Genomic DNA, 42,447 nt, shown 5'->3' with positions numbered 1-42,447 from the left:
GGTTCGAGGCCCCATCGGGGCCGGGGGTGCGCCTGGACGCCGGGGTGGAATCGGGCAGTGTGATCGGTCCGGCGTGGGACTCGCTGCTGGCCAAGCTGATCGTGACCGGTGCGACCCGACAGCAGGCGTTGCAGCGTGCCGCCCGGGCGCTGGGCGAGTTCACGGTGGAGGGGATGGCGACCGCGATCCCCTTCCACCGGGCGGTCGTGGTCGACCCGGCGTTCGCCACCGACGACGGCACCCCGTTCACGGTCCACACCCGGTGGATCGAGACGGAGTTCACCAACACCATCCCCCCCTTCACCGGCGGCGCGGTCTCCGATGATGAGGAGGCGGCCGGGCGGGAGACAGTGGTCGTCGAGGTCGGCGGCAAGCGCCTTGAGGTGTCGCTGCCGGCGTCGCTGGGCATGACGCTGGCCCGTACCGCCGCAGCCGGCGGTGCCAAGCCCAAGCGGCGTACCGCGGTCAAGGCGGGTGCGGCGGTGTCGGGGGACGCGTTGCCCTCGCCGATGCAGGGCACCATCGTGAAGGTCGCCGTCGAGGAGGGCCAGCAGGTCACCGCGGGAGACCTGATCGTGGTCCTGGAAGCGATGAAGATGGAACAACCGCTGAACGCCCACCGCTCCGGCACCGTCATCGGCCTGAAAGCCGAAGTCGGCACCTCCGTCTCCTCCGGCGCCGTCATCTGCGAGATCAAGGACTGACGACACGTTCGGGTGAAACGAACGCCGGTGGGGCTGGTCCTGACGACCAGCCCCACCGGCGTTTGTCCGTACGACCGCATGAGCCGTACGTACGGTCGTACGTCCGCGGCGTCGATACGGTCAGCGGCGCAGGACCGGGGCCTTCGGGGAGCGCAGGGCCAGGACGAGGGCGACGGACAGGCCGGTGAAGACGGCGGCGGCGGTGAAGGCCGCGGTGGCGCCGTCGATGAACGGCTCCTTGTGCGAGTGCCGGGACACCGTGCCGAAGACCGTGACCAGGATGGACAGGCCGAGGCTGCCGCCGACCTGCTGCATCGTCTGGAGCAGCCCGGACGCGGAACCCGCCTCCTTCGGCTCGACGCCGGACAGGATGAAGGTGTTGAGCGGCATCATCGTGAAGCCGACGCCGACACCGATCAGGATCAGCGGGCCGAGGATGCCGCCCGCGTAGCCGTCGGACGCCGTGAGCGTGGCCAGCCAGACCGTACCGCCGACGTTGAGCAGCCCGCCGGTCGCGGCGACGCGCTTGGCGCCGTAACGGGCCAGCGCCCGCGGGGCGATGCGGGCGGCGGCGAACAGCGGCCCGGCCAGCGGCAGGAAGGCGAAGCCGGTACGCAGCGGGCTGTAGTGCAGATACGTCTGGAGGTACTGGGTGGAGAAGTAGAACACCCCGAACATCCCGGCGGGGACCAGCAGCATGATCCCGTACGCCAGCGCGCGGTTGCGGTTGAGGAAGAGCCGCAGCACAACCAGCGGGCGCTCCACGCGCGTCTCGTTGATCAGGAACGAGACCAGCAGCGCGGCGGCGACGGCGAAGGTGGTGAGGGCGCGCGGGTCGGTCCAGTGGCTCTCGCCGACCCGGATGAACGCGTAGACCAGCGAGGCCATGCCGAGGGTGCCGGTGAGCGCGCCCGCGATGTCGAACCGGCCGCCGGGGTGCCGTTCGGTCTCCTTGATGTAGCGCGGGGCGAGCAGCACGATGGCGATGCCCACGGGGACGTTGACGAAGAAGACCCAGCGCCAGGAGCCCCAGTCGGTGAGCATGCCGCCGACGGTCAGGCCGATCGCCGAGCCGGCGCCGGAAATCGCGGAGAAGACGCTCAGCGCGCGGTTGCGCTCCGTGCCCTCGGAGAAGGAGGTCGCGATCAGCGCCAGCGTGCTCGGCGCGGCCAGTGCCGCGGCGGCGCCCTGGAGGCCGCGGGCGATCAGCAGGGTCGTGGAGTCATTGGCGACGCCACCGGCGACCGAGGCCACGGTGAAGGCGCCGACGCCCCAGACGAGCGCTCTGCGGCGGCCGATCAGGTCGCCGATCCGGCTGCCGAGCAGCAGCAGGCCGCCGAAGGCCAGCGTGTAGACGTTGAGCACCCAGGACATGCCGGTCGGCGAGAAACCGAGATGGGTGCCGATACCCGGCAGGGCGACGTTCACCACGGTGGCGTCGAGCAGCAGCATCAACTGCGTGCCGACGATGGCCACGAGGGCGATGAACGGACGCCCGCGGGAGGGGGACGGAGTGCGGGTGGTGGTGGAAAAATCGCGTACAGCGGGTGTGGACATGCTGAGTGAGCCTCCTGCGGAGAGCAAAAAACGGAGGTTGCCTCCGAAAACTATACGGAGACACCCTCCGGTTCTACAATCGCTTTCGGGGATCGCTCGGAGACGGCCCGGGAACGACCCGGAGTTCGGCACGTCAGGAGGCACGACGACATGCGGGCAGACGCGCAGCGGAACTACGACCGCTTGCTGGAGGAGGCCACGCAGGCGTTCATGGTGCACGGCACCGAGGTGGCACTGGAGGACATCGCGCGGCACGCGGGCGTCGGCATCGGCACGCTCTACCGGCACTTCCCCGACCGCTACACCCTGATGAACGCGGTCTTCGAGCAGGAGGTCGTGAAGATCAACGACCGGGCGCGCGAACTGCTGGACGCACCGGACCCGGTGGAGGCGCTCACCGACTGGCTGCGCACGGTGGGCGTGCACTCCACCGCCTACCGCGGCCTGGCGCACGCCATCATGTCGGCGCCGGACGCGAAGATGCCCGCGTGCAAGACGCTGCTGCGCTCGGCCGGCGACACACTGCTCCAGCGCGCGAAGGACGCGGGCGCGGTCCGTACCGACACCACCATCGGCGACCTGCTGAAGCTGACCAACGCGATCGTGCTGACCGCCGAGAACAACCGTGACGACAAGGGGCTGTTCGGCCGCCTGATGACGCTGGCCGTGGACGGCCTGCGCACCCGCGAGACCGCACCGGCAACGGCCGGGTGAGCCACCGGCGCATCACGGCCGGGTGAGACCCCGGCCCGGCACGGCCGCCGGACCGGCCCGCACCCGCACGACGCGCCGGGTGAAAAATCGTATCTCCGCCAGAAGAGGACGGGACGGGAGCCTAGCGGCGGCGGACGTCCGCGAGGCGTGGGGTCGGGTCGCCGGCGCCGCCCGTCAGGGGCTGGGCGCTGCGCAGGGGCTGCGGCCGCCGGGGTCCCGGCAGGGGCTGGTCGTGGCGCGGACGTCCGGCGGCGATGGCGTCCGCGCCGGTCAGCGGCGCCACGGTGATCTGCACACCGCGGTCGGCGAGTGCCTGGAGTTCGGTACCGGCGCGTTCGTCACCGCCGGGCGGCTCGTCGGTCACCAGATGCGTGATCAGGTCGGTGGGCACGGTCTGGAACATCGTGTCGGTGCCGAGCTTGGTGTGGTCGGCGAGGACCACCACCTCGGCGGCCGACTGCACCAGCGCCCGGTCGACGCTCGCGGAGAGCATGTTGGACGTGGACAGGCCGCGCTCGGCGGTCAGGCCAGCGCCGGACAGGAAGGCGCGCGAGACCCGCAGCCCTTGCAGGGACTGCTCGGCACCGCTGCCCACCAGGCCGTAGTTCGACCCGCGCAGCGTGCCGCCGGTCATCACCACCTCGACCCGGTTGGCGTGCGCCAACGCCTGGGCGACGAGCAGGGAGTTGGTGACCACGGTCAGCCCCGGCACCCGCGCGAGCCGCCGGGCCAGCTCCTGCGTGGTGGTTCCCGCGCCGACGACGATGGCCTCGCCCTCGTCCACGAGATCGGCCGCGAGTTCGGCGATGGCCGATTTCTCCGCGGTCGCCAGATGGGATTTCTGCGGGAAGCCGGACTCTCTGGTGAAGCCTCCGGGCAGCACCGCACCGCCGTGCCGGCGGTCCAGCAGTCCTTCGGCCTCCAGCGCGCGCACGTCCCGGCGTACGGTCACTTCTGAGGTCTGGACGACGCGGGCGAGTTCACGGAGCGAGACCGCTCCGTTGGCCCGCACCATTTCGAGGATCAATTGGCGACGTTCTGCAGCGAACACGAAACCGACAGTAACGCCAACGTCCGTCTTGTTTCAGCACTTTGCACCGGATGACGGAAGTCGTGCACAAAAGAGACCGCCAAGTGCTATAGGCCGACCGTGCGTTCGTCACCCCATTACTGAGGGCCGGTCAGCCCCGGCACCGACGGGAGGTCAGCCCTGGTCGGCCTCGGCGGTCTTGCGGGTGTGCAGCTGGCGCGCCACCTCGGCGACCGACCCGGACAGCGACGGGTAGACGGTGAAGGCGTTGGCGATCTGCTCGACCGTCAGATTGTTGTCGACGGCGATCGAGATCGGGTGGATCAGCTCGCTGGCCTTGGGCGCGACCACCACTCCCCCGACCACGATGCCGGTGCCGGGACGGCAGAACAGCTTCACGAAACCGTCCCTGATGCCCTGCATCTTGGCCCGCGGATTGCGCAGCAGCGGCAGCTTCACCACATTCGCCACGATCCGCTTGTTGTCCACGTCGGCCTGCGTGTAGCCGACGGTCGCGATCTCGGGGTCGGTGAAGACGTTGGAGGAGACCGTCTTGAGATTGAGCGGGGCCACCGCGTCGCCGAGGAAGTGGTACATCGCGATCCGGCCCTGCATGGCGGCGACCGACGCGAGCGCGAAGATCCCCGTCACGTCGCCGGCCGCGTACACGCCGGGCGCGCTCGTCCGGGACACCTTGTCGGTCCAGATGTGCCCGGAGCCGGTCAGCTTCACGCCCGACTCCTCCAGACCCATGCCGGAGGTGTTCGGGATCGCGCCGACCGCCATCAGGCAGTGCGTGCCGGTGATCACCCGGCCGTCGGCGAGGGCGACCTCGACGCGGTCGCCGATCCGCTTGACGGACTGGGCGCGGGAGCGGGCCATGACGTTCATGCCGCGGCGGCGGAAGACGTCCTCCAGAACGGCGGCGGCGTCCGGGTCCTCACCGGGCAGCACGCGGTCGCGGGAGGAGACCAGGGTGACAGTGGAGCCGAGCGCCTGGTAGGCGCCCGCGAACTCGGCGCCGGTCACACCCGAGCCGACCACGATCAGCTCTTCCGGCAGCTCGTCCAGGTCGTAGACCTGCGTCCAGTTCAGGATGCGCTCGCCGTCGGGCAGCGCGTCCTCCAGTTCGCGCGGGCGCGCGCCGGTCGCGACCAGGACGGCGTCGGCGGTCAGCCGCTCGGTCGTGCCGTCGGCGGCCTCGACCACCACGCAGCGGCTGCCGTCGGCCGCGGTCTGGCAGCCGTCGAGCCGGCCGCGCCCGCGCATCACCCGGGCGCCGGCCCGGGTCACGGCGGCGGTGATGTCGTGCGACTGGGCCAGCGCGAGGCGCTTGACGCGGCGGTTGACCTTGCCGAGGTCCACGCCGACGACGCGGGCGGAGCGCTCCAGCGGCGGGGTGTCGTCGGCAACGATGATGCCCAGCTCCTCGTACGAGGAGTCGAACGTCGTCATCACCTCGGCGGTCGCGATGAGGGTCTTGGAGGGGACGCAGTCGGTGAGCACCGACGCCCCGCCCAGGCCGTCGCAGTCCACGACGGTCACCTCCGCGCCGAGCTGCGCTGCCACCAGCGCAGCCTCGTAGCCGCCGGGTCCGCCACCGATGATCACGATCCTTGTCACGTACCCCATTGTCCCGCACGCGCCAAGTGTTCTCCGCCACGGGGCACCGTTGACCGGTCACAGCGTCGTCACGGTACGGCCACCGCGCTCCCGTACCCTCGTGCTCATGTCGCTCTACGCCGCCTACGCAAGCAACCTCGACGCGCGGCTGATGACGCGCCGCGCCCCGCACTCCCCGCAGCGCGGCACCGGCTGGCTGGACGGCTGGCGGCTCACCTTCGGCGGCGAGCAGATGGGGTGGGAGGGGGCGCTCGCCACTCTCGTGGAGGACCCGGACAGCCAGGTCTTCGTCGGGCTCTACGATCTCGCGCCGGTCGACGAGGAGTCGCTCGACCGCTGGGAGGGCGTTCCACTGGGGATGTACCGGCGCACCACCGTGCGGGTGCACACGCTCGACGGGGACGCTGCCGCGTGGGCGTACGTCCTGAACGACTACGAGGGCGGGCTGCCCTCGGCGCGCTATCTGGGTGAGCTCGCGGACGCCGCGGAGTCGGCGGGGGCGCCGCACGACTATGTGATGGAGCTTCGGAAGCGGCCCTGCTGACGGCTACGCGCCGTGGGCTTCCCCCGCCGTCGCCGGCCTCGCGCCCGGTGGGGGCTTGTCGCGCAGTTCCCCGCGCCCCTGAAAAACGCGTGCCCTTCTTCCGGGGAGAAGCCGAGCCCCGAAGGGGCGCGGGGAACTGCGCGCTCGGGCGGCGCGGGCTCGCGGGCGGGTACGGCGCAGAGGGGGAACGGCGGGTGGCCGGGCGCCGCCGGGCCGCGGGCGGGGTCGTGGGGACGTACCGCGGAGGGAAACCGCACCGTACAAGCTCAGGGCAGCGTCTACGCGCGTAGGCCCGGACAGGTTACGCTCATGCGCGTGAACGATTTCGTGAACCCCGATCCTTATGCCGCGGCGGACGCCGCCGCTGTCCGGCTGCGCGAGCTGACCGGCGCCGACGCGCACGACGTCGCGCTGGTCATGGGCTCGGGCTGGGTGCCCGCCGCCGACGAGCTGGGCGCGGCGGAGTGCGAGCTGCCGGTGACCGATCTGCCCGGATTCCCGGAGCCCGCGGTGGCGGGCCACTCCGGAAAGGTCCGCTCGGTACGCATCGGCGGGACCCGCGCCCTGATCTTCCTGGGCCGCACCCACCTGTACGAGGGCCGGGGCGTCGCGAGCGTCGTGCACGGTGTGCGGACCGCGGTCGCGGCCGGCTGCAAGACGGTGGTGCTCACCAACGGCTGCGGCGGCCTGCGCCCCGGCTTCCGCCCCGGCCAGCCGGTGCTGATCAGCGACCACATCAACATGACGGCCACCTCCCCGATCGTCGGCGCGAACTTCGTCGACCTCACCGACCTCTACTCGCCGCGGCTGCGCGCCCTGTGCCGCGAGGTGGACCCGTCGTTGGAGGAGGGCGTGTACGTGCAGCTGCCCGGGCCGCACTACGAGACCCCGGCGGAGATCGGGATGGTGCGGGCGATCGGCGGCGACCTCGTCGGCATGTCGACCGGCCTTGAGGCGATCGCGGCCCGCGAGGCGGGCGCCGAGGTGCTGGGCATTTCGCTGGTCACCAATCTGGCGGCCGGCATGACGGGCGAGCCCCTCAACCACGAGGAGGTCCTGGAGGCGGGCCGCGAGTCCGCCACCCGGATGGGTTCGCTGCTCGGCCGGGTACTCGGCAGGCTGTGAAGAGCGCGCACCCGGGTACGTACGGAGGGGGCGCGACCGAGATGGATCCCGACGCGGAACGGAGAGCGGCGATGGCGGGCGGTACGGACGACGGCCGTGGGCTGATCGAGCGGGCCCGCGCGTGGCTCGCGGAGGACCCGGACCCGCGCACGCGGGCCGAGCTGACCGCGGTGCTGGACGCGGCGGACACCGGCGACGCGGCCGCGCTCGCCGACCTGGCGGACCGATTCGCCGGCACCCTGCAGTTCGGCACCGCGGGGCTGCGCGGCGAGCTGGGCGCCGGGCCGATGCGGATGAACCGCGTCGTGGTGATCAGGGCCGCGGCCGGCCTGGCCGCGTATCTGCGCGAGAAGGGCGCGGAAGGACCGGTCGTGGTCGGCTACGACGCCCGGCACAATTCGTACGACTTCGCGCGCGACACCGTGGCCGTGATGACCGGCGCCGGGCTGTCCGCGGCGCTGCTGCCGTCCCCGCTGCCGACGCCCGTCCTGGCCTTCGCCATACGGCACTTGGGCGCCTCGGCCGGTGTGATGGTGACCGCGAGCCACAATCCGCCGCAGGACAACGGCTACAAGGTCTATCTGGGCGACGGTTCGCAGATCGTGCCGCCCGCCGACGCGGAGATCGCCGCGCACATCGCGGCGGTCGGCCCGCTCGCGGACGTGCCGCTGGCGACCAGCGGCTGGCGGATGCTCGGCCCCGAGGTGACCGAGGCGTATCTGGACCGGGCCGCGGGTGTGGTCGCGCCGGGCGGCGCGCGGGACGTGTCCGTGGTCTACACGCCGATGCACGGGGTCGGGCTGCGCACCGCGATGGCGGCCTTCGCGCGGGCCGGTTTCCCCGCGCCGACGCCGGTCGCCGAACAGGCCGAGCCGGACCCGGACTTCCCGACCGTGGCCTTCCCCAACCCGGAGGAGCCGGGCGCGATGGACCTGGCGTTCAAGTGCGCCCAGTCCGTCGGCCCCGACGTCGTGATCGCCAACGACCCGGACGCCGACCGCTGCGCCGTCGCCGTACCCGACCGGGACGCCCCGGCGGGCTGGCGGATGCTGCGCGGCGACGAACTGGGCGCGCTGCTCGCCGTCCACCTGGTGCGTACGGGCGGGGCGGTGGCCGGGCGCGACACCTTCGCGGCGAGCATCGTCTCCTCCTCGCTGCTGTCGAAGATCGCGGCGCGCGCGGGCCTGGCGTACCGCGACACGCTGACCGGCTTCAAGTGGATCGCCCGCGTCGAGGGCCTGCGCTACGGGTACGAGGAGGCGCTCGGCTACTGCGTCGACCCGGCCGGTGTGCGGGACAAGGACGGCATGACGGCGGCGCTGCTGGTCGCGGAGCTGGCCGCGACGCTGAAGCGGGACTCGCGCACCCTGTCCGACCTGCTGGACGACATCGCGCTCGACCACGGTCTGCACGCCACCGACCAGCTCTCGGCGCGGGTCGCGGACCTGTCGCTGATCGCGGACGCGATGGCGCGGCTGCGCGAGCGGCCCCCGGCCGCGCTCGCCGGGCTCGCGGTCGCCTCGGCGGAGGACCTCGCCGAGGGCAGCGCCGATCTGCCGCCGACGGACGGGCTGCGCTACCGCCTGGCGGGCGCCGGGGCCGTGGAGTCGGCGCGGGTGATCGTCCGGCCGAGCGGCACCGAGCCGAAGCTGAAGTGCTACCTGGAGGTCGTGGTGCCGGTCGCTTCCGCGGCGGGGCTGGGCGCGGCCCGGCGCACCGCCGACGAGGTGCTGGCGGCACTGAAGACGGACTTCGCGGCGGCGGCCGGCATCTGACGGGACGTCAATACGTGGGCGCCGTGCGCCGGTTCGGAGTGCCGGGCGCCGGTTCGGTCGCGGGCCGGCGGGCGGCCGGTATCTGACGACGGGCCGTGGCGCCCCGGGTCGCGTCGGCGTCCTGACGCCGGCGCGTGCGCGCCCGCGTCCCGGCGGTGACGCGCACGCGTTCTTGTCAGGTACGTACCAATCCCCTACCGTCGACGATGGGAGCGCGACCATCGTCGACCCGCCAGCGACCCGCCAACGGCCGTCCGAGCAACGGAGGTTCCGATGACGTCCTCAATCCTGCGACCGGCGCGCCTGGTCGGCGTCGCGCTCGCGGCCCTGCTGTCCCTGCTGGTCCTCCCGGCGCCCGCCCACGCCGGCACCTGGGGAGCGCCGCAGACCGTCAACTCCTGGAACGTGATCAACGGCCGGTGGACCGCCAACAACGAACTGGAGACGTACACGCCCAGTTGCGTCTGGTACGACGGCGGCACCTTGATGATCAAGACCTACCGGGCGGCCGACGGCACGTACTACTCGGGCCGCGTGGAGTCCAAGGCCCTCTACGGCTACGGCACTTACCGCTTCACCGCGAACATGCCCAACGGCCGGGGGCTGCTGCCCGCGGTGTGGGCGGCCTATCTCCAGCCGTGGCTGCCCGAGATGGACGCGGCGGAGATCGTCGGCTCCGACCCGGGCAATGTGCACCAGACCTTCCACGACACCAGCAACGCGCAGACGCAGTGGACGAAGTACAACGCGGCGGGCTGGACCAACACCTTCCACACCTACTCGTTCAGCTGGTGGCCCGACCACATCGACTTCGCGGTGGACGAGGTCTACCAGGGCACCAAGTGGTACACCACGGCACCCGGCGTGGGCATGCACTTCATCGTCAACACCGCGGTCGGCGGCGACTGGCCGGGCAACCCGGACTCCTCGACCTGGGCCACGGCGGACGGCGCGCGCTATCTGAAGGTCTCCGCGATCACGTACACGCCGTATTACCCGTAAGACGCGTTCCGGGGTTCACGGGTCCCGCGCCCCGGTGGGAGGGCGCGGGGCTCAGCCGCCTGAGAGGACGCGGGGCTCAGCCGCCGACGGCCAGCAGCACGACCAGGACGACCAGGCCGGCCACGGCCGGGGCGATCACCTCGTACGCCCAGCGGATCGTCGTCCCCTGCCGGCCGCCCTCGCCGTCGGCCGCACCGACGCCACCGGCGTCACCGTCGCCGCCGTGCCGTTCGCGCAGCTCGCGCAGGTCCTCGATGGCCTGGTCGGACGTCGAGCGGATGGTGCCGTCGCCGGACAGCGACGGGGTCGGGCGGCGGCGGACCGGCATCCCGAACGGGTCGTCGCCCGCGGCCTTGGCCCGGGCGTCCTGGCGGGCGGCGCGCTTGCGGGCGCGCAGGGACACCGGGATGGCCCACAGCTGGTACTTCTTGTCGCCGGAGAACAGCTCGTTGGAGAAGGAGGCCCGCAGCGAGTCGACCGCGGACCACGGCAGCGTGATCGTCCGGAAGGGGTTGCGGATCCTGATCCGCTCCTCGCCCGCGTAGACCGCGGGCCGCAGGGTGAAGGCGACGATCAGCGGGACCACGAGCAGCAGCGTGGCCAGCGCGAGCCACGGGGCGTGGCCGGAGCCGTTGACCACGGCGTCGCCGCCCAGCCAGCCCGCGAGCACCAGCAGCAGCACGCCTCCGCAGACTCCGGCCGTCGAGCGGTAGACGCGGTCGGCGTACTGCGGGCGGGCGGGTTCCGCGGTGGCCCGGGCGGGCGGTCGGTCGTTGGAGCTCGTCATAAGGCCCGATTGTGCCTGACGCCCGTCCCGGGCTCGGCCACGACCCGATTGCGGTCGCGCATCGGTCCCGGCGGTCGCGTTTCCGGGGCGGGGCGGTCGCGTACCGGGGCCGATGGTCGCGTACCGGGGGTGGCGGGTCGCTACGCGCGTAGATATGCTGATGTGGTGACCATGTCTTCGCCCCTGCCCTCGTCGGCCCCACCGTCGTCGCCCCCGGCCTCGTCCTCGGCCTCGTCCCCGTCCGTGCCGTCGCCCGTACCCGCCTACGCGCCCGACGCCGCGGGCCGGCTGGCGGCGCTGTCGGACGTGACCGCCTCCGACAGGGCGCTCCGCCGCTTCCTGCACGGACTGCCCGGCGTGGACGCGGTCGGCCTCGAAGCCCGGGCCGCCGGCCTCGGCACCCGTTCGATCAAGACGACGGCGAAGGCGTACGCCATCGACCTCGCGATCTCGATGATCGACCTGACCACGCTCGAGGGCGCGGACACCCCGGGCAAGGTCCGGGCGCTGTGCGCCAAGGGCATCCAGCCGGATCCGACGGACCGTACGACGCCCAAGGTCGCGGCGATCTGCGTCTACCCGGACATGGTCGCCACCGCCAAGGAGGCGCTCGGCGACTCCGGCATCCACGTCGCGTCGGTGGCCACCGCCTTCCCCGCGGGCCGCACCGCACTGCCGGTCAAGCTCGCCGACACCGCGGACGCGGTCGCGGCCGGCGCCGACGAGATCGACATGGTGATCGACCGCGGCGCCTTCCTGTCCGGCCGCTACCTGGAGGTCTTCGAGGAGATCCGGGCGGTCAAGCAGGCGTGCGTGCGGGCCGACAAGAGCGTCGCCCACCTGAAGGTGATCTTCGAGAACGGCGAGCTGGCGACGTACGACAACATCCGCCGCTGCTCCTGGCTGGCGATGCTCGCGGGCGCGGACTTCATCAAGACCTCGACCGGCAAGGTCGCGGTCAACGCGACCCCGCCGAACACGCTGCTGATGCTGGAGGCGGTACGCGACTTCCGCGCGACGGTCGGCGTGCAGGTCGGGGTGAAGCCGGCCGGCGGCATCCGGACGTCGAAGGACGCGATCAAGTACCTGGTGATGGTCAACGAGACGCTCGGCGACGACTGGCTGTCCCCCGACTGGTTCCGCTTCGGCGCCTCCAGCCTGCTCAACGACTTGCTGATGCAGCGTCAGAAGCTCAGCACCGGCCGGTACTCCGGTCCCGATTACGTGACGGTGGACTGATCATGGCTTTCGAGTACGCCCCCGCGCCGGAATCGCGTTCCGTCGTGGACCTCGCCCCCTCCTACGGGCTGTTCATCGACGGCGAGTTCACCGACGCCGCCGACGGCACCGTCTTCAAGTCCGTGTCGCCGTCCACCGAGGAGGTCCTCGCCGAGGTGGCGCGGGCCGGTGAGGCCGATGTCGACCGCGCGGTGAAGGCCGCACGCAAGGCGTTCACGTCGTGGTCCGCGCTGCCCGGCGCCGAGCGCGGCAAGTACCTCTTCCGGATCGCCCGGATCGTCCAGGAGCGCTCGCGCGAGCTGGCCGTGCTGGAGTCGCTGGACAACGGCAAGCCGATCCGCGAGACCCGTGACGTGGATCTGCCGCTGGTCGCCGCGCACTTCTTCTACTACGCGGGCTGGGCCGACAAGCTCTCCTACGCAGGCTACGGTCCTGACCCGAAGCCGCTGGGCGTGGCCGGCCAGGTCATCCCGTGGAACTTCCCGCTGCTGATGCTCGCCTGGAAGATCGCCCCGGCGCTGGCCGCGGGCAACACCGTGGTGCTCAAGCCCGCCGAGACGACCCCGCTGTCGGCGCTGTTCTTCGCCGACGTGTGCCGCCAGGCGGGACTGCCCCGCGGTGTCGTCAACATCCTTCCCGGGTACGGCGACGCGGGCGCGGCCCTGGTCGCGCACGAGGGCGTGGACAAGGTCGCCTTCACCGGTTCGACGGAGGTCGGCAAGGCCATCGCCCGTACGGTCGCGGGCACGGACAAGAAGGTCACGCTCGAACTGGGCGGCAAGGCGGCGAACATCGTCTTCGACGACGCCCCGATCGACCAGGCCGTCGAGGGCATCGTCAACGGCATCTTCTTCAACCAGGGCCATGTCTGCTGCGCGGGCTCCCGGCTGCTGGTGCAGGAGTCGGTGCAGGACGAGGTGCTGGACGCGCTCAAGCGGCGGATGGCGACGCTGCGGGTCGGCGACCCGCTGGACAAGAACACCGACATCGGCGCGATCAACTCGCCCGAGCAGCTGGCCCGGATCACCGCGCTGGCCGAGGCGGGCGAGGCGGAGGGGGCGCAGCGCTGGGCCCCGGCCTGCGAACTCCCCTCCGCCGGCTACTGGTTCGCGCCGACGCTCTTCACCGGCGTCACCCAGGCGCACCGGATCGCGCGCGAGGAGATCTTCGGTCCCGTGCTGTCGGTGCTGACCTTCCGCACCCCGGCGGAGGCCGTCGAGAAGGCCAACAACACGCCGTACGGCCTGTCGGCCGGCATCTGGACGGAGAAGGGTTCGCGCATCCTGTCGATGGCGAACAAGCTCAAGGCCGGTGTGGTGTGGGCCAATACGTTCAACAAGTTCGATCCGACCTCGCCGTTCGGCGGCTACAAGGAGTCCGGCTACGGCCGGGAGGGCGGCCGGCACGGCCTGGAGGGTTATCTCGATGTCTGAGCAGAGTCGACTGTCGGTGTTCAAGACCTACAAGCTGTACGTCGGGGGTAAATTCCCCCGCTCCGAGAGCGGCCGGGTGTACGAGGTGACGGACTCCAAGGGCGGTTCGTGGCTGGCCAACGCGCCGCAGGCGAGCCGCAAGGACGCGCGGGACGCGGTGGTCGCGGCCCGCAAGGCGTTCGGCGGCTGGTCGGGCGCGACGGCGTACAACCGCGGCCAGGTGCTGTACCGCGTCGCGGAGATGCTGGAGGGGCGGCGCGAGCAGTTCGTCCGCGAGGTCGCGGAGGCGGAGGGCCTGTCCAAGAGCAAGGCGGGCGCCGCCGTGGACGCGGCGGTCGACCGCTGGGTCTGGTACGCGGGCTGGACCGACAAGATCGCCCAGGTGGTAGGGGGCGCCAACCCGGTGGCCGGTCCTTACTTCAACCTCTCCACCCCCGAACCGACCGGCGTGGTCGCCGTCCTGGCCCCGCAGGACTCCTCCCTGCTCGGCCTCGTCTCGGTCCTCGCCCCGGTGATCGCCACCGGCAGCACCGCGGTGGTCGTCGCCTCCGAGGCCGCCCCGCTCCCCGCTCTCTCTTTCGGCGAGGTCCTGGCCACCTCCGACGTCCCCGGCGGCGTCGTCAACATCCTCTCCGGCCGCACCGCGGAACTCGCCACCCCCCTCGCCTCCCACCAGGACGTCAACGCCCTCGACCTCACCGGCGCTTCCGTCGATCTCGCCCGCACCCTGGAAGAAGCCGCCGCCGACAACCTGAAGCGCGTCCGCCGCCCCGCCCCCGAAGACTGGTCCACCGACCCGGGCACGTCCCGCCTCACGGCGTGGCTGGAGACAAAAACGGTCTGGCACCCGATCGGGGTGTGACGACGACGCCCCTGGCCCCGGCGCGGAGGCCGGGACCAGGGGCGGGCGTGGTGCGATCAGTGGTCGTTGAGGTAGGAGTGCTCGGTCTCCCACCCGTTGGCCGGACCCAGCCAGATGTCGACGTAGATCTCCTTGCCCTCCGGGAGGTCATGGGAGCCCCCCTGGGAGGCGCTGCCCACGACACAGGTTCCGTACCCGTCCGAGGCGATCAGCTCGTAGCCGTCGGTGTTGTAGACGCTGACCCGGGGCGCGTACCCGTCGGCCGCCGTGTCGCACAGTTCGACGACGTCGCCGTGCTCCTGGATGTACACCGTGCCGCCGTGGGCGGAGTCCGAGGTGGTCCAGGTGTGATCCCACGAGCCGCCCGACGGGGGCGAGGGGGCGGCCGACGCGGGCATCGCGGTGGCGACCACCGCACCCACGGCCAACGCCGCGGCGGCGGCCAGGACTTTGATCTTGTCACGCATCATGTGTCCCCCTCCTGCTCGCTCGGGCCCTCCGACGAGCCGCCAAGAGTGTAACGCCCGTGCCTGTACGGGCCGTTGGTACTCCGCCCCCGCTTCGTCCCCGCACCTCCGATCCGGCACCCGATCCGGGTGTGACGCCCGTCCTTCAGTCCGTGGCCTTGGGATGGCCGGTTCCCGCGTAGGTGATCCAGGCAGTACGAGTGTCGTCGTCGACGAGATACCAGATACGCCCTCCGGCGGTGACCTCGTACTGCCGGCGTTCCAGTACACGGCCTTTGAAACTGCCGCCGCCGAGCGTGCCCTTGAGCCGGTGCTGGCGTTCGGGCTGATCCGCGGAGCGGGGTGCGGCCCGGATCCGGTCGAAGGCTCTGCGGAGGTTGGCCGCCGCCTGACGGCTCAGATGGTCCCAGCCCTGGGCTGCTTCCGCGGTGGCGAAGCGCAGGTCGTACTCGTCGCCCGCAGGAGGCGGCGCGGCGCGGTCACCGCGTTTGGGGCTCACTCCACCGCACCCGGTACCGGGACCGGTCCGAGATCGGCTTCGGGCTCACGGGTGAGAAGAGCGAACAGCGCCGGATCGGCGTGGATTTCGGCGCTGTGCCGCCACTGCGTGAGCAGAACCGCGATCGGCGCGAGATTGTCCAGGGCCACGGCCCCGCGCGCTGTCGCCACCAGCTCGTCGAGGAACACGTCGCGGTCCTCGGCAGGCAGAAAAGTGACCCACGGGAGTGCCTCGGGCAGCACTTGCCGCAGGACGTCGGCGTTCTCGGTCCGCACCATGCCGGCCAGCAGCCGCGCGGTGAAGTCCACGATGGTGGCGTCCTGCTCCAGCCGCTGGACGCTCATCAGTGCGAGATCCTCCGCGTCCCGCCTGCGCAGCCGCAGCCCTCGCGCGGCGTCCAGTCTTCGCGCGGTCGCCGCCGGGTGGTGGAGGAGCTCGCTGAACGGCACGTCCTCATAGGCCGAAGTCATGACATCCGCACTACCTCGGATGTCGGCTGCCGCGCCCTGGCGATCGAGCCGTTCCAGGGGTCCGCAGGCGTTCGTGCCTCAGCCCGGCAGGATGCCTGTGGCCGGGCCCAGCAGGGGGAGGGTGCCCAAGGAGCCGCCATTCGTCAGGGGGGCGGTGACGGCGGAGGTGGAGACGGGCTGGAAGTCGGCGACCTGGGTGCCGAGGGCGTTGTCGAGGGGGTCGACGCCCGTGTTGGACAGGGGGTCGAGGGTGAGGTCGCGGACCGGGGCGACGCCGGAGCCGAGGGCGCCCGTGACGGACTGGGTGGGGAGGGCCGAGGTGAGGCCCGAGGTGGGGAGGGCGTCGGTGGCGCTCTGCGCGGCCGGGAGGACGTCGGTGCCGTCGGCGGCCGCGGCGGCGCCGGCCGGTACGACGACGGCCGCCGCGGCGGTGAGGGTCAGGGCGAGGGCGGTACGGAGCGAGGGCATCGGTGGTTCCTGTCGACGGAAGTGTTCCTGTCGCAGCGTAACGCAATGACCCCGGACGGTAGTTGTCGCGGCGCGGACCGTACGGTGGGTCGTCCTCGGGCCATGGATGCGGGAGAATGGTTCTCCGTGAGTTCATCCCGTATCCGCGTGATCCTGCTGACCGGGCCCTCCGGCTCCGGCAAGTCGTCGCTGGCCGCCCGCACGGGGCTGCCGGTGCTCCAGCTCGACGACTTCTACAAGGACGGCGACGACCCGACACTGCCGGTGCTGCCCAGCGGCGCGGGCACGGACTGGGACGCCCCGGAGTCGTGGAACGCTGACGCGGCGGTGGCCGCCGTCGTCGCGCTGTGCGCGGAGGGCGCCGCCGACACCCCGGTCTACGACCTGTCCGCCAGCGCGGCCACCGGCCGGACCCGCCTGGACCTCGACGGCGCCCCGCTCTTCCTCGCGGAAGGAATCTTCGCGGCCGAGATCGCCGGCCGCTGCCGGGACCTGGGGCTGCTCGCCGACGCGCTGTGCCTGCGCGGCCGGCCGTCCACGACCGCGCGGCGCCGTTTCGTACGGGACCTGCGCGAGGGGCGGAAGTCGGTGCCGTTCCTGATCCGCAGGGGCTGGAATCTGATGCGGGCCGAGCGCGGCATCGTGGCCCGGCAGACGGCGCTCGGCTGTCACCCGTGCGGGCGTGACGAGGCGCTGGCCCGTATCGCCGCCGTGGCCGTACGACCGGCGACGGCGGCAGCGGACGCGGGGACGCAGCCGCTCGTCCCGGCCGAGGCGTAGGCGGACGTACGACGGGGCCGGACGGCATTCCCCTGGCCGTCCGGCCCCGCTCCCCCGTACCCCCCTCTTTCCCCCCGCTTCCCCCGTCCCCCCTGCTCCCCCGTGTCCCCCCACCGGCCCCCGTCGCCGGCGTATGGAAATCCGTAAGCCCTGGTGACCGACCGCCTCAGGCGACCAGTTCGCCGAAGGCGTCCTCCTCGTCGCGGCCGAAGCTCAGCGCCTCGTCGTCGCGCATCCGGCGCAGCGAGCGCCAGATGCTGCTCTTGACGGTGCCGACGCTGATCCCCAGGATGTCCGCGATCTCCGGGTCGGTGCGGCCCTCGTAGTAGCGGAGCACCAGCATGGTGCGCTGCTGCTCGGGCAGCCGGGCGAGCGCCTGCCACAGCACGGCGCGCAGTTCGGTGCCGCCCATCTCGTCCGTGTCGCCGACCGTCTCCGGCAGCTCCTCGGTCGGGTACTCGCTGAGCTTGCGCCGCCGCCAGGCGCTGATGTGCAGATTGGTCATGGTGCGCCGCAGGTAGCCGCCCACGGCCGCCTTGTCGCTGATCCGGTCCCAGGCGCGGTACGTGGAGAACAGCGCGCTCTGCAGCAGGTCCTCGGCGGCGAAGCGGTCGCCGGTCAGGTGGTACGCGGTCGCGTACAGCGACGCGCGGCGCTCCTGGACGTAGGCGGTGAAGGCGGCCTCGGCGTCGGACTCCGGCGCGGCGGTGCCGTCGAAGGTGCCCGCGGGCCGTACGGCGGTGGCGCCGTCCTCGACCGCGGCCATCAGCGGCGCGCGGTGCCGTACGGCGGCCGACGCCTGGTGGGCCTGGTGGCCCTGGTGCGCGGCAGTGCGTCCGGCGCCGCGTGCGTACCCCCGCCCGCTCGCGGCGCCGGACTTCTCGGTGGTACGTGCGGCGCGGCTCCCGGTGGAGTGCGCCGGGTGCGTGTGCGTCGCATGAACTGCGGTCTCAGTGGTGATGTGCAGTGTGTTCATGTCCCGCCCCCGTCGTTGGAACTGGATGCGTGGTCTTCGGCGTCGCATCCGGTACGGCGTGTCTCTCGTTTCGATGTCCCTCAGACTGCCGGGCCAGTTTCATGGCGCTGTCCGCCGAGTGTCACAGGCCCGTCACAGAGCCTCCGGGTACGGTCGGACGGCCGGTCAGCAGGTCACGAGCAGGTCACGCGGGCAGGGCCATGACACGACGGACGGTCCCCGCACTTCATGCGGACGGGGCGAGTGGGCCACAATGACCCGCGTGCCCTTCCTGTTGCTAATCGAGGATGACGACGCCATCCGTACGGGTCTCGAACTCGGCCTGTCCCGTCAGGGCCACCGTGTGGTGGCCGCGGCGACGGGCGAGGACGGCCTGAGACTGCTCAAGGAGCAGCGTCCCGACCTGATCGTGCTGGACGTGATGCTGCCGGGGATCGACGGCTTCGAGGTGTGCCGGCGGATCCGCCGTACCGACCAGCTCCCGATCATCCTGCTCACCGCGCGCAGCGACGACATCGATGTGGTGGTGGGCCTGGAGTCGGGCGCCGACGACTATGTCATCAAGCCGGTGCAGCCCCGGGTGCTGGACGCCCGGATCCGCGCGGTGCTGCGCCGCGGCGAGCGGGACAGCACCGACTCGGCGGCCTTCGGCTCGATCGTCATCGACCGCAGCGCGATGACGGTGACCAAGGACGGCGAGGACCTCCAGCTCACCCCGACCGAGCTGCGGCTGCTGCTGGAGCTGAGCCGCAGGCCCGGACAGGCCCTGTCCCGGCAGCAGTTGCTCCGCCTGGTGTGGGAGCACGACTACCTCGGTGACTCGCGGCTGGTCGACGCGTGCGTGCAGCGGCTGCGCGCCAAGATCGAGGACGTGCCGTCGTCACCGACCCTGATCCGTACGGTCAGAGGCGTGGGATACCGCCTGGACACGCCCCAGTGACCTCTGCGCACGACGGGTTCGGCGGATCGGGCACGGACGGCGGACGGCGGGACGGCCAACGGCGCGACGGCGGACGGCTCGACGGGGACGGTGACGGTGAACGGCGGGACGGCGAACGGCGGGACGGGGACGGCGGCCGCGAAAGCGGCCGGGACGGCGGGGAGTCGGGCGGCCCGGAGCGCCGCAAGCGCAACTGGTCGCCGGGCATGGTCCGTTGGACGAGTCTGCGGCTGCGCCTGGTCGCGGTCTTCGCCGCCGTCGCCCTGACGGCGGCCGTCTCCGTCTCCGGCATCGCGTACTGGCTCAACCGCGACGCGGTGCTGACCCGCGCGCAGAACAGCGTGCTCAACGACTTCCGGGACTCGCTCCAGCGCAACGCGGCCTCGCTGCCGGTCGGTCCGACCTGCGAGTCGCTGAACACCGCGGCGGCCCGGATAGGCGGCCCCGACACGTACCAGGTGGTGCTGATCGACACGACGCGGGACAACGCGCCGTGCGCGGCGCCCTCCAACCGCGACGTGTTCACGCTCGACAATGTGCCCGAGCAGTTGCAGCGCGCGGTCAACACCGCGGACGGCAAGGACCACAACCGCTACCACCTGCGGTGGATGCGGATCTCGATCCAGAGCCACCCGTATCTGGTGGCGGGCGCGCGGATCAACGGCAACGGGCCCACCGGCTACATGCTCAAGTCGCTGGACGCCGAGCGCAAGGACCTCAACTCCCTCGCCTGGTCGCTGGGCATCGCCACACTGCTCGCGCTGGTCGGCGCGGCGCTGCTGGCACAGGCGGCGGGCTCGACGGTGCTGCGGCCGGTGCGGCGGCTCGGCGAGGCGGCACAGCGGCTCGGCGAAGGCCATCTGGACACCCGGCTCAAGGTCAGCGGCACCGACGAACTCGCCGAGATGTCACGGACGTTCAACAACGCGGCCGAGGCGCTGGAGAGCCGCGTCGAGGAGCTGAGCGCGCGAGAGGCGGCCAGCCGGCGCTTCGTGGCCGACATGTCGCACGAGCTGCGCACCCCGCTGACCGCGATCACCGCGGTCACCGATGTGCTGGAGGACGAGGCGGAGGCGCTCGATCCGATGATCGCCCCCGCGGTACGGCTGGTGGTCAGCGAGACCCGGCGGCTGAACGAACTGGTGGAGACGCTGATGGAGGTCACCCGCTTCGACGCGGGCACCGCGAAGCTGCGGGTCGACGAGGTCGATGTCGCGGACATGGTGATGGCCTGCATGGACGCCAGGGCCTGGGTCGACTCGGTCGAACTGGACGCGCCGCGCGGCCTGTTGGCCACCCTCGACCCGCGCCGGCTGGACGTGATCATGGCGAATCTGATCGGCAACGCGCTCAAGCACGGCGGCTCGCCGGTCCGGGTGCGGCTGCGCAAGGAGCCGGCGGGGACGGGTACGAGTACGGGCTCGGGCTCGGGCGCCAACGGGACCGGGAACGGGACCGGGACCGGGTACGGGAGCGCGGACGGCGACGGAGACGGTGACGTGGTGATCGAGGTGTCCGACCACGGCCCCGGCATCCCCGAGGACGTGCTGCCGCACGTCTTCGACCGCTTCTACAAGGCCGACGCCTCCCGCGCCCGCTCCGAGGGCAGCGGCCTCGGCCTGTCGATCGCGATGGAGAACGCGCACATCCACGGCGGCGACATCACGGCCGCCAACGGCCCGGACGGGGGCGCCGTCTTCACCCTGCGGCTGCCGATCCGGCCGCGCAGCGAGGAGGACGACGACGAGCGCGACGGCCGTACGAACGGCTCCGGCACCTCCGGCGGCTCCGCCGGCTCCGGTACGAACGGTTCCGGCGGTGGCGCGCGATGAGACGTCCGACACATCCGGCGCGCCGCACGCCGTACGCGACGAGCCCGGCACCGTACGCCGCGCGCCCGGTCCCGTACCGGGTGCTGGCCGCCGTGCTGCTCGCCGCGCTGCCGCTGCTGGGCGGCTGCGGCATCCGGACGACCACCGTGCCGGTGGACGCGGGGCCCGCGCCGTCGCGCGTGTCGTGCGCCGTGCCGCCGATCGGCGAGGCGAGCCAGGCCGACGCGGTCGTGCGTCAGGTGTATCTGGTGTGCAGCTCGCAGACCGCGCCGATCAAGCGGAGCGTGGCGTTGCGGCAGGGCAGATTCGACCGGCTCTCGCAGGTCAGGGAGTTGCTGGCGCAGTTGCAGCGCAGCCCGCTGTCGGCCGAGGCGCGTGCCGGTTTCTCCACTGAGGTGCCGGGCAGCCTGGAGATCGCCGGGCCGTACCGCGACGACCCCAAGGAGACGCTGCGGCTGAACCAGGCCGTGGACGAGCTGCCGTCCTTCGCGCTCGCGCAGATCGTCTGCACCCTGGCCGCCGACACCTCCGTCTCCGCCGACGGCACCGTGGTGCTCGCCGGTGACGACCCGGACACCGCACCGCGCCGCTACTCCTGCACCGCGGACCTGCGCAGCCGCGGGGACGCGGCGGACAGCGCGGGAACCGCGGTGGGGTGAAGCCGCGTCCTGTAGGGCGTGCGGCACGAAGGCTCCAGGTTCAAGGTGCGCGCGGCCGGGCTGCTGCTCACCGCCGCGTACCTCGCTTTCGTCGGCTGGATGCTGCTGCGTCCGCACTACGTGACCTGGGTGCCCGCGCCGAATCTGCGGCCCTTCGGGACGATCCGCGACGACCTGGGGATGAGTCCCGGGCAGGCCGCCCGGCGGCTCGGCGAGGGGCTCGGCCTGCTGGCGCCGCTGGGCGTGCTGCTGCCGCTGGCCGGCGGCCGGGTCCGCACCTCGGGCTTCGCGTCCTTCGCCCGTACGGTCTTCGCGGCGCTGATGGTGTCGCTGTTCGTGGAATTCCTGCAGACGATGGTGCCCGGCCAGCTCTTCGACGTGGACGCGCTGCTGCTCAACACCCTCGGCGCGGCGCTGGCGCACCTGCTGGTGGTGCCCGCGGCCCGGCGCGCGCTGCGCCGCCGCGCGGAGGCCCGGGACCCGGCCGCGGCCGGACTGCCGCAGGGCCCCGCGGCCCCGCCGCCCGCCCGCGTCGGCCTCGTCCCGTAGGCCCCCGGACCATACGTCGCGCACGACGCGCCGCGCCCCCACCAGGGTTGTCCCGGCGGGGGCGCGGCGCGTACGTATACGGAAACGCGTACGTATACGGATACGCGTACGGAGACGCGTACGGGTGCGGCAGCGGCTAGTTGCCGGTCAGGCCGCCGACCGGGAGGCCGCCGAGCAGGCCGTTCGCGGGGGTGATCTGGTTGTTGGACGGCAGCAGCGAGGTCGGGTTGCCGGGGAGCGCCGAGCTGCCGTTGGTGACCGCGTGCTGCGCGCCGTTGGCGCTGTCGGCGACACCGGGCACGAGCTTGGTGGCGGCGCCGACCGGCGTGCCGTCGAGCACGGTGGGCGAACCGGCCTGGCCGAGCAGCGAGCCGGCCTGGTCGGTGATGGGCAGCGCAGGGAGCGAGGCGGCGGAGGCGGTGCCGGCCGCGGCGGCGGCGAAAGCGAGGCCGAGCGCGGAGATGGCGAGGGTCTTCTGGGTACGGGTCTGCATGACTTCGGAACGTAGTCAGTCGATGACCGGCCGTGCAAACGGCGTGGCGCGGCCGGGCACCTGCCCGGGGCCGCGCCACCGAGGGTCCCGCTCAGCCCTCCTCGGCCACGGAATCGCTGGCCACAGGCGGTGCGGCGGCCGACTGCCGGAACAGCCACTCGGCCTTCAGCTCGGCGTAACCCGGCTTGATCACTTCATTGATCATGGCCAAGCGTTCATCGAAAGGGATGAACGCTGATTTCATCGCATTGACGGTAAACCACTGCATGTCATCGAGCGTGTAGTCGAACGCCTCGATGAGGTGCTCGAATTCGCGGCTCATGCTGGTGCCCGACATCAGGCGGTTGTCGGTGTTGACCGTCACTCGGAAGTGCAGCCGCCGCAGCAGACCGATCGGGTGCTCGGCGTACGAGCTTGCCGCGCCGGTCTGGAGGTTGGAGGTGGGGCACATCTCCAGCGGCACCCGCTTGTCGCGCACGTACGACGCGAGGCGGCCCAGCTTGACCCCCGCCGCGCCGCCGCGCCCCTCGGCGCTGATGTCGTCGATGATCCGTACGCCGTGGCCGAGCCGGTCGGCGCCGCACCACTGGAGCGCCTGCCAGATGGACGGCAGGCCGAACGCCTCGCCCGCGTGGATGGTGAAGTGGTTGTTCTCGCGCTTGAGGTACTCGAAGGCGTCCAGGTGCCGGGTGGGCGGGTAACCGGCCTCGGCGCCCGCGATGTCGAAGCCGACGACGCCCAGGTCCCGGTAGCGGTTGGCCAGTTCGGCGATCTCCTGGGAGCGGGCGGCGTGCCGCATCGCGGTCAGCAGCGCGCCGACCCGGATCCGGTTGCCGTCCTCGCGCGCCCGGCGCTCGCCCTCGCGGAACCCGTCGTTGACCGCCTCGACCACCTCTTCGAGCGAAAGGCCGCCCTCCAGGTGCTGTTCCGGCGCGTACCGCACCTCGGCGTAGACCACGCCGTCGGCCGCCAGGTCCTCCGCGCACTCCGCGGCGACCCGGAACAGCGCGTCGCGGGTCTGCATCACGGCGCAGGTGTGCGCGAACGTCTCCAGGTAGCGCTCCAGCGAACCGGAGTCGGCGGCCTCGCGGAACCAGGTGCCGAGCTTGTCCGGGTCGGTCTCGGGCAGCGCGTCGTAGCCGGTCGCGCGCGCGATGTCGACGATCGTGCCCGGGCGCAGACCACCGTCGAGGTGGTCGTGGAGCAGCGCCTTGGGGGCGCGGCGGATCTGTTCCGGTGTGGGAGTGCTCGGTTTGGGGCTCTGCATGCTCAAACGATAGTCCCTACGCGCGTAGATATCGCGTCGGGACCAAGAATTTTCCGTCCGTCCATACAGTGCACACCCCTGTGTCTGCCATCGTTGCGCCATGGCTTCCCAAGCATTACCGGCGCGTGGCGCACGACTGGGCCGCCCGGTGGCCACCGGGCGCGTGCCCGGGCCGAGGCAGCGTGATCATGATACCGGCGCCACCGTGCGCGCGGTCGTGCTCGCGCTGCCCGGCGGTGACGCGCTGAGCACCCGGCGCCGCTCCCCGGTCGCCGCCGCCGTCATGTGGCCGCTCGCCCGCCATCTCGTACGGGAGGGCGCCGCCGACGGCGTGGCCGCGCACGTCGTCCACTACCGCTTCCGCGGCTGGAACGGCGGCCACGCCCACCCGGCCGAGGACGCCGAGTGGGCGGTCGGCGAGGCGGTACGGCGGTACGGCGACGTGCCCGTGTGCCTGGTCGGCCTCGACATGGGCGCCCGCGCCGCGCTGCACGCGGCCGGGCACCCGGCCGTCACGTCCGTCGTCGCTCTCGCGCCCTGGCTCCCGCACGGGCCCGAACCCGAGCCGGTCAAGCAGCTCATCGGCCGGCGCGTGCTCTTCGTGCACGGCACCGAGGACGAGGAGACGGCGCCCGAGGTCTCCTACGGGCTCGCCGAGCGGATCAAGAAGGTCAATCGCGAAGTGTGCCGGTTCGAGGTGCACTCCGACGGTCATGGTTTGCACCAGCACCGTGCCGAGGTCTTCGCCCTCACGGCGGATTTCGTTCTCGGCTCGCTCCTCGACCGGCCGCACGCCCGGCCCATCGCCGACGCCCTGGCGGCTCCGCCGCCCCTGGGACTCCGGATGCCTCTAGCCTCCGGCTTCGGCAGGTCACTCCGGCCCTAGCGCCGCCGTACCCGCACCGTGCGGGTGACGGTCCCCTCCTGCGGAGAAGGGTGCCCCATTTGGGGGCGCGGGGACGCGGCGCTGCGCTGGCGGAAGTGGGTGCCCGATAGGGGCGCGGGGACGCACGCGGCGCTTGCGGAAGTGGGTGCCCGATAGGGGCGCGGGGAACTGCGCGCTCAGCCCGCGCCGGGCTTCAGACAAAAAACCGCCCCCAGCGGGGCAGACGCCGTTGTTTTGCGACCACCGGGCCGGTGGGGGCGGGCCGCGCAGTTCCCCGCGCCCCTAAAAGACCTCGCTCGCCGTCAGGCGAGAAGGCACCGCACTCCGCAGGAGACATCACACACCCCCGACAAGGGATCGCGCGCCCTCCCCCGGAGGGGCGCCGCGCTCCGCGGGAGAGGGGTCAGGCGCCCGGGAGGAGGGCGCCCTTGCGGGAGAGGAGGAAGGAGCGGAAGGCGGCGACAGGGGCCGGGGCAGGGGCCCCGTCGAGCCAGGCGAGCCCGATCTCACGGACCGCACGCCGACCTGCAAGGTCCACCTCGACGACGCCGGGACGGGGTACGGCCGGCGGCGGAAGGACGGCGACACCGAGCCCGGCCGCGACAAGCCCCCGCAGGGTCTCGGCCTCCTCGCCCTCGAAGGCGACCCGGGGCGCGAACCCGGCCTCGGCGCACAGAGCGTCGGTGATGCGCCGCAACCCGTACCCCGGCTCCAGCGTGACAAAAGCCTCGCTCGCGGCCTCGGCGAGCCGTACGCGCTTGCGGTCGGCCAGCCGGTGCCCGGCGGGCACCACGAGCCGCAGCCGCTGCTCGTCCAGCTTGCGCACGACGAGCCCGGCCTCGTCCGGCACGGGCGACGTCAGGCACAGGTCCAACTCGCCCAGCCGCAGGCGTTCGAGCATGGCCTCGCCGTACGTCTGCACGAGCTGGAAGCGGACCCGCGGGTGATCCGCGCGGAAGGCGCGCAGCAAGGACGGTACGGTCTCGGGCCCGAGGGTGTGCAGGAAGCCGAAGGCGACCCGGCCGCCGTCGGGGTCGGCGTCCAGGCGGACGGACTCGGCGGAGCGCTCGACCTCGGCGAGGGCGCGTTCGGCGGCGGCGCGGAAGGTGAGCCCGGCGCGGGTCAGCCGGACGGCGCGGCCGTGCCGGGCGAACAGCGCCACCCCGAGATCGGCCTCCAGCCGGGCCAGCGCCCGGCTGAGCGTGGACTGCGGCATGCCCAACTCCTGCGCGGCGCGCGTCACATGCTCGTGCCGCGCGACGGCGGCGAACTGTGCGAGGCGCGGCGCGAGCAGCGCGCCCCAGGTCCCGGGGTCCACCGTCATTTCCGTGTCATCGCTCACCCTCGGACCCGCCTCCACCTGCGCTCATGCGTCACCGCATCAATCATGCACCGTCTGCGCATTGGACGCATGAAGAGTCGCGTCCCTACGGTCGAGTCATGTCATCCGCCGACACCGGGACGGCCGCCGCGACCCGGGCGGACGCCACCGCAGACGACCGGCTCCGCCCCGGCGGCCCCGGCTACCGCCGGGCCAACCTCGCGCTGTTCGCGGCGGGGCTCGCCACCTTCGCCCTGCTCTACTCCACGCAGGCGCTGCTGCCCGCCCTGTCCTCGGGCCTGTCGCTGAGCCCGGCGCAGGCCAGCCTGACCGTGTCCGCGACCACGGCCGCGCTGGCCGTCGCGCTGCTGCCGACCAGCGCGCTCAGCGAGAAGTACGGGCGCACCCCGGTGATGACGGTGTCCGTCGTCAGCGCCTCGCTGCTCGCCCTCGCCGTGCCCTTCGCGCCGAACCTGGCCGTCCTCGTCGTGCTCCGCGCCGTGCAGGGCGTCGCGCTGGCCGGGCTGCCCGCGACGGCGATGGCGTATCTGGCCGAGGAGATCCACCCGTCCGCCGTGCCGTCCGCGATCGGCCTGTACGTGGCGGGCAATTCGATCGGCGGTATGAGTTCGCGGGTCGCGGGCGGGGCGCTGGCCCAGGCGTTCGGCTGGCGCGTGGCGCTGCTGGTCATCGGCCTGTCCGCGCTCGGCTGCGCCGCCGCCTTCCGGCTGCTGGTGCCGCCCGCCCGGCACTTCGCCCCGGGCCCGGTGCACCCGGCCGCCCTGTGGCGCACGGTCACCGGCCATCTGCGCAACCCGCTGCTGCGCGGGCTGTACGCGCTCGGCCTGCTCTTCATGGCCGTGTTCGGCGCCGTCTACACCGTGCTCGGCTACCGGCTCACCGCCGCGCCCTTCGGCCTCTCCCAGACCGCGATCGGCGCGATCTTCCTCGTCTACCTCGTCGGCACGCTCGCGTCCGCCGCGTCCGGCGCGCTGCTGGCCCGTACCGGCAGGCGCGGTGCCTTCGCGGTCGCCGTCGCCCTGTGCGCGGGCGGGCTGCTGCTCACCCTGGCCGGGTCGCTGACCCTGATCCTGGTCGGGCTCGTGCTCGTCACGGCCGGCTTCTTCACCGGCCACTCCGTCGCCTCCGGCGCGGTCAGCCGGGCCACGTCGGCGGGCCGCGCGCAAGCCTCCGCCCTTTACCTGACGGCCTATTACATCGGCAACAGCCTCGGCGGCACCTTCGGGGCAGCCGCCTTCCACGCGGCACGCTGGGGCGCGACGGTCGTCCTCGCGCTGGTGGCCGTCGGCGCGGCCGGGGCGGTCGCCCTGCGGGCCGGGGTCAGTCGGCCGGGCGCCGCCACGCCGTGACGTCCAGCTTTCCGGTGTTCCCCAAGTCGACCATCATCGGGGCCAGTTGGGGCGGCGTCCCCTTCGCCGGAGTGATCTCGACGAAGGCGCCCGTCGTCGCCACCACCGTGGCGTCCGTCACCGTGTTCCGCCACACGAGGGTGGCCGTCGCCCGCTGCCCCGGCGCCAACTCGACCGTCGTCGGGGCCGGATCGTCGATTCCCGTCGTGATCGACGAGCCCTGATGGACCGTCACCTCGACGCGGTCCAAGTCCTCGTCCAGTACATGCGTCAGCGGATAACCCGACACCTTGCGCGGTGACGTGCCGCAATTCGTGACGTACACGGCTGCCGCCCGCAGCCCCATCGCCGCGTCCGGCTCCCCCGCCGTCACGGTGAGGCCCGACTCGGGGCACGCCCCCGTCGGTGACGGTGCCGGCACCGTCCTGGTCCCGCCGGGGTACGTCGGCAGGCCCGACGGCGGCAGCCTGTCCGCTTTTACGCGGTACGGCTCCGGCTCCTTGCTCCCGCTCTGTCCGGGGGTCGCCGCCGTCCCGCATCCGGCCACCGCCAGCACCCCGGCGGCCACCGCCGCCACCCCCACCGCGTACTTCCCGCCCACGATCACCCGGTGATCCTCACACACAGCCCTCGTGCGGAAGAGGGTGCCCCATCAGGGGCGCGGGGACGCGGCGCTGCGCTGGCGGAAGACGGTAACCATCAGGGGCGCGGGGAACTGCGCGCTGGGGGCACCCCCGGCCGAAGGCTGGGGGACCGCGCGGGGCTGCGGCTGACAAACCGCCCCCAGCGGGGCAGACGCTGTTGTTTTTGCGACCACCGGGCCGGTGGGGGCTGAGCGCGCAGTTCCCCGCGCCCCTAAAAGACCTCAGGCACCGCACTCCGCAGGAGATCAGGCACCCCCCGCAGGCGCGGGTCAGGCGATACGGTCCAGGACGATCGGCCGGGCCGAGAAGGGGGTGTCCGGCGCCGAGACGGAGAAAGCGTCGGCCAGGGCCTCCTCCGCGTAGGCGAACTTCTCCGGGGTGTCCGTGTGGAGGGTGAGGAGAGGTTGGCCGGCGACGACCGAGTCGCCGGGCTTGGCGTGGAGTTGGACTCCGGCACCCGCCTGGACGGAGTCCTCCTTGCGGGCGCGGCCGGCGCCGAGCCGCCACGCGGCGATGCCGACGGCGTAGGCGTCGAGGGCGGTGAGGACGCCGGACGAGGGCGCGGCCACGACGTGGGTCTCCCGCGCGACCGGGAGCGGAGCGGCCGGATCACCGCCCTGGGCGCGGATCATGCGGCGCCAGACGTCCATGGCGGAGCCGTCGGCGAGGGCCTTGGCGGGGTCGGCGTCGGGGAGCCCGGCGGCGAGCAGCATCTCGCGGGCGAGGGCGAGGGTGAGTTCGACGACGTCGGCGGGGCCGCCGCCCGCCAGCACCTCGACGGATTCGCGGACTTCGAGCGCGTTGCCGGCGGTGAGGCCGAGGGGGACGGACATGTCGGTGAGGAGGGCGACGGTGCGCACCCCGTGGTCGGTGCCGAGCCCGACCATGGTGGACGCCAACTCCCGTGCGTCGTCGAGGGACTTCATGAAGGCCCCGGACCCGACCTTGACGTCGAGCACGAGCGACCCGGTGCCCTCGGCGATCTTCTTGGACATGATCGAGGAGGCGATCAGCGGGATCGCCTCGACCGTGCCGGTCACGTCCCGCAGCGCGTACAGCTTCTTGTCGGCGGGCGCGAGGCCGTCGCCGGCGGCGCAGATGACGGCGCCGGTGTCGCCGAGGACGCCGAGCATCTCGTCGTTGGACAGCGACGCCCGCCAGCCGGGGATGGATTCGAGCTTGTCGAGGGTGCCGCCGGTGTGGCCGAGGCCGCGCCCCGACAGCTGCGGCACCGCGGCGCCGCACGCGGCGACGAGCGGGGCCAGCGGCAGCGTGATCTTGTCGCCGACGCCGCCGGTGGAGTGCTTGTCGGCGGTGGGCCGGTCGAGGGAGGAGAAGTCCATCCGCTCACCGGAGTTGATCATCGCGGCGGTCCAGCGGGCGATCTCGGCGCGGTCCATGCCGTTGAGCAGGATGGCCATGGCGAGCGCCGACATCTGCTCGTCGGCGACGGCACCGCGCGTATAGGCGTCGATGACCCAGTCGATCTGGTCGTCGCTCAGCCGCTGCCGGTCCCGCTTGGTACGGATGACGGAAATGACGTCCACGAAATAGTCCTAGCGGTCAGGTGGTTCGGGTGCGGGGCCCCGTCCTCGGGCCGAATGCGGGGCCCCGCACCGTGAGGAGCTAGCGGTCGAGATCCTCGGGGCCGAACGCGTCCGGCAGGATCTCGGTCATCGGCCGGATGCCGCCCGCGGTGTCGACGAGCAGGCCGGGCCCGCCGTTCTCCCACAGCAGTTGGCGGCAACGGCCGCACGGCATCAGGACGTTGCCGCGCAGGTCGGAGCAGGTGAAGGCGACCAGGCGCCCGCCGCCGGTGGCGTGCAGCGAGGAGACCAGGCCGCATTCGGCGCACAGCGCGACGCCGTACGCGGCGTTCTCCACATTGCAGCCGACGACCGTACGCACGCTGCCGTCGTCGGCGACGGCCAGCGCCGCGGCGCCGACCGGGAAATGGGAGTAGGGCACGTAGGCCCGCCGCATGATCTCCCGGGCGGCGGACCGCAGTTCGGACCAGTCCACCTCGGCGGCGTCGACGGCGGGTACGGTCATGTGCCCTCACCCTTGCGGTACGGGATGCCGTCGGCCTTGGGCATCCGCAGGCGTTGCGCGGACAGGCCCATCACCAGCAGCGTGGCGACGTACGGCGTGGCCTGCACGACCTCGTCCGGCACCGAGTCGGTCAGCGCGTACCAGAGGGCGAGCAGGGCGGCGAAGCCCAGCGCGACGGCGGCCGACACGTACGCCTTGCGGAAGTACTTCCAGGCGGCCATGGCGAGCAGCAGCAGTGCCAGCAGGAGCAGCAGCGCGTGGACGGACGAGGCGCCGTTGCGGAGCTGGAGGCTGTCGGCGTAGCCGAACAGGCCCGCGCCCATGGCGAGTCCGCCGGGACGCCAGTTGCCGAAGATCATCGCGGCGAGACCGATGTAGCCGCGTCCGCCGGTCTGGCCCGCGAGGTAGAAGTGCGTGCCGATGGCGAGGAAGACGCCGCCGAGTCCTGCGAGCGCGCCGGAGACGATCACCGCAATGTACTTGTACAGGTAGACGTTGACGCCCAGCGACTCGGCGGCGATCGGGTTCTCGCCGCAGGACCGCAGCCGCAGGCCGAAGGCGGTGCGCCACAGCACGAAGAAGGTGCCGATGAAGAGCACCAGCGTGAGGATGGTCAGCGACGAGATGTTGGTGACGACACCGCCGATGATCCCCGCGATGTCGGAGATCAGGAACCAGTGGTGCTTCTCGATCGTGGCCAGCCAGTGCGACAGACCGGGCACGGTGAAGTGCTTGATGTCGTCCATCGGCGGCGACTGCTTGGGGCTGCCGCCCTTCTGCGCGGCCTCGCCGACGTTGAACCAGCGCTTGGCGAGGTAGGCGGTGACGCCGGTGGCCAGGATGTTCATCGCGACACCGGCGATGATGTGGTCGACGCCGAAGGTGACGGTGACGATCGCGTGCACCAGGCCGCCGGCCGCGCCGCCGAGGACACCGGCGAGCACGCCGAGCCACGGGTTGGTCTGCCAGCCGGCCCACGCGCCGAAGAACGTGCCGAGGATCATCATGCCTTCGAGGCCGATGTTGACCACGCCGGCCCGTTCCGACCACAGACCGGCGAGGCCGGCCAGGCCGATGGGTACGGCGCCGGCCAGGGCGCCGGCGATCTGGCCGTCGGAGGTGATGTCGTCGGCGCCGGTGATGATCCGGACCAGCGAGACGACGATCAGCGCGGCGGCGATGATCAGCAGGATCACCGGGAAGGTGAGCTTGAGCCGCGGGGACTTGGGGTCGGCCACGCGCGGCGCGGCCGGCGGCGGGGTCTGGGTAGCGGTGGCAGTCACGCCGTCACCTCCTGCTTGTCGTCGGGGCCGGACTCGGGGCCGCGGCCGGTGCCGTCGCCGGAGCCGGGGCCCTTGCCGGACCGGGCGGCCGCGGCGAGTTCCGCGCCCACCTGCCGCTGCTGGCGGGTGATGCCGTAACGGCGGACCAGTTCGTAGGCGATGACGACGGCGAGGACGATGACGCCCTGGATGACGCCGACGATCTCCTTGTCGTACCCCTCGAACTCCAGGCCGTTGGAGGCCCGTTCGAGGAACGCCCAGAGCAGGGCGCCGACGCCGATGCCGATCGGGTTGTTGCGGCCGAGCAGGGCGACCGCGATACCGGTGAAGCCGATACCGGTCGGGAAGTCCGTGCCGTACTCGTAGGACTGGTTGAGCAGCGTCGGCATACCGACCAGACCGGCCATGGCGCCGGAGATCAGCATGCTGGTGACGACCATCTTCTTGACGCTGACGCCGCTGGCCTCGGCGGCGGACTCCGAGCGGCCGACGGCACGCAGGTCGAAGCCGAAGCGGGTGCGGGAGAGCACGAACCAGTAGATGACGCCGGCCAGCACCGCGAAGACGATGAAGCCGAAGACCGGGTCGGTGGAGGTGGTGAAGTTGAACAGGTGGCTGGAGGACGGCAGCGGCTTGGTGGAGATCATGTTCGCCTCCTTGTCCGTGACGCCGAGCCGCCCGTCGCGCAGGAAGTAGCCGATCACGATGCCAGCGAGCGAGTTGAGCATGATCGTGGAGATCACTTCGCTGACGCCGCGGGTCACCTTCAGCACACCGGCGATCGCGGCCCACAGGGCGCCGACCACCATGGCGGTGAGGATGATCACCGGGATCTGGATGACGCCCGGGATGGACATCGCGCCGCCGGCCGCGGCGGCGAAGAAGGCTGCCAGCCGGTACTGGCCGTCCACACCGATGTTGAACAGGTTCATCCGGAAGCCGACGGCCACCGCGAGACCCGCGAGGTAGTACGTGGTCGCCTTGTTGAGGATGTAGACCTGGCTGTCGGTCTTGCTGCCGTAGTCGATCATGACGTGGAACGCCGTGAACGGTTCCTTGCCGGTGGCCAGCAGCACCAGGGCCGTGACGACCAGCGCGCCCACCACGGCGAGTACCGGGGCGGCGACGGCCAGGACCAGCCGGTCCTTGTCGAACTTCTTCATCGGTCCTCTCCCCCGAGCGTCTTGGGGTCGCCGAGCGTCTTGGGGTCCTGCGTCTCCTGCGAGGGTTCGGCTTCGTCGGCCGTCTCGGGCTGCGCCTCCTCGGGCGCTTCGAGGTGGCCGCTGGCGGCGCCGGTCATCGCGGATCCCAGCTCTTCCGGGGTGATGGTGGCGGGGTCGGCGTCCGCGACGAGCGCGCCCCGGTACATCACGCGCAAGGTGTCGGACAGGCCGATCAGTTCGTCCAGGTCGGCGGAGATCAGCAGCACCGCCAGGCCCTCGCGGCGGGCCTCGCGGATCTGGTCCCAGATCTGCGCCTGCGCGCCGACGTCCACGCCCCGGGTGGGGTGCGCGGCGATCAGCAGCTTGGGCAGGTGGCTCATCTCGCGGCCGACGATCAGCTTCTGCTGGTTGCCGCCGGACAGCGAGGCCGCGGTGACCTCGATACCGGGCGTACGGACGTCGAACTCCTTGACGATCCGCTCGGTGTCGCGGCGGGCGGCGCCGGAGTCGATCAGGAAGCCGCGGCTGTTGGGGCGTTCGGTGACATGGCCGAGGATGCGGTTCTCCCACAGCGGCGCTTCCAGCAGCAGGCCGTGCCGGTGCCGGTCCTCGGGGATGTAGCCGATGCCGTCCTCGCGGCGCTTGCGCGTCGGGGTCCTGCTGATGTCCTGGCCGTCCAGCGTCAGCGCGCCGCCGTCCAGTTCGCGCATGCCCATGATGGCCTCGACCAGTTCGGCCTGGCCGTTGCCCTCCACGCCGGCGATGCCGAGGACTTCGCCCTTGTGGATGGTGAAGGAGATGTCGTCGAGCACCTTGCGCTCGACGCCGTCGAGGTCGACGGTGCCGAGCCGCAGTCCGTCGGCGGTGAGCATCGGCTCGGTGGTGACGGTGGACTCGCGGGTCTCGGGCGAGGGCAGTTCGCTGCCGACCATCAGCTCGGCGAGCTGCTTGGTGGTGGTCTTCTTCGGGTCCGCCTCGCCGACGGTGGTGCCGCGCCGGATGACGGTGATGACGTCGGCGACCGACAGCACCTCGCCGAGCTTGTGCGAGATGAAGATGACGGTCAGGCCCTCGGACTTCAGGCCGCGCAGGTTCTCGAAGAGCGCGTCGACCTCCTGCGGCACCAGGACCGCGGTCGGCTCGTCCAGGATCAGCGTGCGGGCGCCGCGGTAGAGGACCTTGAGGATCTCCACCCGCTGGCGGTCGGCGACACCGAGGTCCTCGACCAGGACGTCGGGGCGGATGCCGAGGCCGTACGCGTCCGACAGCTCCTTGATCCGGGCGCGGGCCTTGCCGCCGATGCCGTGCAGGCCCTCGCTGCCGAGGACGGTGTTCTCCAGCACGGTGAGGTTGTCGGCGAGCATGAAGTGCTGGTGCACCATGCCGATGCCGCGCGCGATGGCGTCACCGGGGTCGCCGAACGACACCACCTCGCCGTCGATGGCGATGGTGCCCTCGTCGGGCTTCTGCATGCCGTAGAGGATCTTCATCAGGGTGGACTTGCCGGCGCCGTTCTCGCCCACGAGGGCGTGCACGGTGCCGCTGCGCACGGTGATGTCGATGTCGTGGTTGGCGACGACGCCGGGGAACCGCTTGGTGATGCCGCGCAGTTCGACGGCGGGCGGCGCGGCGGGCCGGCCGTCGGCCGGGGCGGCGGGTGGACTCGTGGACGCGTTGATGGCGCACTCTCCTCGGGGGAAAGGCTCGTGGCGGCGGGGCGGGCAGTACGGGGATCTCGCGGGAGCGTACGCGTGAACGTATCGCGGGAATGGCACTCTACGCGCGTAGTTGGGCGCATTCCACAGGCCGGGAACACGGGTGGACCACGCGACGGTCACGAGGGATCAAAGCGCGGCCCACGGGATTCCGCGGGGCGTCCGGCCGGCTCCGGACAGTGATCGAGGCTCGGCGGGGGTGCCGCAGCATCCCCCGCCGAGCCTCGCGATCGGCCCGGTCAGGCGGACCGACTCATCGGGGCCCGGCGAACGGGCCCCCGCCGTGCGTCACGGCGTGGAGCTGACCTTGATCGTCCCGGAGACGATCTTCTGCTTGGCCGCGTCGAGCTGCGACTGGATGTCGGAGATGAAGCCGCCGGACGTCGACAGCGACACACCGTTGTTGGCCAGGTTGTACGTGTTGGTGCCGGTCTTCGGCTTGCCGTCGTGCACCGACTTGATCAGGTCGTACGTGGCCACGTCGACGTTCTTGATCGCCGAGGTGAGGATGTGGTCCTTGTACTTGGCCAGCGCCGGGTCCTGGTACTGGTCGGAGTCCACACCGATCGCCCACGCGCCGGGCTTGCTCGCCACCGCCTGGATCGAACCGTCACCGGACAGGCCGGCCGCCGTGTAGATCACGTCCACACCGCTGTCGAGCATGCCCTGCGCCTTGCCCTGCGCCGACGTCGGGTCGTTGAAGCCCTTGGTGTCGGTCTCGTACAGGTACTGGCGGACGACCTGCACCGACGGCTTGGTGTCCTTGACGCCCTGGGCGAAGCCCGCGTCGAAGGTGCCGATCAGGGTGTTGTGCACACCGCCGATGAAGCCGACCTTGTTGGTCTTGGTCTTCAGCGCCGCGGCCACACCGGCGAGGTACGAGCTCTGCTCGGTGGCGAACACCATCGAGTCGACGTTGGGCGCGTCCACGACGGAGTCGACGATGCCGAAGGTCGTCTTGGGGTACTTCTTGGCGATCTTCGTGACCGAGTCGCCGTAGGTGAAGCCGACCGCGACGACGGGGTTGTAGCCGCCGCCCGCGAGCAGGTCGAGCCGCTGCTCGCGGTCCGACTCCGTCTCGCCGTTGCTGGCCGTCTGCTCCTTGGAGCCGATCTTGAACTCCTTCACGGCCTTGTCCATGCCGCGGGCCGCAGAGTCGTTGAAGGAGTGGTCACCACGGCCGCCGACGTCGTACGCGATGCCGACGCCCTTGTCCTTGCCGCTGTCCGAGGAGCTGCTGCTGCCACACGCGGTGACACTGAGCCCCAGAGCCGCGGACACCACACCCGCGGCGATGATCTTGGATACCCGGCGCAAGAGGGTCCCCTTCAGTCTGAAGCGCCCCGTCCGGCGCTGGCTAAGCGGGAGCTTAACGCGCGTAGATGTCAGGTAAAGACCGAATGACGGCCCGTTATCGGATCGACGCATTTCAGCCAGGTGACTCCGCCGTAGCCAAGGGTTCACCCGGTGTCAGGACAGCAGGACAGCCGCCGTGAAAAGCTCCACGCCGACCGCGATCGCACCCTCGTCCACGTCGAAATCACCCTGGTGCAGATCGCGCTTGGCCGTGTCGCCGACCGGCCGCACGCCGAGCCGGGCCAGGGCGCCCGGCACGTGCTCCAGGTACCAGGAGAAGTCCTCGCCGCCCAGGCTCTGCTCGGTGTCCTCGATCGCGTGCGCGCCGCGGCGCGCGGACATCGCGTCCCGCAGCAGCTCCACCGACTCCGCCTCGTTGACCACCGGCGGCACACCGCGCTGGTAGGTGATCTCCACCTTGGCCCGGTACATCGCGGCGACCTGGTCGATCACCTCGTGCACCAGGTCCGGCGCGTCGTGCCAGGCCGACAGGTCCAGGCAGCGGACGGTGCCCTCCAGCTCCGCGCGCTGCGGGATGACATTGGCCGCGTGGCCCGCCTGGATGCGGCCCCACACGATGCTCAGCCCGGAGCGCGGGTCCACCCGGCGGGTCAGCACGGCCGGCAGCTCCGAGGCGAGCTTCGCCGTCGCCATCACCAGGTCGGTGGTCAGGTGCGGGCGGGCACTGTGGCCGCCGGGACCCTCCAGGGTCAGCGTCAGCCGGTCCGCCGCCGAAGTGATCGGGCCCTGCCGCAGGCCGATCCGCCCGACCTCCACCTTCGGGTCGCAGTGCACCGCGAGGATACGGCCGACGCCGTCGAGCACCTTCGCCTTGATCGCGTCCAGGGCGCCGCCGGGCATGATCTCCTCGGCCGCCTGGAACACCAGCCGCACCGGGTGCGGCAGCCGGCCGTTCCTGGCCAGCTCGGCCAGCACCAGGCCCGTACCGAGCACGACCGTGGTGTGCACGTCGTGCCCGCACGCGTGCGCCTTGCCCTCGACCGTCGAGCGGTACTCCACCTTCTTGGTGTCCGGCACCGGCAGCGCGTCCAGGTCCGCCCGCAGCGCCAGCCGCGGCTTCTCCGGGTCCGTCTCCCCGATGTCGCAGATCAGCCCGGTGCCGCCCGGCAGCACCCGCGGGGCCAGACCCGCCCGCTCCAGACGCGCCCTGACCTGCTCGGTCGTCCGGAATTCCTGCCGCCCCAGCTCCGGGTGCCGGTGCAGATCCCGGCGGAATTCGATCAGCTCGGCACGCAGCCCGTCGGACACCGCGGTCTCCGTGAGACCGGACAGCACAGCGGCGGACAGCGCGCCCGACGGCGCGGCGGATGAATCGTTCACCTCAGTGAGCGTAGGGCCCATCACCGGCTCCTCTTACGTGATCGGGAAAATTTTGTCCTTTAGGAGGAGAAGAAGTCGCCCGATCGGCGCATACCCAGTCACCCTCGGGGGTAGGTAGGCTTTTTGGCCTCTTGCACCCCATACTCGCTCAACGAGCCGCCCCTCGCGAGGCAACGCCGCCCGGCCCCGGTGGTTCGAGCCTCCGCGCACGCGAGTCCCCCACCCTACGACCCCCATGTTGCGACCGTGTGTGCCGCTCGTGTGTTCCGACGGTGATGTGACCGCCCTCCGGCATGCGGCGGGCGCCGCCGTCAGGGGCGGGGGCCCAGGAGGCGGGTGTAGAGGTCGAGGAGGGGGGTTGATTCGGTCTGCCAGGACCATTGGCGGAGGACGTCGGTGCGGTCGTAGGCCTTGCGGTAGCGGCGGGGGTTGGTGAGGACGGCGCCGACCGCGCGGACGAAGTCGGCGGTGTCGCGGGCGCGGAAGACCTCGCCGTTGCCGAGTTCGAGGGTGGCGGCGGCCATCGCGCGGACGTCGCTGACGACGACCGGCAGGCGGGCGTGGGCGTATTCGAAGTAACGGGTCGCCAGGACCGTTTGGTGGTGCGGGAGTTGGTGGACGGGGAGGACGCCGATGTCGGCGGAGGCGAGGAAGCGGGGGATCTCGTCGACCGGGACGTACGGCAGGACGTGCAGGCGCCCGTGGACGCCGAGTTGGGCCGCGCGTTCGCGCAGTTCGCGCAGGTGCGGGTGGGCCGGGTCGGGGACGACGAAGGCCGCGTGCAGGTCGTAGAGCTTGGGCAGTGCCTCCACCACGGTGACCGGGCCGCGGTCCGGGGTGACCGGGCCGGTGTGCACCAACAGCGGGATGTCCGGGGCGAGATGGCAGCGCGCCCTGATGCCGGCCGGGTGCGCGGCGGACGAGGCGGGCGCGGCGGTGACCAGCGGTGGCGCGTTGCGCACCACGGCGGGGGTGGCGGACAGCCGGTGCCGTACGCGTAGCTCCCTGGCCAGGCCCTCGCCGACGGTGATCACGCCGTCCGCGGCCGGTGCGAAGGTGCGCTCGTGCGCCTCGCCGGCGACGGCCGCGCGGCGGGAGGCCGCCGGGGTGCGCGGCGGCGCGTCCCACACCACCTCGATCCGGTGCCCGGCGCCTTCGGCGCGCAGCGCCGCCCGGGTGGCGACGCCCAGCGCCCGGTGGCCGAGCGCGTGGATCAGATGCGGGCGGACGGCGTCCAGCACCGGCCCGTACGCGACCTCCTCGTCCAGCAGGCCGGGGTCGAGGCGGCGCCAGGCGCGGCGGCCGAGCAGCAGCCGGGTCACCTCGGTGACGAAGTTGTCCAGCGGCGCGACGGGATTCTCGCGGCGGCGGACCGCCGCCAGGTACTGCGCGGCGCGCAGCCTCGTCCAGCCGGCCCGCAGGCCGTGCCGCAGCCATGCCAGCGTGTGGCCGGTGCGGGCCGCCGCGAGCAGCGGCAACGGCCGGTGCACGATGTCGAGTTCGGCGGTGCGGGTGGTGATCAGGGCGCGTTCGGCCGCGAGCAGCGCGGTGCGGTGGTCGTACGCCGCCGCGCTGCGGTAGGCCAGCGGCCAGCGCAGGCCCGGTCTCGGGCGGCGCGCCCGTTGTCCGCCGAGCGTTTCGCGGACGGTGACCTGGCGTACGTCGACGCCTTCCGGTGTCACCGTCGCCGGTGCCGGGCCGAGCAGCGTCACCCGATAGCCCGCGGTGCGGGCGGCGTTCGCGACGCGCAGGGCGCGGCTGTTGCCGTCGAGGCCGCCGCCGCTGCTTTCGCTTCCGGCGAGGATCAGTACGTGGGCGGGCGCCCTTAAACCCTCCGTCATTCCCGCACCCAACATCACTCAGGTGATCATTTGGTTACGGCCGTCTGGACGCCGGGCGAACTGGCCCGGACCCGCGCCCTTGCGGCAGGGGTGCCCGGTCAGGGGCGCGGGGACGCAGCGCGGCGCTCGCGGAGGACGTTCACCCTCAGGGGCGCGGGGAACTGCGCGCTCGGGCCGCGCGGGGCTGCGGGTGAAAAGCCGCCCCCAGCGGGGCAGATGCTGTTGTTTTTGCGACCACCGGGCCGGTGGTGGGTTGCTCGCGCAGTTCCCCGCGCCCCTGAAGACATCGGGCGCCGCCCACCGCGAAGGTGCCGTCAGGCGTCCCCGGCGGGGGCCAGGCCGTGGAGGTCCCGCGCCGAGTGGTTGATGCCCGTCAGGAAGGTGTGGGCACGGGGGGAAGCCGCGGCGGTGAGCCACTCCTCGTCGATGTCGACGACGACGATCCGGACTCCGGTGCCGCCGAGCGCGAGCGGCAGGGTGTGGACGACGGTGGAGGGGAAGGACAGGACGGTGCGGCCGATGGGGCCGCGGCGGGCGACGAGTTCGAGGGGGAGGTCGGGGCGGACGATCTCCAGGCCGGTCTCGGCGGCGAGCCGGTGGAGTTTGTCGACGGCCTCGCGGCGGTGCGCGAAGTACCGTTTGGCGCCGTGCCGTTCGGCGAGCGAGCGGACGACGGCGAGATAGCGCTCGGGGTCGACGACGCCGGTCTCGACCAGGGACGTGCCGATCAGGTCGGTACTGGTGAGGGTGCGCGGCGGCCCGAACCGGCTGCGGGTCCAGGCGAATCGGTTGGTGCGCAGCGCCATGCCGGGCGGCGGGGTGGCGGGCATCGCGCTGAACAGCTCGACGTGCCGCCGCTTTCCGGGCGTGAGGCGGCGGCGGGCCGCGGAGGAGAAGATCCCGAAGGCGGCGTCCAGCGGGGACCTGCGCCGCCCGCTGCGGTGCCAGCGCACCAGCCGGCCGCCGGTGGCGAGGATCTCGGTGAATTCCATGGTGGCGGTGCCGTCGTCCACGACGGTCAACTCCCGTGCGCGGCACAGCGGAAGCAGTACCTGCACAAGACGGGAGAAGGGGTCGCCGATCACCAGATGGCGGACCCGGAAGAGCAGCGGCGCCAGCGACAGCGCCGTACGCAGCAGCCCGCCGCGGGTGCCGCGGGCCTCGAACCAGCGGACCACCGCGCCCTCGTCCCGGGCGAGTTCGGCCATCCGGCGGAGCTGGCCGCGGCTGGTGGGGTCGACCGGGGAGAGCACGACGACGGTGAGCGGCCCCGCCGCCGGCTCGTCGGGGACGGCGGCGGGGGCGGACGTGTCGGCGCCGGCGCGGCCGGCCGGGTCGGCGGGGACGGTGGGCGGATGGATGTGCGCCCACTCCAGGACGTTGAGGAGCTGCACGGGCGACTCCACGAGCGCGACGGCGCCGGTGCCCGGTACGGGCGGCTGCCCAGCCGTGGATACGGGCTCCGCGGTCATTCCCGTTCCCCTTTGCCTCTGCGATGCGCAGGGCCGTGCGGCCCTCCACGGTGCGCAGGGCCGTGGAGCCCTCCGCGGTGCGCGGGACCGTGCGGCCCCGCGCGGTGCGTCGGGCCGTGCGGGACCCGTGGGTCCCGTACGGCCTCGCTGGTCCTGGCGATCCCCGCCGTCCTTCCCGGTCGGCCGCGCGGCCACGGTCGGCCGCGCGGCCGTCTGCTGGTGCGTGCGGTCGGCTCAGACGGAGGCGGGAGCCTCGGCGCCCGTGGCCTCGGCCTCGGCGATGACGCCGGGCACGCGGCGCAGCTTCTTCATCGGGCCCAGCTCGCCCTCGTAGACCTTCTTGACGCCGTCGCCGAGCGAGGTCTCGATGATCCGGATGTCGCGCACCAGGCGCTCCAGGCCCTGCGACTCCACGGACGCGGCCTGGTCCGAACCCCACATGGCGCGGTCGAGGGTGATGTGCCGCTCGACGAAGACGGCGCCGATGGCGACCGCGGCGAGCGTGGTCTGCAGGCCCGTCTCGTGGCCGGAGTAGCCGACCGGCACGTTCGGGAACTCCGACTGCAGGGTGTTGATCATCCGCAGGTTCAGCTCTTCGTGCTTCGCCGGGTACGTCGACGTGGCGTGGCAGAGCACGATGTTGTCGCTGCCGAGGACCTCGACGGCGTGCCGGATCTGCTTCGGGGTGGACATGCCGGTGGACAGGATGATGGTGCGGCCGGTGGCGCGCAGCGCCTGCAGCAGTTCGTCGTCGGTCAGGCAGGCCGAGGCGACCTTGTGCGCCGGGACGTCGAACTTCTCCAGGAACTCGACCGACGGCACGTCCCACGGGGAGGCGAACCAGTCGATGCCGCGCTTGCGGCAGTACTCGTCGATCGCCCGGTAGCCGTCCTCGTCGAACTCGACGCGGTGCCGGTAGTCGATGTACGTCATACGGCCCCAGGGGGTGTCGCGCTCGATGTCCCACTGGTCGCGCGGGGTGCAGATCTCCGGGGTGCGCTTCTGGAACTTGACCGCGTCGCAGCCCGCGGCGACGGCCGCGTCGATCAGGGCGAACGCGTTCTCCAGGTCGCCGTTGTGGTTGATGCCGATCTCGCCGGTGACGTAGACGGGCTGTCCGTTGCCGATGTGGCGGGAGCCGACGGGACGGAGGTTTGCGGGGATGGATGTGGTCACGAGGGTGTTCCTTACGGGTCGGTGCTTCGGGGGGATTGCGGACATGGGGTGTCTCGTCGGCCGTCTCAGCGGGCGAGAGTGGGGCCCAGCAGCCAGGCGGCGATCTCGCGGATCGCGCCGTGGCCGCCCTGGGCCGTGGTGATGGCGCGGGCCGCGGCGCGCACCACGTCGTGGGCACCCGCGACGGCGACGGGCCAGCCGACCAGGCCGAAGCACGGCAGGTCGTTGACGTCGTTGCCGGCGTAGAGCACCCGTTCGGGCGCGATGCCGTTCTCCTCGCACCACTGCTTGAGCGCGAGGTCCTTGCGGTCGATGCCGTGCAGTACGGGGACCTGCAGCTTGCGGGCCCGTGCGGCGACGACCGCGTTGGTCTCGGTGGACAGGATCAGGACGGGCATTCCGGCGCGGCGCAGGGCCGCGACGCCGAGGCCGTCACCGCGGTGCACGGTGACCGACTCGTGCCCGTCGGCGTCGATCAGCACCCGGTCGTCGGTCTGGGTGCCGTCGAAGTCGAGGACGACCGCGTCGACGTCGGCCCAGCCGGGCGTCGTCGTGCGCGGGTCGAGCAGCGGGGCCAGCGCGCGGGCCCGCTCCAGGTCGGCGGGCTCGTCGATCTCCAGGACCCGCGCCGGGTCGGTGCGGACGAGTTCGGTGCGGCCGAAGAAGCGGTGGTTCGCGGCGCGGAAGCCGGCCGCGCGCATCGCGTACGCGGTGCCGGTCTCCAGCAGGTCCTGCGGGCGGTCCTGGCGGCGCGGCCGGGTGGACTTGTCGTGGTTGACGCCGACGGCGCCGTCCGCGGTCCCGGCTTCGGCCTCGCGCCAGATGAAGCCGTGGAAGGGGGCGACGGTGTGGGCGGTGTCCGCGCCGCCGTCCAGCACCGCGGCGGCGACGCCGTCGACCTCCTCGGCGGTGATGAACGGGCTGGTGCACTGGACGAGGAGGACCACGTCGGTGGGGGTGCCGGTCATCGCCTCGTGGGCGTCCATCGCGTGCAGCACCGCGGCCTCGCTGGTCGCGGTGTCGCCCGCGATC

At 72.2% G+C, this 42,447-nt stretch carries 41 protein-coding genes (1 of these 41 cut by a window edge); 17 read left to right on the top strand and 24 right to left on the bottom strand.

The annotated features are described in order from the left end of the window. On the top strand, window positions 1-704 hold a 704-nt coding region (locus BM076_RS11705; protein WP_143120553.1), incomplete at its 5' end, for a biotin/lipoyl-containing protein. A 120-nt stretch (window positions 705-824) separates the two neighbouring features. On the opposite strand, the gene BM076_RS11700 is transcribed toward BM076_RS11705, so the two are convergent. After that, window positions 825-2,261, bottom strand: coding sequence for an MFS transporter (locus BM076_RS11700; protein ID WP_093713373.1), 1,437 nt, complete (start codon window positions 2,259-2,261; stop codon window positions 825-827). A gap of 150 nt (window positions 2,262-2,411) precedes the next feature. On the opposite strand from BM076_RS11700, the gene BM076_RS11695 reads away from it, so the two are divergent. Then, a complete protein-coding gene (locus tag BM076_RS11695) occupies window positions 2,412-2,975 on the top strand; it encodes a TetR/AcrR family transcriptional regulator (RefSeq protein WP_093713372.1) in 564 nt (187 codons plus the stop codon). 121 nt (window positions 2,976-3,096) lie between these two features. Here the strand turns inward: BM076_RS11695 and BM076_RS11690 are convergent, their stop codons facing one another. Continuing rightward, window positions 3,097-4,026, bottom strand: coding sequence for a DeoR/GlpR family DNA-binding transcription regulator (locus BM076_RS11690; RefSeq protein WP_093713371.1), 930 nt, complete (start codon window positions 4,024-4,026; stop codon window positions 3,097-3,099). Window positions 4,027-4,179: 153 nt separating this feature from the next. Next, entirely contained in the window at window positions 4,180-5,637 is a 1,458-nt protein-coding gene (locus tag BM076_RS11685) for an NAD(P)H-quinone dehydrogenase (RefSeq protein WP_093713370.1), read from the bottom strand. A 97-nt stretch (window positions 5,638-5,734) separates the two neighbouring features. Between BM076_RS11685 and BM076_RS11680 the strand changes: the two genes are divergently transcribed. From BM076_RS11680 to BM076_RS11665, 4 genes are all read left to right on the top strand, one after another. Further along, the gene (locus BM076_RS11680) at window positions 5,735-6,172 is read left to right on the top strand and encodes a gamma-glutamylcyclotransferase (protein ID WP_093713369.1); all 438 of its coding nucleotides are present in this window, start codon (window positions 5,735-5,737) and stop codon (window positions 6,170-6,172) included. A gap of 309 nt (window positions 6,173-6,481) precedes the next feature. Next, a complete protein-coding gene (locus BM076_RS11675; protein ID WP_093713368.1) occupies window positions 6,482-7,297 on the top strand; it encodes a purine-nucleoside phosphorylase in 816 nt (271 codons plus the stop codon). Between the two features lie 71 nt (window positions 7,298-7,368). Next, window positions 7,369-9,072: a phospho-sugar mutase gene (locus BM076_RS11670; RefSeq protein WP_093713367.1), complete on the top strand. Its 1,704-nt coding sequence runs from the start codon at window positions 7,369-7,371 to the stop codon at window positions 9,070-9,072. 273 nt (window positions 9,073-9,345) lie between these two features. Then, window positions 9,346-10,074, top strand: a complete 729-nt coding sequence (locus tag BM076_RS11665) for a glycoside hydrolase family 16 protein (RefSeq protein ID WP_093713366.1) — start codon at window positions 9,346-9,348, stop codon at window positions 10,072-10,074. A gap of 76 nt (window positions 10,075-10,150) precedes the next feature. Here BM076_RS11665 and BM076_RS11660 read toward each other — a convergent pair whose 3' ends face one another. Further along, window positions 10,151-10,861 carry a PH domain-containing protein gene (locus BM076_RS11660; protein WP_093713365.1) on the bottom strand — a complete coding sequence of 237 codons (711 nt, stop codon included), beginning with the start codon at window positions 10,859-10,861 and terminating at the stop codon, window positions 10,151-10,153. Window positions 10,862-11,158: 297 nt separating this feature from the next. On the opposite strand from BM076_RS11660, the gene deoC reads away from it, so the two are divergent. The 3 genes from deoC to BM076_RS11645 are packed head-to-tail and all read left to right on the top strand — an operon-like array spanning window position 11,159 to window position 14,395. Further along, a complete protein-coding gene (gene deoC, locus BM076_RS11655; protein ID WP_245795992.1) occupies window positions 11,159-12,100 on the top strand; it encodes a deoxyribose-phosphate aldolase in 942 nt (313 codons plus the stop codon). 2 nt (window positions 12,101-12,102) lie between these two features. Then, complete coding sequence (locus tag BM076_RS11650; protein WP_093713364.1) at window positions 12,103-13,533, top strand: aldehyde dehydrogenase family protein; 1,431 nt, start codon at window positions 12,103-12,105, stop codon at window positions 13,531-13,533. Next, window positions 13,526-14,395, top strand: coding sequence for an aldehyde dehydrogenase family protein (locus BM076_RS11645; protein WP_093713363.1), 870 nt, complete (start codon window positions 13,526-13,528; stop codon window positions 14,393-14,395). Before BM076_RS11650 ends, BM076_RS11645 begins: the two co-directional genes overlap by 8 nt. A 56-nt stretch (window positions 14,396-14,451) precedes the next feature. Here the strand turns inward: BM076_RS11645 and BM076_RS11640 are convergent, their stop codons facing one another. The 4 genes from BM076_RS11640 to BM076_RS11625 form a co-directional block, all read right to left on the bottom strand. Continuing rightward, a complete protein-coding gene (locus BM076_RS11640) occupies window positions 14,452-14,865 on the bottom strand; it encodes a hypothetical protein (protein WP_245795976.1) in 414 nt (137 codons plus the stop codon). Between the two features lie 142 nt (window positions 14,866-15,007). Then, window positions 15,008-15,361 carry a hypothetical protein gene (locus tag BM076_RS11635; RefSeq protein ID WP_093713362.1) on the bottom strand — a complete coding sequence of 118 codons (354 nt, stop codon included), beginning with the start codon at window positions 15,359-15,361 and terminating at the stop codon, window positions 15,008-15,010. Next, window positions 15,358-15,831: a hypothetical protein gene (locus BM076_RS11630; RefSeq protein WP_093713361.1), complete on the bottom strand. Its 474-nt coding sequence runs from the start codon at window positions 15,829-15,831 to the stop codon at window positions 15,358-15,360. The genes BM076_RS11635 and BM076_RS11630 overlap by 4 nt, the downstream gene beginning before the upstream one ends. A 78-nt stretch (window positions 15,832-15,909) precedes the next feature. After that, window positions 15,910-16,299, bottom strand: coding sequence for a hypothetical protein (locus BM076_RS11625; protein ID WP_093713360.1), 390 nt, complete (start codon window positions 16,297-16,299; stop codon window positions 15,910-15,912). Window positions 16,300-16,401: 102 nt separating this feature from the next. On the opposite strand from BM076_RS11625, the gene BM076_RS11620 reads away from it, so the two are divergent. Next, entirely contained in the window at window positions 16,402-17,079 is a 678-nt protein-coding gene (locus BM076_RS11620) for a uridine kinase family protein (RefSeq protein WP_245795975.1), read from the top strand. Window positions 17,080-17,245: 166 nt separating this feature from the next. On the opposite strand, the gene BM076_RS11615 is transcribed toward BM076_RS11620, so the two are convergent. After that, entirely contained in the window at window positions 17,246-18,055 is an 810-nt protein-coding gene (locus tag BM076_RS11615; RefSeq protein ID WP_093713359.1) for a SigE family RNA polymerase sigma factor, read from the bottom strand. Between the two features lie 262 nt (window positions 18,056-18,317). Between BM076_RS11615 and BM076_RS11610 the strand changes: the two genes are divergently transcribed. The 4 genes from BM076_RS11610 (at window position 18,318) to BM076_RS11595 (ending at window position 22,035) form a co-directional block, all read left to right on the top strand. Beyond that, window positions 18,318-18,995, top strand: coding sequence for a response regulator transcription factor (locus tag BM076_RS11610; protein ID WP_177246411.1), 678 nt, complete (start codon window positions 18,318-18,320; stop codon window positions 18,993-18,995). Between the two features lie 206 nt (window positions 18,996-19,201). Continuing rightward, window positions 19,202-20,827, top strand: coding sequence for a sensor histidine kinase (locus BM076_RS11605; RefSeq protein ID WP_093713408.1), 1,626 nt, complete (start codon window positions 19,202-19,204; stop codon window positions 20,825-20,827). Further along, window positions 20,824-21,486: a hypothetical protein gene (locus tag BM076_RS11600; RefSeq protein WP_093713357.1), complete on the top strand. Its 663-nt coding sequence runs from the start codon at window positions 20,824-20,826 to the stop codon at window positions 21,484-21,486. The genes BM076_RS11605 and BM076_RS11600 overlap by 4 nt, the downstream gene beginning before the upstream one ends. 18 nt (window positions 21,487-21,504) lie before the next feature. Further along, window positions 21,505-22,035, top strand: a complete 531-nt coding sequence (locus BM076_RS11595) for a VanZ family protein (RefSeq protein ID WP_265737090.1) — start codon at window positions 21,505-21,507, stop codon at window positions 22,033-22,035. A 136-nt stretch (window positions 22,036-22,171) separates the two neighbouring features. Here the strand turns inward: BM076_RS11595 and BM076_RS11590 are convergent, their stop codons facing one another. After that, window positions 22,172-22,528, bottom strand: coding sequence for a hypothetical protein (locus tag BM076_RS11590; protein WP_093713356.1), 357 nt, complete (start codon window positions 22,526-22,528; stop codon window positions 22,172-22,174). Window positions 22,529-22,619: 91 nt separating this feature from the next. After that, entirely contained in the window at window positions 22,620-23,795 is a 1,176-nt protein-coding gene (locus tag BM076_RS11585) for an adenosine deaminase (RefSeq protein ID WP_093713355.1), read from the bottom strand. A 100-nt stretch (window positions 23,796-23,895) separates the two neighbouring features. On the opposite strand from BM076_RS11585, the gene BM076_RS11580 reads away from it, so the two are divergent. Further along, window positions 23,896-24,681, top strand: a complete 786-nt coding sequence (locus BM076_RS11580; RefSeq protein WP_093713354.1) for an alpha/beta fold hydrolase — start codon at window positions 23,896-23,898, stop codon at window positions 24,679-24,681. A 403-nt stretch (window positions 24,682-25,084) separates the two neighbouring features. On the opposite strand, the gene BM076_RS11575 is transcribed toward BM076_RS11580, so the two are convergent. Further along, a complete protein-coding gene (locus BM076_RS11575) occupies window positions 25,085-26,005 on the bottom strand; it encodes a LysR family transcriptional regulator (RefSeq protein ID WP_093713353.1) in 921 nt (306 codons plus the stop codon). Between the two features lie 116 nt (window positions 26,006-26,121). Between BM076_RS11575 and BM076_RS11570 the strand changes: the two genes are divergently transcribed. Next, the gene (locus tag BM076_RS11570; protein WP_093713352.1) at window positions 26,122-27,372 is read left to right on the top strand and encodes an MFS transporter; all 1,251 of its coding nucleotides are present in this window, start codon (window positions 26,122-26,124) and stop codon (window positions 27,370-27,372) included. On the opposite strand, the gene BM076_RS37420 is transcribed toward BM076_RS11570, so the two are convergent. Next, on the bottom strand, window positions 27,344-27,718 hold the full coding sequence (locus tag BM076_RS37420) for a DUF4232 domain-containing protein (protein WP_245795991.1): 375 nt from the start codon (window positions 27,716-27,718) through the stop codon (window positions 27,344-27,346). The genes BM076_RS11570 and BM076_RS37420 overlap by 29 nt on opposite strands. Between BM076_RS37420 and BM076_RS37415 the strand changes: the two genes are divergently transcribed. Further along, complete coding sequence (locus tag BM076_RS37415) at window positions 27,687-27,986, top strand: hypothetical protein (RefSeq protein ID WP_245795993.1); 300 nt, start codon at window positions 27,687-27,689, stop codon at window positions 27,984-27,986. The genes BM076_RS37420 and BM076_RS37415 overlap by 32 nt on opposite strands. A 299-nt stretch (window positions 27,987-28,285) precedes the next feature. On the opposite strand, the gene BM076_RS11560 is transcribed toward BM076_RS37415, so the two are convergent. The 11 genes from BM076_RS11560 to BM076_RS11510 form a co-directional block, all read right to left on the bottom strand. Continuing rightward, window positions 28,286-29,563 carry a thymidine phosphorylase gene (locus tag BM076_RS11560; RefSeq protein ID WP_093713350.1) on the bottom strand — a complete coding sequence of 426 codons (1,278 nt, stop codon included), beginning with the start codon at window positions 29,561-29,563 and terminating at the stop codon, window positions 28,286-28,288. 79 nt (window positions 29,564-29,642) lie between these two features. Beyond that, window positions 29,643-30,068, bottom strand: coding sequence for a cytidine deaminase (locus BM076_RS11555; RefSeq protein WP_093713349.1), 426 nt, complete (start codon window positions 30,066-30,068; stop codon window positions 29,643-29,645). Next, window positions 30,065-31,351 (bottom strand): ABC transporter permease, encoded by a 1,287-nt coding sequence (locus BM076_RS11550; RefSeq protein WP_093713348.1) that lies wholly within the window; start codon window positions 31,349-31,351, stop codon window positions 30,065-30,067. The genes BM076_RS11555 and BM076_RS11550 overlap by 4 nt, the downstream gene beginning before the upstream one ends. Next, window positions 31,348-32,514 (bottom strand): ABC transporter permease, encoded by a 1,167-nt coding sequence (locus BM076_RS11545; protein WP_093713347.1) that lies wholly within the window; start codon window positions 32,512-32,514, stop codon window positions 31,348-31,350. Before BM076_RS11545 ends, BM076_RS11550 begins: the two co-directional genes overlap by 4 nt. Continuing rightward, window positions 32,511-34,193 carry an ABC transporter ATP-binding protein gene (locus tag BM076_RS11540; protein ID WP_093713406.1) on the bottom strand — a complete coding sequence of 561 codons (1,683 nt, stop codon included), beginning with the start codon at window positions 34,191-34,193 and terminating at the stop codon, window positions 32,511-32,513. Before BM076_RS11540 ends, BM076_RS11545 begins: the two co-directional genes overlap by 4 nt. A gap of 324 nt (window positions 34,194-34,517) precedes the next feature. Then, window positions 34,518-35,546: a BMP family lipoprotein gene (locus BM076_RS11535; RefSeq protein WP_093713346.1), complete on the bottom strand. Its 1,029-nt coding sequence runs from the start codon at window positions 35,544-35,546 to the stop codon at window positions 34,518-34,520. 153 nt (window positions 35,547-35,699) lie between these two features. Beyond that, the gene (locus BM076_RS11530) at window positions 35,700-36,947 is read right to left on the bottom strand and encodes an amidohydrolase (protein ID WP_093713345.1); all 1,248 of its coding nucleotides are present in this window, start codon (window positions 36,945-36,947) and stop codon (window positions 35,700-35,702) included. A 290-nt stretch (window positions 36,948-37,237) separates the two neighbouring features. Continuing rightward, window positions 37,238-38,767 carry a glycosyltransferase gene (locus BM076_RS11525; RefSeq protein ID WP_093713344.1) on the bottom strand — a complete coding sequence of 510 codons (1,530 nt, stop codon included), beginning with the start codon at window positions 38,765-38,767 and terminating at the stop codon, window positions 37,238-37,240. 314 nt (window positions 38,768-39,081) lie between these two features. Continuing rightward, window positions 39,082-40,239 carry a hypothetical protein gene (locus BM076_RS11520; RefSeq protein ID WP_093713343.1) on the bottom strand — a complete coding sequence of 386 codons (1,158 nt, stop codon included), beginning with the start codon at window positions 40,237-40,239 and terminating at the stop codon, window positions 39,082-39,084. A gap of 234 nt (window positions 40,240-40,473) precedes the next feature. Continuing rightward, entirely contained in the window at window positions 40,474-41,415 is a 942-nt protein-coding gene (locus tag BM076_RS11515; RefSeq protein ID WP_245795973.1) for an N-acetylneuraminate synthase family protein, read from the bottom strand. 65 nt (window positions 41,416-41,480) lie between these two features. Beyond that, window positions 41,481-42,447: the 3' portion of an acylneuraminate cytidylyltransferase gene (locus BM076_RS11510; RefSeq protein WP_093713341.1), read on the bottom strand. The gene runs 242 nt beyond the window's last position; only the last 967 of its 1,209 coding nucleotides appear in the window; the start codon falls outside the window, past its right edge; it ends in the stop codon at window positions 41,481-41,483.

This window comes from Actinacidiphila alni, from assembly GCF_900112845.1.
In the GTDB taxonomy this organism is placed as follows: Bacteria; Actinomycetota; Actinomycetes; order Streptomycetales; family Streptomycetaceae; genus Actinacidiphila; species Actinacidiphila alni.
This window is presented reverse-complemented; position numbering and strand designations above follow the sequence as displayed.

Excerpts from the sequence above, each read along its gene's own strand:
- BM076_RS11585 (WP_093713355.1), bottom strand. The coding sequence starts at position 23,795 with ATGCAGAGCCCCAAACCGAGCACTCCCACACCGGAACAGATCCGCCGC.
- BM076_RS11675 (WP_093713368.1), top strand. The coding sequence starts at position 6,482 with ATGCGCGTGAACGATTTCGTGAACCCCGATCCTTATGCCGCGGCGGAC.
- BM076_RS11600 (WP_093713357.1), top strand. The coding sequence starts at position 20,824 with ATGAGACGTCCGACACATCCGGCGCGCCGCACGCCGTACGCGACGAGC.
- BM076_RS11580 (WP_093713354.1), top strand. The coding sequence starts at position 23,896 with ATGGCTTCCCAAGCATTACCGGCGCGTGGCGCACGACTGGGCCGCCCG.
- BM076_RS11685 (WP_093713370.1), bottom strand. The coding sequence starts at position 5,637 with ATGGGGTACGTGACAAGGATCGTGATCATCGGTGGCGGACCCGGCGGC.
- BM076_RS11525 (WP_093713344.1), bottom strand. The coding sequence starts at position 38,767 with ATGACGGAGGGTTTAAGGGCGCCCGCCCACGTACTGATCCTCGCCGGA.
- BM076_RS11665 (WP_093713366.1), top strand. The coding sequence starts at position 9,346 with ATGACGTCCTCAATCCTGCGACCGGCGCGCCTGGTCGGCGTCGCGCTC.
- BM076_RS11700 (WP_093713373.1), bottom strand. The coding sequence starts at position 2,261 with ATGTCCACACCCGCTGTACGCGATTTTTCCACCACCACCCGCACTCCG.
- BM076_RS11625 (WP_093713360.1), bottom strand. The coding sequence starts at position 16,299 with ATGCCCTCGCTCCGTACCGCCCTCGCCCTGACCCTCACCGCCGCGGCG.
- BM076_RS11545 (WP_093713347.1), bottom strand. The coding sequence starts at position 32,514 with ATGAAGAAGTTCGACAAGGACCGGCTGGTCCTGGCCGTCGCCGCCCCG.
- BM076_RS11575 (WP_093713353.1), bottom strand. The coding sequence starts at position 26,005 with ATGACGGTGGACCCCGGGACCTGGGGCGCGCTGCTCGCGCCGCGCCTC.
- BM076_RS11660 (WP_093713365.1), bottom strand. The coding sequence starts at position 10,861 with ATGACGAGCTCCAACGACCGACCGCCCGCCCGGGCCACCGCGGAACCC.
- BM076_RS11520 (WP_093713343.1), bottom strand. The coding sequence starts at position 40,239 with ATGACCGCGGAGCCCGTATCCACGGCTGGGCAGCCGCCCGTACCGGGC.
- BM076_RS11630 (WP_093713361.1), bottom strand. The coding sequence starts at position 15,831 with ATGACTTCGGCCTATGAGGACGTGCCGTTCAGCGAGCTCCTCCACCAC.
- BM076_RS11670 (WP_093713367.1), top strand. The coding sequence starts at position 7,369 with ATGGCGGGCGGTACGGACGACGGCCGTGGGCTGATCGAGCGGGCCCGC.
- BM076_RS11695 (WP_093713372.1), top strand. The coding sequence starts at position 2,412 with ATGCGGGCAGACGCGCAGCGGAACTACGACCGCTTGCTGGAGGAGGCC.
- BM076_RS11530 (WP_093713345.1), bottom strand. The coding sequence starts at position 36,947 with ATGGGCCCTACGCTCACTGAGGTGAACGATTCATCCGCCGCGCCGTCG.
- BM076_RS11570 (WP_093713352.1), top strand. The coding sequence starts at position 26,122 with ATGTCATCCGCCGACACCGGGACGGCCGCCGCGACCCGGGCGGACGCC.
- BM076_RS11650 (WP_093713364.1), top strand. The coding sequence starts at position 12,103 with ATGGCTTTCGAGTACGCCCCCGCGCCGGAATCGCGTTCCGTCGTGGAC.
- BM076_RS11590 (WP_093713356.1), bottom strand. The coding sequence starts at position 22,528 with ATGCAGACCCGTACCCAGAAGACCCTCGCCATCTCCGCGCTCGGCCTC.
- BM076_RS11680 (WP_093713369.1), top strand. The coding sequence starts at position 5,735 with ATGTCGCTCTACGCCGCCTACGCAAGCAACCTCGACGCGCGGCTGATG.
- BM076_RS11605 (WP_093713408.1), top strand. The coding sequence starts at position 19,202 with ATGGTCCGTTGGACGAGTCTGCGGCTGCGCCTGGTCGCGGTCTTCGCC.
- BM076_RS37420 (WP_245795991.1), bottom strand. The coding sequence starts at position 27,718 with ATGGGGCTGCGGGCGGCAGCCGTGTACGTCACGAATTGCGGCACGTCA.
- BM076_RS11645 (WP_093713363.1), top strand. The coding sequence starts at position 13,526 with ATGTCTGAGCAGAGTCGACTGTCGGTGTTCAAGACCTACAAGCTGTAC.
- BM076_RS11620 (WP_245795975.1), top strand. The coding sequence starts at position 16,402 with ATGGATGCGGGAGAATGGTTCTCCGTGAGTTCATCCCGTATCCGCGTG.
- BM076_RS11555 (WP_093713349.1), bottom strand. The coding sequence starts at position 30,068 with ATGACCGTACCCGCCGTCGACGCCGCCGAGGTGGACTGGTCCGAACTG.
- BM076_RS11615 (WP_093713359.1), bottom strand. The coding sequence starts at position 18,055 with ATGAACACACTGCACATCACCACTGAGACCGCAGTTCATGCGACGCAC.
- BM076_RS11640 (WP_245795976.1), bottom strand. The coding sequence starts at position 14,865 with ATGATGCGTGACAAGATCAAAGTCCTGGCCGCCGCCGCGGCGTTGGCC.